Raw genomic sequence first — 54171 nt, 5'->3', positions numbered from 1 at the left:
GCGGTGCGGATGATCAGCTTGCCGCCATCGGGCATCGCGTCACGCGCGTTCACCGCAAGATTGACCACCACCTGCTCGAATTGCGAGACGTCGACCTTCACCGGCCACAGATCGCGGCCATGCACGAGGTCGAGCTTGACCTTCTCGCCGATCAGCCGGCGCAGCAGCATGGTGAGATCGCTCAAGGCATCGCCGAGATCGAGCACCTGCGGCCGCAGCGTCTGGCGGCGGGAGAACGCCAGCAGCTGCCGCACCAGCGTCGCGGCGCGGGTGGCATTCTGCTTGATCTGCATGATGTCCTGGAACGACGGATCGGTCGGCTTGTGCGCGTTCAGCAGGAAGTCGTTGGCCATCATGATGGCCGACAGCACGTTGTTGAAGTCGTGCGCGATGCCGCCGGCGAGCTGGCCGACCATCTCCATCTTCTGCGACTGGTTGATCTGGTTTTCCAGCGCACGCCGCTCGGTGATCTCGAGCATGTAGACGATCGCGGTCTCGGCGTCGCGCTCGTCCTTCTCAACGGTCGTGACGAAGAACTGGGCGAAGCGCTCCTTGGGCCCGTCCAGCATCACCTCGACCGGCGCGATATCGCCCTGCCCTTCGGCAGCCTGGTTGATCGCGGCGATCAGCAGGCCGCGGTCGCGCGGATTGACCGCGCGGAAGATCGACTTGGCTGCGCCGCCGTCGCCGTTCAGACCCTGCGCCAGCTTGACATAACGCGCGTTGGCGCCGACCACGTTGCCGCCGCGATCGACGGTCGCGATCGCCATCGGCGTATGGTCGAAGAAACGCATGAAGCGCACCTCGGCGGCGCGCTCCGGATCGGAATGCTCGTCCCGGGCGCGGCTGATCACCAGCGTGCGCGAGGCGCCCGCGGCGCCGTCGGCGCCGAAGGCGAGCTTGTGATAGAGCCGCACCGGCACGGTCTTGCCGCCGCGCATGCGCAGGTCGATATCTAACACCTCGGTCTTGACCTCACCCGGCACGGCAGCGATCGAGGTCAACAATGCTGCGCCGTCACCCGACACGATGTCGGTCAGCTTCAGCCCGCCCGATCCGATCTCGGCCAGATCGTAGTCCAGCCAATTGGCCAGCGTGGCGTTGACATAGGCGATCTCGCCGGCCGGGTTGACCGAGAAGAAGCCGCAAGGCGCGTGATCGAGATATTCGATCGCGTGCCGCAGCTCCTGGAACACGTCTTCCTGGCGCTCGCGGTCGCGGGTGATGTCGGCGATCGACCACACCGCGTATCTGGCGTCGCGCTTGCCTTCGCCGAGCGGGCGCACCCGCAGCCGTAGCCAGCGGCCTTGTCCAGCGCCTTGCCCGGCGACGCGGACCTCCTCCTGCTGCCGCTTGCCCTCGCGCGCGGCCTTCAGGAGGCGGAACACCGCCTCGGAGACGTCGGGGTTGCCGATGAAGACGCGCTCGACCGGACGGACGTCCTGCGGCCCGGCCGCACCGGTCAGCGTCAGATAGGCGGCATTGGAATAGACCACATGGCCGCGGGAGTCGGTGACGACGAGCCCCTCCTGGGCCTGGTCGGCGATCCGCGCCATCACCGGGTCGTCGGTGGCGCGGTCGGAAAAGCGGATGATGCCGGCGGCCAAGGCGAACAGGTTGAACAGCCCGGCGGTGGCGAGCAGCGCCAGCACGCCGAGGATATAGGGCTGCGCCTGGGTGCGGCCGATGGTCATGAGCCAGACCGCCACTGCGACGATGCCGATCGCGATCAGCACCACCAGCAGGATGCTGCCACTCCGCCGGGCTGGCCCGTGAGCCACGAACGGCTCGGTCACGGGAGGATCGTTGCTATCGGCGGTCATCTGGAGAGACATGGCTCGTCTGCATCACGAAGGCGACCGGCCGGCCACCTTGCCCCTGAGTGCCTGAATCGGACCCGAAAACGCAAGTCCATCAGGCGGCAATTTCGCAAGTTACGCGCATTTCAGGCGGTTTTCCGCCCCTCACTGACGCAGGCCGGACAGGCCGCGCCTCAGCCGCATCACATAGCCGATGATTTCGGCAACCGCATGATAGTGCTCGACCGGGATTTCCTTGTCGATGTCGACGGTCGCATAGAGCGCCCGGGCCAGCGGCACGTTCTCCACGATCGGAATATCGTGCTCCTTGGCGATCTCCCTGATCCTGAACGCGAGGACGTCGACGCCCTTGGCGACGCAGATCGGCGCCGACATGCTGCGGTCGTAGGCCAGCGCGACCGAATAGTGGGTCGGGTTGGTGATGATCACCGAGGCCTTCGGAACCTGCGCCATCATGCGCTTCTTGGCGCGCTGGACCCGCAACTGCTTGATCCTGCCCTTGACGTGCGGGTCGCCTTCCGACTGCTTGAACTCCTCCTTCATCTCCTGCAGCGACATCTTGTGACGCTCGTACCAGGTCCGGTACTGGAAGAAGTAGTCCGCGATCGCGACCGCGGCGAGGATCGCGACCACCGCCGCCATCAGGTGCACCGTCATGCTGGTGATGGCGGGCAGCAGCTCGGCCGGATCGACCCGCAGAAACGATTCCATCCGCATCCGGTCGGGCCACAGCACCATGACCATCACGACGCCGAGCGCGATCAGCTTGAACAGGCCTTTCAGGAAGTTCGCCACCGCCTGCTTGCCGAACAGCCGCTTGAAGCCGGCAGCCGGCGAGATCTTGGAGAATTTCGGCTTGAGCTGTTCGCCCGACCACACCAGCTGATGCTGGATCATGTTGCCCGCGACGGCTGCCAGCGCCAGCATCAGGAACGGCACGCCGATCGCGGCGACCACGGCGTAGCCGAGCGTCTGGGTCAGTTGCAGCAGGCCGGCACCGTCGGTGCGGATCATCCATGAATTGGCGATCAAATTGCGCAGCGGCATCGAGATGCCGCCGCCGATCGAGCCCGAGAAGGTCGACAGCACCAGCGTGGCGCCGGCGATGATGAACCAGGTGTTGACCTCCTGGCTCTTGACGACGTCGCCTTTCTCAAGGGCTTCGTCGAGACGTTTTTGCGTAGGGTCTTCTGTTTTGTCGTCGGTATCGTCGGCCATCGCTCTTCCTAATCAGTTCATGGGAGCGAGCTGGCGCATGACGCCGTTGAAGTAGTCGAAATAGGTGTTCATCATCGCCGCGAGCACGACGGCGAAGATCAGGAAGCCGACCATGATCGAGAGCGGCACGCCGACGAAATAGACCTGCATCTGCGGCATCAGCCGCGCCAGCACGCCGAGCCCGATGTTGAAGACGAGGCCGAACACCAGGAACGGCGCCGACAATTGCAGGCCGATCTTGAAGGCGGCCGAGAAGGCGTTGGTCGCAAGCGCAGCGACGTCGCCGGTCGGCATGATCTCGCCCGGCGAGAAGATGCGGTAGCTCTCGCTCAGCGCCGCGATGACGAGATAGTGGCTGTCGGTGGCAAACAGCAGCGTCAGGCCGAGGATGGTGAGGAAGTTGCCGATGATCTGGCCCTGCTGGCCCTGGGTCGGGTCGACCGCGGTGACGAAGCCGAGGCCGAGCTGCTGCGCGATCACGGAACCCGCGACGTTGAGCGCCGATAGCGTCACCCGCGCGGTCGCGCCGAGCACGATGCCGATGATGAGTTCGTGCACCATCAGGACGCCGAGCGAGGAGATCGACGTCAGGTCGACATGATAGGCGTTGCGATGCAGGGGCAGGATGATCAGCGTCAGCAGCAGCGCGATCGACAGCTTGACCCGCGCCGGGATGTTGCTCTCGCCGAAACCGGGCAGCAGCATCACCATGGCGCCCACGCGCGCGAAGACCAGCACGAAGATTGCGGCCAGCGCCGGCAGCAGGGAGACATCGATGCGCATGACCGCGGCATTAGTGCATCAACCGCCGATGATTCGCGACGAAATCCGCATCATGTGGCTGCTGAGCGAATCCGCCATGAACGGCAGCGCCAGCAGCAATGTGACGAAGATCGCGAGGATCTTCGGCACGAACACCAGCGTCTGCTCCTGGATCTGGGTCAGTGCCTGGAACAGCGACACCACGACGCCGACCACGAGGCCGACCACCATCAAGGGCGACGACACGATCACGATGGTCCAGATCGCATCGCGTGCCACGTCGAGAGTTTCAGGGCCGGTCATTGTCGTGTTCTCGCTGTTGGTTGTTTCGTCATTCCGGGGCGCGAAGCGAACCTCAGATGCGCAATTGCGCATCGGGGAATCTCGAGATCCCGGGTTCGATGCTGCGCATCGCCCCGGGATGACGTCCTGACGGACGTCAGATCGGCATCTTCATGATGTCTTCATAGGCCTGGATCACGCGGTCGCGCACCGAGACCAGCGTCGACACCGCGACGTCGGTGTCGGCAACCGCCGTCACGACGTCCATCACATTGGCCTTGCCGGACGCCATCGCCATGGTCTGCGCGTCGGACTTCTTGCCTGCTTCCAGCACGCTGCCGACGGAGTCCTTCAGCAGTGCGCTGAAGGACGGGCCGGCGACGGCCTGCCCGGCCTTCTCGGCGCCGCCACGCTCCATCATCTTCGCGAGGCTGGCATAGGCGTTGGCGGCGACTGTCGGGGTAGCCATGAGTTACGTTCCCTGTTCTTGCTGCGTCAGGACCTGAGGATGTCGAGCGTGCGCTGGATCATCCGCCGCGTCGCGCTGATGATGTTGAGGTTCGCCTCGTAGGAGCGCTGGGCGTCGCGCATGTCGGTCATTTCGACCATCGCATTGACGTTCGGATATTTGACGTTGCCGGAGGCGTCCGCCGCCGGATTGCCCGGCTCGTGCTTGATGCGGAATGACGACTGGTCGGGGCGGATCCGGCCGAGCGTGACGACCTGGGCATCGAGCGAGCGATCGAGCGCGGAGGAGAACGTCGGGACCTTGCGGCGGTAGGGATCGCCGCCGGCGGTCTGCGCCGTCGAATCGGCATTGGCGATATTTTCCGAGATCACCCGCATCCGCCCCGCCTGCGCGCGCAGGCCCGAGGTCGCGATGCTCATCGAGCGGGCGAAATCGCTTGTTCCATCTGCCATGGGATTCTCCTGCCGCCGTTAAGTGCCCTAGCCCTTGCCGATTGCGGTTTTCAGCAGATGCAGGCTCTTGCTGTAGAGCGACGTGGCGGTTGCGAAGTCCATCTGGTTGGCCGACACTTTCAGCATCTGCTCCTCGAGATTGACCGCATTGCCGGCCGGGCGGGTCTGGAACCCGCTCTTGCCGCGATCATTGTCGAACGTGTCGGGTGCGCCGGAGGCCGCCATGTGGGTGGCGCTGGTCTGCATCATCGGCAGCGTCCCCATGCCGCCGCCGACGGTGGCGCCGCCCTTGTCGAACTTCGGCTCGACCAGGTCGCGCGGCCGGAAGTTCGGCGTGTCTGAATTGGAAATGTTCTCGGCGAGCACCCGCTGGCGCTCCTGGTGCCACTGCATCTTGGTGCGCAACGCCGACAGGATCGGGAGATCGTTCATGGCCATCGCCGCGGCTCCGTTAACCTCTGGGCTCTTCCGAGGTAGGCAGAATTTGCCCGGTGTATGGTTAACGGGTGGTTAAAATGCCGGACGGATCCGTGGAGAACGCCGCAACTGCGGCCTGCGAGCGCATTTTCGCCACGAATGCTGCGTTAACCAGCACAAACCGAGACAGCGTGGGGCGCTGAGAAGTCGTTTTGGGACAAGCGATTCTTGGTTTATTAATAGAACAGTCGGCTGCAAGCCGCTGGGAATTAAGAAATAAGGCGAATCTCGGGCGCGATTCGCTGCGTAAAACCGCACTATCAATCCGCGCCCGTTGATGGCGGAAGCTGAGGAAGGCCAAGATGGCCGGGGACTCCAATATGCAGGTCATTACATTCGTCTTGGCGTTCGTCGTCGTGCTGGCGCTGATCGGCGTCACCGCATGGCTCGTCCGCCGCTTCGCTGGAAACCGGCTTGGCGCCAACGCCAATCGCGGCCGCATGCCCCGCCTGGCGGTGATTGACGCGGCCGCCGTCGACGGCCGCCGCCGCCTCGTCCTGGTCCGCCGCGACAACATCGAGCATCTCCTGATGATCGGTGGCCCCACCGACATCGTCGTCGAGCCGAACATCGTGCGCGCCATGCCCGGCCGCGATCAGATGTCGAGCCGCCCGGCCGTCGCAACCGACGCCGCCCCGCCGCGCGTGGCGCCGCTGCCGGATGCCGCCTGGAACGAGAGCGAAGCCGCCCGCGGCGACAATTTCGACCTTCCCGAGCCCGAGCTGCCGCCGCGACAGGCACGGCCCTCCTTCGCCGACGAGCTGCGCCGGCCCCCGCCGCCGATCGCCGAACGCCGCAGTGATCCGCTCACCGGCTTCACACCCGACCGTGGCGAGCCGCGGCCCGATCCGATGCCGCCGCGCCTGCCGCCGCGTTCCGAACCCGTCGTCCCGCGTCCGCCGCGCGGTGCCGAGCCGCCGAAGGCGCCGCCGCCGCTGCGCGCGCCCGAGCGCGCCGTGACACCGCCGCCACCGCCCCCACCTGCTCCGCCGCCGGTGGCAACGCAGGCGCCGCCGGCCGCGCCGCCCGCATCGAACGCCGATGCCAATCTCGCCGAGATGGCGCAGCGGCTCGAGGCGGCACTGCGCCGCCCGACCGGCGCCGGCGAGACTGTCGCACCGCCGGTTGCGCCCGAGGCGCCGCCGGTCCGCGCGCCGCGCAGCGAGCCGCCTGCCCCGCCCGCCGGCGGACAGAAGAGCGGTTTCGAGAACCTCGAGGACGAGATGGCATCGCTGCTCGGCCGACCGAAGAATCCTTCGTGAGGTTCGGGACGGTCCCGCGTAGAGTTTTTTTCATCGCTGTCCTGATCGCCGCCGGATCCTTCGCCGATCCGGCGATGGCGCAGGATATCAGCATCAATCTCGGCGGCGGCAATGGCGGAGTGACCGAGCGCGCGATCCAGCTGATCGCGCTGCTCACGGTGCTGTCGATCGCGCCGTCGATCCTGGTCATGATGACGTCGTTCACGCGCATCGTGGTCGTGCTCTCGCTGCTGCGCACCGCGCTCGGTACCGCGACCGCACCGCCGAACTCGGTGATGATCGCGCTGGCGATGTTCCTCACCGCCTTCGTGATGGGGCCGGTGCTGCAGAAATCCTATGACGACGGCATCAAGCCGCTGGTCGCCAACCAGATCGGCGTCGAGGACGCGTTGCAGCGCGCCTCGGTCCCCTTGCGCGGCTTCATGCAGAAGAACGTCCGCGAGAAGGATCTGAAGCTGTTCATGGACCTCTCCGGCGAGCCGCCGCCGGCGACGCCGGAGGAGATGTCGCTGCGCATCCTGGTGCCGGCCTTCATGATCTCCGAATTGAAGCGCGCCTTCGAGATCGGCTTCCTGCTGTTCCTGCCGTTCCTGATCATCGACCTCGTGGTCGCCTCGGTGCTGATGTCGATGGGCATGATGATGCTGCCGCCGGTGGTGGTCTCACTGCCGTTCAAGCTGATCTTCTTCGTGCTGGTCGACGGCTGGGCCTTGGTCGCCGGCAGCCTGGTGCAGAGTTACGGGGGGTAGCCCCGCGAAACAATCATGGCCCATCAGCTGGATCGGCACTGCCGTTGCACTATCATGCGCGGCACCACATCCAGGGAGCCGCGCCGTGCAGCAGCCATTCGACCGCGCCGCAGAAGATCTCGGCAACGCCATCCATCTCGAGCATGTTAACGTGCAGGTGCCCGACCAGCGCCTCGCCACGCTGTTCTATGTCGCCGGCATCGGGCTGACCCGCGATCCCTACCTGATGGTCTCCGACAGCAACATGTGGGTGAATGCCGGCCGCAGCCAGTTTCACCTGCCGAGCGGCAGGCCACAGGTGCTGCGCGGCCACACGGGTATCGTGATCGCCGGACGGCACGCCCTGCTGCAGCGGCTCGCCACCGTCGCGCCCAAGCTCGAAGGCACCGCGTTCAGCTATCGCGAGCACAATGATCACGTCGAGGCCATTTGCCCGTGGGGCAACCGGCTGCGCTGCTTTGAACCGGACGCCGAGCGGTTCGGGCGCATCGCGCTCGGCATGCCCTATGTCGAGTTCGACGTGCCGCGCGGCACGGCTGAAGCGATCAGCCGGTTCTATCCCGAGATCATGGGCATCCCCGCCAGCGTGGACGGTGGTATCGCGCGCGCAAAGGTCGGCAAGGATCAGTATCTGCAATTCCGCGAGACCGACCAGGCGCCAAGCGAGTTCGACGGCCATCACGTTCAGATCTACATCACGGACTTCTCGGGCCCCTACAACCGGCTGCGCGCGCGCAATCTGGTCTCGCGCGAGGACAATCAGTACCAGTACCGCTTCTGCGACATCGTCGATCCCCGTGACAGCCGGCATCTGTTCACCGTCGAGCACGAGGTACGCAGCGCCACCCACCCGATGTATCTGCGCCCGCTGGTCAACCGCAATCCGGCGCAAACCAACCGCACCTTCGCCCACGGCTACGACCAGGCACCGTGGGCGATGGGGCCGGACCAGTATGACGGCTGAGCGCGCGCTCGTCCGCATCGCGACATCATCTGCAATCCCAGCCACGAGACGACATGCTTCCCTCCCAGCGCCATCTGTTCGAGATTCCACGCGAGGTCTGCTATCTGAACTCGGCGTCCTACAGCCCGCTGCCGCTCAAGACGTTGGAGGCCGGCCGCGCCTCGGTCGGACGCAAGGGTCAGCCCTGGACCATCGATGCCGGTTTCGCCGCCCGCCAGCATGAGCGCGCCCGCACCGCGGCAGCCCGCCTGATCAATGCCGATGCGGATGACGTCGCGCTGATCCCCGCGATCAGCTATGGCGTCGCGACCGTGGCGAAAGCGCTGACGATTCCGCGCGGTAGCCGCGTGATCGTGCTGGAGAACGATCACTCCTCGCCGGTGCTGGAATGGCATGCCCGCGCCGAGGCGCAGGGTTTCGTCGTCGACACCGTGCGCCAGCCCGCGGACGGCGACTGGGCATCGGCGGTGCTTGCAACGATCGAGCGGTCAGGCGCGCCGCCGGTCGGCCTTGCCTCGATCTCCTCGGTGCACTGGTCGGACGGCGGCATGATCGACGTCGATCGGGTGCAAGCCGTGCTGCGCCGACAGGGTGCGATGTTCGTGATCGACGCGACGCAAAGCGCGGGTGTTGTAGCGATGGATGTGACCAGGCTCGATCCCGATGCGGTGATCTTCCCGACCTACAAATGGCTGATCGGTCCCTACGGCCGCGCCTTCCTCTATATCGCGAAACGTCACCAGAACGGCGTGCCGCTGGAGCAGACCTCCGCCGGCCGCCGCAATGTGAACTCCGAGAACCCGGTCTATTTCGGCGATCTCGCCTATGTCGACAATGCCCGCCGCTACGACATGGGCGAGCGCGATCACTTCATCACGCTCGAGATGGCGTCGATCGGCATGGAGATGATGGCGGACTGGGGCGCCGCCGCCGTCAGCGAACGGCTCGCGATGCTGACGCAACGGATCGCCGACGGCGTCTGTGATCTCGGGCTCAACGTGCTGGCCTCGAGCGTGCGCGCGCCGCATATCCTGAGCCTCGGCATGGCGGGCGGCATCCCGAAGGATCTGATCGCGCGGCTCGCCGCCGAGAACATCCATGTCGCGCTGCGGCTCGGCCGGATGCGGATATCGCCGCACGTCTTCAACGACGAGGCTGATGTCGACCGCCTCGTCGCGGTCTTGACGAAAGCGCTGCGCGGCTAGCTCCGCTTGCGCCGAAGCGCCACGACGCTGAACAGTTCGATCGCGAGCGCTGCGGCGACGCCGGCCGCGCCGATCACGAACAGCAGCGCATAGTCGCCGCCGCTCCGCGCGAACAACCAGGACAGGCCGTAGGCGCCCGCCGCCTGGAACAGCGCGAAGGTCGTGGTGGCCTGCGCCCAAGCGGAGCGCTGGCTCGCCGCCGAATGCGGTATCAGCTCGTGGATGCGGCCGATCACCAGCGGCACGATGCCGGGCGTGAAGCCGCCAACGATGAGGCTCGACACGATCAGCGCGGCGGGCGAGGTCGTCACCGCGGGCAGCGCGACCGCGACCGCCTCGATCAGGAACGCCGCGCGCAGCGCCGCCGCGAAGCCGGCGCGATCGGCGAGATGTCCGGTCAGCAGCGGCCCGACCACCGCGCCGATGCCGTACAGCACCCAGTAATACGATCCCGCCGCGATCCCCTGCCCCAAACCGCGGGCGACGAAATCGACCAGGAATACCATGTGCGGCACCAGCGCCAGCGCGTTGAGCCCGTATTCCACACACAGCGCGATCACCAACGGCGACCGCATGCCATGCGCCGCGACTCGCGGCTCGGCGGCACCATGCGCGGCGGGCGCCTCGGCAAGCCACGCCTTCCAGCTGATCGCGGTCAACACCGCCGACAACACGCCGAGGCCATACCAGGCCTGCTTGACGCCCTGCTGCAGCAACAGCGGCACCAGCGTGCCTGACGCGGCAACGCCCAATCCAACGCCGGCGAAGATCACGCCGCCGATCAGGCCGCGCTTGCTCGGCGCGGTGTGCGGCAGGATCGCGGTCGCCGCCAGCACCATGATCACGCCGCCGCTGATTCCGGCGAGGAAGCGGAAGCCGAAGAACCAGATGAAGGAGATTGGCACCGCGCAGGCAAAGCAGGTGATCGCCGCCAGCGCCATCATGCCGCGCAGCGCCCACACCGAGCCGATCCGCGCTCCGAGGTCGCGGGCGATCAACGCACCGGCGAGATAGCCGGCGAGGTTGGCGGCGCCGAGATAGACCGCTTCCGCCGGCGTGAACCACTTCGCCGCGATGAGCGCCGGGATCAGCGGCGTATAGGCAAAGCGCGCCAGCCCGAGCCCGACCAGCGAGGCACAGAGTCCTGCGGCGGCGGACAGCCACAGCGGCCCACCCGCATCGCGATGCGGTTCGGCGTGATGGCGCCCGTGATGATCGACATTGGCTGACATGGACATGGCGTAGGCCCTCCGGCCGTTCGTGAAAAATGATTAGTTGCGATCGCAGCAATCGCTCACAGCGATCACGCACCACCTCTCCCAATCGGGAGAGGTGCCTAGTTCGATTTGGCCGAAGCGGTCAGCGGGAAGAGGCAGCCGCGGCGAGCTTCTTGCGATACTCGAGCGCGGGCAGTCCGCCCCAGCCCCAATTGTCGGTGTCGACTTCCTCGATGACGACGAAGGTCGAGTCCAAGGGCTTGCCGAGCACATCGCGCAGCAGCTCGCTGGCGCCCTTGATCAGCGCGGCCTTCTGTTCCGGTGTGGTGGACGACGCACCCGGCGTCGTCCCCTCACGCGTGACCTGGATGGTGACGATAGGCATCACACCCACCTGTCCCTAATGCCCGGCGCTCTGGCCGCCGTCGACGTGCAGGATCTCGCCGGTGACGAAGCCCGCGCCTTCGAGGAACAGCACGGCATCGGCGATGTCCTTCATCTCGCCCATGCGCCCGACCGGATGCAGCTTGGCGAGGTAGTCGTGCGTCTCGGGCGCGTGCATCGGGGTCTTGATCACGCCCGGCGCCACCGCGTTCACGCGGATGCCCTTTGCGGCGTATTCGATCGCGAGCGACTTGGTCGCGGCGGCAAGACCGCCCTTGGTCAGCGAGGCCAGCACCGAGGGTACGTTGCTGTTGGCATGATCGACGAGGCTGGTCGTGATCTGCACGATGTGCCCGGATCCCTGCTTCACCATCTCCTTGGCGACGCGACGGGTGATGTAGAAGAAGCCGTTGAGGTTGGTCGCCAGCACCGCGGCGTAATCCTGGTCGGTATGGTCGGTGAACGGCTTGGCGACGAAGATGCCGGCATTGTTGACCAGCGTGTCGATCCGGCCGAAGCGCCCAAGCGCCTGCTTGACGATGCGCTCGGCAACTTCGGGATCGCCGATGTCGCCCGGCACAGCCAGAACGTCCGGGTCCGACGACGGCTTGATGCTGCGGGAATTGGCGACGACACGCCAGTTGCGGTCGCGATAGCCCTTCAGGATCGCCTCGCCGAGGCCCTGCGACGCGCCGGTGATGATGGCAACTTTCTGCTCTGCACCCATGATTTCTCTCCATCCGTTGCTGAAGCGACCCAGCGCCGCTTCGATGGAGAGCAAGCTAGATACATCCGCATTCCGCGCGAATGCTCGCTATTCGGCAGACACTGTTCCGCGGCGCGAACGACTGAGCATGGCCAGGAAAAGTGCGAAGCGGTTGTCCGGCGCGACAAACGCGCAGCGTTTGCACCGAGATCATGCTCAAGCAGGAAACCAAGCCGCGATGACGATTTCAGCTTCGTCGCGCTTTGGCATTGGCCTTGCTGGCCTCGCGCGACAGCCGCTCGAAATAGCGTTTCAGCCGCGGGCCGGCGAAATCGACGAAGGCGCGCACCTTCGGCACGTCGAAGCGGCCCTGCGGCGCCAGGAGATGCACCGGCAGCGGCGGGGGTTCGTCACCGGCGAGCAGGATCTGCAGCCGTCCGTCGCGGATTTCCTCGGCGATATGATACGAGAACAGCCGGGTGACGCCGTAGCCCTCGCCGGCCGAGGCAACCGCCGCCCGCACCGTGTTGACGACCAGCCGTGGCGTGAACTGGACCGCGCGCGCGATCTTCGACTTCGCGGCCGGCGGAAAGCTCCAGGAGTCCAGCCCGAAATGCGTCATCGCGATGATCTGCTGTTTCGCCAGATCGGCCGGCTCGCGGATCACCGGATGCTGCGCGAGATAGCCCGGCGAGGCCGCCACCACGCGGCGCACCTCGCCGAGCTTGATGGCGACGAAATTGGAATCGGCGAGATGCGCGATGCGCAGCGCAACGTCGATGCCCTCGTCGATCAGATTGACGGTGCGATCGAGCATCACGAGCCGCACGGTTACCGCCGGAAATTCCGTCATGAAGGCGTCGAGCACCGGCCGCAGCACGTCCTCGCCCACGACAATGGGCGCGGTGATGGTCAGCGTGCCGCGCGGCGCGGCCCGCTCACCGCCGGCCGAGATCTCGGCCTCTTCAAGCTCGGTGAGGATGCGCCGGCACGCCAATGCGTAGCGCTCGCCGGCATCGCTCAGCTTCAGCGACCGCGTGGTGCGATGAAGCAGCTCGGCGCCGACATGATGCTCAAGGAACGCGATCGCCCGGCTGACCGCCGCCGGCGAGCGCCGCAGCTTCCGCCCCGCGCCCGCAAGGCTGCCCTCGTCGACCGCTGCGACGAAGACCTTCATGGCGTCGATGCGGTCCATTACGACTCTTTCGCTGGAGGCATCCTGGTCAACACTGAGATCGATCTCTTACTTGCCGCCCATTTGAATGCTGCCGATGACATCGAAATTCGTCCCATTGGGCTGAAGAACAAAGAAATCCCCCATGGCGATCGATGGTTCAAGAACGATGTTCGAAATGTTGAGATCGTGGGTGATCATCACCAGGTTCGCGGAAGACCGGTACTCATGGATGTCTTGCAAGACCCGCTCCTCATTCGACGTCGCCTGGCTCTCGGACAAGACGCCTGGCGGCATCAGATATTGGACAGGCATCGCGCGACCGAACGCAAGCTTGCCGGTGTCGATGCAACGGCAATAAGGGCTGGTCCGGACCTCTCCGACTGCAATGCCGCGCGCACGGAACGCCTCGCCGATCCGCTTGGCCTGCTCGACGCCGCGGGAGGAAAGGTTCACTTCCTCGGCGCAGTTTCCGGGCGCGAGGTGCCCTATTCCTTCTCGCATGTCGACGTGGGTGTGGCGCAGCAGGACAACCATGCCGCCTCGCTTCAATGCCGCCCAGACCTGTTCGTCATCGCCAAAGGCTTGTCCGGCCGAGATCGCCAGCGAACCCGCCAAAGCGAGGAGGAGCATTGCTTTCCGGCTGCGCAAGACTGCAAGCATTGGTCGGGAATGCTTAGGTTCAACAGGGCTCTAAGCGATAGCATGAATTCGGTTGAACAATCGAGGTCGGGAACGTCGCCTGTGGCGCATCGCATCAACATTGGCATGTCCGCCTGCGTGCCGCCCCTGGGGTAAGCGGCCGCGGGCATTCAGGCGCTAGTCGGCCTTCACGTCATACTGCTTGCTGAGGTGGTCGCCGATCTGCACCAGCATCGCGACGCATTCGGGGTAGCCGGGCCTTGCCGCCGTCGCCTCATTGGCGCTGGCGCGGAATTCCCAGCTGTCGCCGTCGCGCAGCACCGAGATATCCATGCCGTCGGGGCAATCGGCATGTACCTTCAGTTCGGCCCGCGCCATCGCGATGAGTTCGGCTTCGGTCTTGATCGGCTTGCTCATGTGACGGCGTCCTCCCGGCTGGCAACTTCGGCCATGGTTGCCGATTTGACGGCAGGATGTCGAGAGGACGCAGGCGATCACGGGCTGTTGCAATTGACAAATTGCGGGTCTGCGGTGAACATTCAGCTCGGGTCGATACCACCCGCCGCTTGCACCCCGCCCGGGGACGGTGAACGTATCAAGCCATGGTTCAGGCTTCCTTTGCCCGCGCGAACGGGTCAGCAACGCAAGCCCCTGACGCTTTCCGTTCGTCGATGCAAAGGACCATTCCATGCGCGACTTCCGTGATGCCAAGGCCATGGCGCAGACGCTGCGCGAAGCGCTCGGCGCCAAGTCGATCCCCCTCACCCAAAGCGACTGCCTGGAGCTGATCGCCAGGCTGTTCGGTCAACGCGACTGGAACACGCTGGCGGCACGAATCCAGGTCGCCGGGCCGGCAAGCATGTCGGCCCGGGCTGCAGAGCCCGCTGCGGAATCACCACCGATCACGGCGCGGCAGGAGATCGCCGTCGATCCAGCCGCGCTCGATCATTATTCCGGATTCTACCAGCTCAACGATCGCGCCGTGTTCACGGTGACGCCCGATGGACATCATCTGGTGATGCAGCTCACCGGACAGCGCTCGGTGCGGTTCTTTGCGGAGAGCGCAACAGAATTCTTCGCCAAGATTGTCGATGCCCAGGTCAGTTTCGTGGTCGGACCGGACGGACGCGCCACCTCGCTGGTTCTGCATCAGAACGGCAGCGATATTCCGATGCCGCGTATCGACGCCGCGACGGCAACGGAGATCGCCGATCAGACGGCGGAGCGCGTCAAGAACCAGTCGGCCAGTCCTGGAACCGAGGCTGCGCTTCATCGTCTGATCGATGGGATCGCGTCGGGGAATCCCGACTACAACGAGATGAGCCCGGCGTTAGCGGCGGCCACCCGCAAGCAGATGCAGTGGCTTCAGCCCCTCGCGGACCTGGGCAACATCCAGTCGATCCGCTTTCTCGGTGTCGGCGAGCAAGGCGAGGACGTCTATAGCGTCAGGCACGCGAACGGCGCCGCACACTGGCGCATCGCGCTTGACGACAAGGGGATCATTTCGACCGCGTGGGTGACGCCCGGACCGTAAAGCTGGCGCGGCTACTGAGCGGCGCTGGCGCGGCGCTCGCCCTTGATCGCCGGCAGCGCGCTCACCGGTGCGGCCTTCGGCATGTCGGGCACCGATCCGGTCGACACCGGATCGGGCAGCGGCGCGCGGGCGGTGGCGTCGGGGAAGCGGGTCTTCATCTCGCGGATGAAGCCGTCGAGCGTGTCGACGCTGGCGGCCATCCGCGCGATCTGGGCGAACTCGGCGCTCGAAGTCGCGACCGGCTTGCTGGCCGAATCGAACGCCAGCTTGTCGGCATCGCCGGACATCAGCGGCGCGTATTTTTCGCGGAACCGGGACAGCCCGATGGCGTCCTCGGCGAGCGCGTAGCCGACCACCGCGCGGATGACGTCGGCCTTCTCGCTCGGATTGAGCGGGGTGAAGTCGCGCCAGCGGTCGCCGTAGTACAGCTCGATCTGCTCGGATGCCTCGCGCCAGTGCCGCGACGCCCAGTAGATATCCGAACGCAGCCGGATCGCCTCGCGGCCGGTGATGTTCGAGATGATGTCGAGCGCAAGGTCATGCCGCCCGACGTCGCTCTGCGCGCGCGCCTCGAGCAGCAGCCGCTGCTGGCGCAGTTCGCCGGAAAGATCCGCGATCCGGGTCGAGCGCAGCGCGCCGATGGCGCGGTCGGGCTTGCGGTTCATCAGATAGACCATCGCAAGCCGCGCGGCGACCTGGGCGCGCGCCGCGCCTTCCAGCCGCTTGTCGACCTGGTACTGCAGGAGGTCGGCGGCCTGGTCGAGCAGATCGACGCCGACGAGGCGGTCGGCGAGCCGGCGGATCATCTCGTCGCCGCGGCGGCCGATCGGCGTCAGTTCGCGATATTCGTAGAAGGTGCCGAGCGCATCGATCGGCGCCAACTCGTCGCCTTTCGGGCCGAGATAAAGCTGCACGAACAGTGCCGAGGCGGCATCCTGGGCCTGGCGCGATTCCGGTGCGTTCGGCTGCAGCCGGGTCGCGGCACGCGTCACCGCGAAGGCGTCGGCGTAGCGCGCGGTCTCGGCATAGATCTTCGACAGCACATAGAGTGTCTTCAGCTCGATATTGTCGCCGCGCCACAGCATCGACAACAGCTCGAGCTCCTTCAGCACATCGTCGCGGCCGATCTCGCCGCGCTTCTGCTTGAGCAGCGTCTCGAGCAGCCTACCTTCGGCGGCGGCCTGGCGGTCGGCCGAATTGGCGGCGAAACGGTAGGCGTCGAGCGCATCCTTCTCCTGGCCGAGCGCTTCGGCGAGCCGGCCGCGCAGCACCGCGACCGCGGGCTTGAGCGCGTCGGGAACGCCGACCACGTCGAGATCGCTCTTGCGCCGCGCGGCGCCGGCATAATCCTTGACCTCGAGCGAGGCCTTCATCGAATCCATGGTGACGATGCGCTGCAGGTCGGGCGGCAGCGTCGCGACCGCGAATTCGGCGTTCTTGAATTTTTCGCGCGCCTCGGCCCATTTGCCTTCGCGGGCGAAGGCCAGTCCCTTCCACAATTGGGAATCGTAGCCGTTGCCGATCACGGGATTGGCGAGATCCTTCATGCCGCGTTCGGGGTGGCCGATCAGGATGCTGGCGACCGCGTGCACCATCACCACGGACGCCGTCTCGCTGCCGCGCTTGCTCTCGGACAGGATCAGGTTGGCGACACCATGGGCTTCCTGGTACATGCCGCGCGCCATGAAGAACTCGGCGAGATCGAGCCGCGCCTGTGGCAGCTGCTCGGCATTGGCCGTCGAAGCCGCCGCAATCAGGCCGTCGAGCTGCTTGAGGAAATTCTCCGACTGGTTCTTGCGCCATTCATCCGGATCGAACAGCGGCTTCACCGCCGCGGTCGCGCGTTCGGCGGCGACATCGGCCGACGACAACGTCAGGCCGCCGGGCCGGCCCAGCATCACCTTGTCGGCGCCGACCTCGGCCTTGACGTCGTCGGCGTTCGGATGAACCACGACGCCGTGGATCGATTCCAGCAGCGAGAGCTCGACGAAATCCTGCCGCTTGATGATGCCGCGGGTCGGCGGCGGGGCGGTCACGACCCAGAGCGTATCGCCCGCATCGGGGTCAACCAGTTTGTGCAGCTGGCCGGCATTGGCGAGCGGCACGCTGACATTGGCGAGCGACGGCTCGCTGATGTTGCGTACCACTGACAGCGGCAATGGCGGCTTCTGCACACGGTCGGCAAAGGTCAGCGCCCAGCTCACGCCGCGCGAACGGTCGTCGCTTTCGAGCGACGGCATCTGCGGCCGGTTGAGGCGGAAGCGCACCGCCTGCCCCTTCTCCAGCGCGATCCGGCTGACATCTGCGATCAGCGAGCCGCCCTTGGCGCGGATCGGATCGACATCGATCGCCTCGGGCGTATCGAACACCATCCACACCGTGTCGGCGCGGCGGAACAGTGCTGCCGGCGTCGGACCGGGGAACGAGAAGGTCACGCGAAGGCCGTCGCTGTCGCGCTGGGCGTCGACCGAGGACTTGGCGATGGACTTGGCGCCGGCGCGGGCTTCGGCAGACGGCGATGGCGCAGCGGCAGGCTTCGGCGTCTCCATCGCCGGCGCGGCTGCGACGGCGGGCGCAGGCTTCGGCGCCTCGCTGACGGGCGCCTTGTTCGGCTCCGCCGCGGCACCGGCGCTGCCCTCGCGCGGCGCGACCGCGTTCTCGACGTCGGCCGCCGGTGCGGCCGCGATCTTGGGCAGTTCCGGATCGGGTAGCTCCGATCTCGGCTGTTCGGATTTCGCGGGCGCGGCCGCCGGTTGTTCGGTCGTGGCCTGCTCGGGCTTGGCCGGCTCGGATTGCGGCGGCTCGGATTTGGTCTGCTCGGATGTGGCCTGCTCAGATTTGGCAGGCTCCGCTTTAGGTTGATCGGGCTTGATCTCGATCTTGGCCTGCCGCGCGATGCTTTCCGATGTCACCGGCGCCATCGCCGCAGCGCCCTTCTTGCCACGCGGCGTCGTCGGCAACAGCGAGCTCAGCGAGGGTTTTGCCGCCTGCTGCTGATCGTTCTGCTGGAACGCGACATCGACGATGTAGTTCTTCTCGTCGCGGAACGAATGCACGTCGACATCGCCGATCAAGGTCACATCAACCGCCGAGGTATCCGTATCGGCGCGCGAACTGATCGACGCGACGTTCGGCGGAGCGGCGACCTTGGCATCGGCAAGGTCGAAGCTCAGCACCGAGTTGAAGGACAGCGTCAGCTTCTGCTCGTTCAACACCGAGGAGACGCTGACCCCGTCGGGAACCTCGAACACGAAGCGGACGAAGGTCGGCTGCACCAGTGCGCGAACGCGGATCGGCGGCTTCTTCCTGGCGGCGTCGGCGGCGCGCTGGATGCGCAGCAGCCGCTCGGCGGCGCGAGCGCGCTCCGCCAGTTCGCGGATCACGTCCTGCGGCAGCGACGGCGGCGGGCCGGTCCAGCCGTCGGGCAGGAAGTCGACGAAGATGCGCTCGCCGGCGGTCATGGTGTTGACGGTGACGCGGCGCGCCAGCGACAGGCGGATCGCCGAGCCGTCCGGATCGCGGCGGGCGGCGCCGACATAGTCGGGCACCGCATCCGACAGTTTCTCGACGGGGATATCGACCGGACGCTTGAAGCGGATCACGATGATCGAGCCGGCGGTCGTGACCTCCGACTCGACATCCTCCTTCAGCTTCAGCACCAGCCTTGCATAGCCGTTCGCTGCCGAGAACGTCGCCTCGCCCGGCACCGGGTCGTCGGCATGTGCCGCAGTCGAGAATGTGAGGGTCGTAAGGGCAAGGCCGATGGCGAGCAGGCACAGGCGCGCGGTCCGCGCCCAGGCGCGGCCTAGCGACCATGTTCCAGCGGCAGCCGTTCGCGCCATCTCGAAACGTCTTCTCGGGACCTCAGCCATACCAGCGCGAAGCGCCCTCGCCCACGCGCCCCGATCTTGGATCGGGCGACGTTAAGGAGCTGTTAACGTAAACCCATCGACTGCATTTTCGGGGCGCGGCGTAGGCGCCTGGTTCCACATTCACTCGCCGCGAACGGCGAGCGCTCGCCCGATTGCCGAGCGGCCGATCATGCTGACCTCAGATGCAGAATTAACTCTCCGAATGAGCCCGGGAATGCCCGGCCTTGCCTGGCCCGGAAACGCAATGATAAATTCGACTATTGATTGATTTAAGCTCTTTTCAAACCAAAGTTATGAACGAAGTCGCACGCCGGAATGCTTTTGCAGGAGACGACCCGGCGCAGGCAATTGTCTGTGCTCTCCTGATCGCTTTTGCGGTCTTGCCATTCGTCAGTGGTAACGGCGAGGGCCCCGGGTTCGATTTTTCATGTTTTTGGGGCGCGGGCACGTTGGCGCTCGATGGCCACGCGGCCGCTGCTTACGACTGGGAGCAACTGCATCAGCAGCTTCTCCTTCGGATGCCGCCGATCGATCAACTCCGCTATCCCTACGATCAGATTCCACTGCCGTTCTTTTATCCGCCAGTGTTTCTCCTGGTCCTGGCGCCCTTTGCGCTGCTGCCGTTTCCGACCGCGTTCTGGGTTTGGAGCGCGGCAAAGCTGTCTTGCTGGCTCCTTGTCATCTATGCCATCCGGCCACGCCCGGGCGCCCTGCTGCTGGCACTCGCGACCCCGCCGGTCTTCTACGATGTGTTTCACGGCCAAACCGGGCTGCTTGCCTCAGCGTTGCTCGGCGGCATCCTGCTGACGCTGGACAGGCGCCCGCTCCTCAGTGGCTTCCTGATCGCGCTGCTCGTCTTCAAACCTCAATTCGGTGTTCTTCTTCCCTTCGTGTTGATCGCGACCAAGCGTTGGAACGTCATCATCAGCGCAGCTTTGGCAACGCTGGCTCTCATGCTGCTCACCGGAGCGAGCTTCGGCTGGGATACGTTCAAGGCATTCGTCGAAGGGGCAACGACTGTTTCGACGCGGCTTCAGGCTGGTGGAGGGGTCGCCTGGTATAATCTGTCGAGTGTTTATGGCCTGCTGCGGGTTGCCGGCCTTGGTTACGGACTGGCTTGGTCGCTCCATATGGCCGTCGCGGCAGCCGCGCTGGTCTGGGTGGTCGTGCTATGGCGCCGCAACGTCAGCTTCGCCCTTCAAGCGGCCAGCCTGCTTGCGGCAACGCCGCTGATGTCTCCCTACTTCGTCATCTACGATCTTCCGATCCTGGCGATGGCGCTGGTCTTCCTGATGAAGGCTGACCTCGACCAGGGCTCGCCGGTCGTCAATCGGCGAGCCATCCGTATCGGTCTCAGCGTCATCGTCGTACTAGGCTACGCTTTCCCGTTCGTGCTCGTGCCGGTTGGTCCGTTCATGTGCGCAGCGGTGATCGCGATCATCTGGATGAAATGCAGACAACCTGATCTCAGGCCGGATCCGGCCTACGGCTGAAGATGCCGACGCCTGGCAATTGACGGGCTGCTCGATCAGACCCCGTCAATTGGTCTTCGGCGCAAGCATCTTGCCTTCGATCTTGGGGAGATCGTCGGTCGATGCCGACTTGTCGCCGCCGGCGCGGCGGGCGAGTTCGACCGTGAGCCGCTCGGCGGCTTCGGGCTGCATCAAGCCCAGGATGTCGGACATCTTGCGCGGCTGGATCTGCGAGGCGATCTGGTAGAGCACGTTCATTTCCAGGCGATCGAACACCTTGGCCGCATCCTTCGGCTTCATGTTCTCGTACATGGTGACGATGCCCTTGAAGCGCGCGGCCTCGGCTTCCGCCTTGGCCGCGGCGTCGGCGTTCGCCTTGACGTCATTGGCCTTGGCTTCCTCGACTTTGGCCTCGATGCGCTTCTCGGCGGCCTTCAACAGGCTCTCGCGGATCTCGACCTCGCGGGCGCGCGTCTCAAGCTCCTGGCGACGCGACTGCAGCCGTTCCAGGATTGCGCGTTCGGATGCCGACACCGGCGCCGGCGCATCCAGATTGACCACGACGCCGTCGGGCTTGGAGGGCTCCGCGGCCGGCGCCGCCGGCTTCGGTGTCTCTTCCTTCTTGTCGTCCTTCTTCTCCACCGATCCCGTGATGTCGCCGGGATCGGGCTTGTTCTTGCTGTCGACGACCGCCTTGCCGGCGCCGGGGAAGTTGAAATTCTGCTGCGCCCAGGACGGACCGGCCGGGCTGGCCGGCGGCGCGTCGTCGGCGAACACGTAACCGCCATCGAGCACGAGGCCCGCGACCTTCAGCACCATCAGGCCGAAGATCGCGACCAGCACCACAGGCATCACTCTGATGTCACGAAGCAACTTCATGCAGCGAGGCCGCCGGCCCTCCTGCGCTCGGTGAAGGCTTCAGCCGCCGCGGCAACCGCGCGTGCGGCAGAAACCCGCGGCGCTGGCGCCACTGGGGCGGCGGGCGCAGCTGGCGGCGCTGGTGCGCGCGCGGGCTCCGGCGGCCGCGCGGCCGCCGCGATCTTGGACAGGCGGCGGACCACGCCATCACCTTCGGCGAGCTGGGTCTTCAGCAGCGCCGACATCTGCGTCGCCGCATCGAGCTGGTTGCCGAGGTTCTCGTTGACGTCGCGCACCGCGTGCTTCAATCCGCCGATCGCCCGCTCGGCGATCTCGGTCGCGGTGATCAACTCGGCGATGACAGCCTTCAGCGAATGCTCGTCCGCCTTCAGCCGCTGCAGGCGCTTGTTGAGCAGCCAGCAATAGCCGATGGTCAACATCAGCAGCACGGCCACCAGACTCTCGATCGCTAGTCCAAGCACATGACTCATGGTGCCTCCATCATCTTGGTCCGCTCGTCCGCCTTCTCGAACATCGCGAAGGTGGTTTGGGGTTTACGCAAATTCTTGGTGACGCGGATCGCGACACGGTCGCCGACGCGGCCCATCCGGCCTTCCGTCAGGGTGACGTTGCCGCAACGCACCGAGACCAGCGCGTCGGAGCGGATGTCCAGCGGCAGCGTGTCGCCGACCTTGAGCTTCATCAGCTGCTTCAGCGGGATGTCGGCCTCGTACAGCACCGCATCGACCGAGATCTCGGCCTGCGCCACTTCGGTGGCGAAATGGCCTTCCCAGATCGGGTCGCGGCCGAATTTTTCGCCCATGAACATCTGCAACAGCACGTTGCGGATCGGTTCGATGGTGGCGTAAGGCAGCAGCAATTCGACATTGCCGCCGCGGTCTTCCATGTCGATGCGCAGGCGGACCAGGATCGCGGCGTTGGCCGGGCGGCTGATCGCGGCAAAGCGCGGATTGGTCTCGAGCCGGTCGATCGAGAAGGTCACCGGCGACAGCGGCCGGAACGCCTGCTCGGCATCCGACAGCACCACCTCGACCAGCCGCTTCACCAGATTGGTCTCGATCGTGGTGTAAGGCCGGCCCTCGATGCGGAGCTGGGTCTGGCCGCGGCGGCCGCCGAGCAGCACGTCGATCATCGAATAGATCAGGCTGGAATCGACGGTGGCGAGACCGAAATTCTCCCACTCCTCGGCCTTGAACACCGAGAGCACCGCCGGCAGCGGGATCGAATTCATGTAGTCGCCGAACCGCACCGAGGTGATGCGGTCGAGCGAGACCTCGACGTTGTCGGAGGTGAAATTGCGCAAGCTGGTCGTCATCAACCGCACCAGGCGGTCGAACACGATTTCGAGCATCGGCAGACGCTCGTAGGACACCATCGCGGAATCGATGATGGCGCGGATGCCGGAATGATCGTCGAGGCTGACGTCGCCGACCGTGAAGCCGAGGAGATTGTCGATCTCCTCCTGCGACAGCACGCGCTCGCCATTGGTGTTCTTGCCGCCGAAGTCACGGCTGCCATCCTCGACCATGGCGGCCCATTGCAGCGCCATGTTCTCGGTGAGTTCGTTCTTGGCAGCTTCCGCCGCGGCCGCCGCGGGATCCTCGGAATCGAGCGAGGCTTCCCATTGGGCCGCAATGGCGTCCTGGTCCATCTGGTCGTTGCCGGCCATGGCTTTACATCCACCCCGTCACTGGATCACGACTTCCTTGAACAGCACGGCGTTGACCTGGTTGGGCGCCACCGCGAGGTTGACGCGCTTGGTCAGCTCCTCCTTGAGGCGGAACAGGCCGGCCGAGCCGTTGAGGTCGCTCGGGCGCAGCTCGCGCATATAGGTCTGGAACAGGTCGGTGACACGCGGCAACGCCGGCTTGATCGCCTCGACCTGCTTCTCTTCCTTGATCTCGAGCACGAGCTTCAGCTTGAGGTATTGCACGCGTTCGCCGGGTGCGCCGACCAGATTGACCAGCATGTCCGGCACATCGACGAAACTCGGCGGCTTCGGCGGCGGCGCTTCGGCGTGCTGCTCCTCGCCGTGGCCGCGCATGAAGAAGAACCAGCCGCCCGCGCCCGCGCCGAGCACGACGAGGAAGCCGACGACGGCAATGATCAGCTTGAGCTTGCCCTTCTTCGGAGCGGCCGCGCCTTCGCCGCTATCCGTCTTTTCCTCGTCCGCCATCGTCCGCTCGCTTCAACCCGAAGGATGCGAACGCGATTTGCCCCAGCTTTGGCCTGAAGACGCGATACAAATGCCGCCGGCGCACACGCGCCCCAATGCCGTCAACGCTAAGGTAATAATGGTTAACGGAAGCTTAGGATTTACCATCCACTAGGAAAAAACTGCCGGGCAAACATGGTCAACAAGACCTTTCTGCCGCCCCTACGGTCCCCGGCCAGACACCTAAGCCATTCAAATATATCACTATTTCAAGTTGGCACGGCTTTCGCTGAGAGGACGGCGTGACTGGCGGGTTTGGGAGAACCCAATGGTTACCGACGGTCCGGCGTGAAGGTTTGGGAGAACCTGCATCGGATCACCTCACAGGGGAGAACCGCCGATGCAGAATACGCTTCTGGTCGGACTATCGAAGCAGATGGTGCTGGAACGGCAAATGGATGTCGTTTCCAACAACATCGCGAACATGACCACCAACGGCTACAAGGCCGACCGATCGCTGTTCCAGGAGTATCTCTCCTCGAACGCGCATGAGGACAATTTCGCGGCTCGCGACCGCCGCGTCTCCTTCGTGCAGGACCGCGCGACCTTCCACGACTTCTCGCAGGGTCCGACCGAAGAGACCAAGAACCCGCTCGACGTCGCGATCGACGGCAACGCCTTTCTGGTGGTGCAGACGCCGGCCGGCGAGCGCTACACCCGCGAAGGCAATCTTCAGATCAACAATCGCGGCCAGTTGATCACCGCCTCCGGCTACCAGGTGCTCGGCACCTCCGGGCCGATCACGTTCCAGCAGACCGATCACGACGTCAACATCGCCCCCGACGGCAACATTTCCGTGCTCGAGGGCACGTCCCGCCTCGACTCGATCCGCGGCAAGCTGCGCCTCGTCTCGTTCGCGCAGGCCCAGCGCCTGCTCAAGGAAGGCTCCAATCTCTACGCGCCCGGCGAAGGCGCGCAGCCGCTGCCGGACACCAAGTCCCAAATCCGCCAGGGCTTCATCGAGAAGTCGAACGTCAATTCCGTCGTCGAGATGAGCCGCATGATCGAGATCACGCGGACCTACACCCAAATCGCCTCGCTGCTGCAGCAGCAGAGCGACCTGCACAAATCGGCGATCGAGAAGCTCGCCGACGTGCCGAACTGATCCGGGGGATTGACCGATGCGCGCACTTTATACCGCAGCGACCGGAATGGCGGCACAGGAACTCAGCGTTCAGGTGATCTCCAACAACATCGCGAACCTGCGCACCACCGGCTACAAGAAGCAGCGCGCGGCGTTCCAGGACCTGATCTACGACCATGTGCGCCGGGTCGGCGCGCAGGCTTCCGACCAGAACACCATCATGCCGATGGGCATCGACCTCGGCGGCGGCGTGAAGACCGTCGGCACGCCGCGCATGATGACCCAGGGCACGCTGTCGCCGACCGGCAACGATCTCGACATCGCGATCCGCGGCGAGGGCTTCTTCAAGATCCTGACGCCGGACGGCACCTTCACCTACACCCGCGACGGTTCGTTCCAGATGGACAATCAGGGCCGCATCGTCAACGCGCAGGGCAATCTGGTGCAACCGACGATCACGATCCCGCAGAACGCATCCGGCCTCACCATCAATGCGCAGGGCCAGGTCTCAGTGACGCTGCCGGGCCAGACCGCATCGACCAACATCGGCACGATCGGCCTGACCCGCTTTATCAACAAGGCCGGGCTGATGCCGATCGGCGACAATCTGTTTCAGGAAACGCCGGCCTCCGGCCAGCCCCAGGACGGCACCGCCAACACCGACGGCTATGGCGACATGCAGCAGAGCAACCTTGAACAGGCCAATGTAGAGGTGGTCTCGGAAATCTCCGACCTGATCGCGGCGCAGCGCGCCTACGAGATGAACTCGAAGGTGGTCTCCGCCGCCGACCAGATGATGCAGTCGACCTCCAACCTGTTCCGCTGAGGATGATGTCGATGATCGCCCGCTCACTCCTGATCGCCGCCGCGCTCCTCGCGGTGACCGTGGCGCCGGCAGCCGCGCAGAGCCGCAGCGAGACCATCGCGGCGCCGACGCTGCGCGCCAGCATCACCGTCGCGGACGACATCGTGCGGGTCGGCGATCTCATCGACAATGCTGGCAGCGCCGGCAGCATCGCGGTCTACCGCGCGCCTGATCTCGGTACCACGGGCACGCTGCCGGTCGCGCAGGTGCTCAACGTTCTGCGCGCGCACCAGGTGATCGGCGTCGACACCCGCGAGCTGAAGGAGATCACCGTCACGCGGCTCGCGCGCACCATCGACGGCAAGGAAATCGAGCAGCAGCTGTCGCGCGCCCTCGAGGGCCGCCACGGCCTCGGCCGGGCCGGCAACATCGCGCTGACCTTCGACCGCGATCCCGGCGATATCAGACTGGAAGCGACCAACACCGGCGCGATGCAGCCGATCGCGGTGCGCTACGACCCGCGCTCGACGCGCTTCGACGTCACCTTCGAGATCAGCAACGATTCCGGCGCGGCGCCGTACAAGCTGCGCCTCACCGGCACCGCGATCGAAACCATCGAGGCCGCCGTGCTGACCCGCAATGTCGAACGCGGCGACGTGCTGAAGGCCTCCGACGTGATGATCGAGCGCCGCCCGAAGGCCGACATCGGCAACGACGCGGCGACGCGCGACGGCACCATCGGCATGCAGATGCGTCGCCAGCTCCGCGCCGGCCAGGCCCTGCGCGTCGCCGACATGGCGAAACCCGATCTCGTCACCCGCGACCAGAACGTCGTGCTGATCTACCGCACCGCCGGCATCTATCTCACCATCCGCGGCAAGGCGATGGATGGCGGCGCCGAGGGCGACGTCGTCAGCGTGATGAACTTGCAGTCCAAGCGCGCCGTCTCCGGCGTCGTCACCGGCCGCGGCGAGGTCTCGATCTCGATCGCGACCCCGCGTGCGGCACCTAGCGCCGATGCCACCTCTTCAGATTCCGCTCCCGTCAAGCTGAGTTCAGTCGCACCAAACGCCGAGTAAAGTTCATGTCCCAGTATCGTATCAACCGCCTCATCCTGACCGGTGCGCTGTTGGCGCTCGGAACGATCGCCAGCGGTTGCTCGTCGATCGACCGCCTCTCCCAGATCGGCGAACAGCCGAAGCTGACGTCGATCGACAATCCGACGACGCAGCCCGGCTACAAGCCGGTGCAGATGCCGATGCCGAAGCCCGAGGTCGCCTCCTACAGCCCGAACTCGCTGTGGCGCAGCGGCTCTCGCGCCTTCTTCAAGGACCAGCGCGCCGCGCGCGTCGGCGACCTGCTGACCATCACGGTGAATTTCACCGACAAGGCGGCGATCGCCAACGAGACCCAGCGCAGCCGCACCAATTCGGAAGACTCCGGGGTCACCAACTTCCTGGGCTCGCAGACCATCACGCAGGCCAACAAGATCCTGCCCGGAAAGATCCTGACCGCCGAGTCCACAGCGTCCAGCGACGGCAAGGGCTCCGTGAACCGGCAGGAAGCGTTGCAGACCAGCGTCGCCGCGGTCGTCACCCAGGTGTTGCCGAACGGCAATCTGGTGGTCGAGGGCAAGCAGGAGATCCGGGTCAACTTCGAAATCCGCGAACTGATCGTGGCCGGCATCGTGCGCCCGGAGGACATCCAGAGCGACAACACCATCGACTCCTCGAAGATCGCCCAGGCCCGCATCGCCTATGGCGGCCGCGGCCAGATCACCGACGTGCAACAGCCGCGCTACGGCCAGCAGGTTCTCGACGTGCTCTTGCCCTTCTAGCCGCATGATCCCGAAGGTTTCGGGTGAGGATCATGCCTGAGTAAGATTTTCACGAGCTCCCACATCTCGTCGCGAACCTAGGCGCGGCGCGGTGTACCAACACGGCCCTCGCCAGCTCCCCTGGCGGGGGCCGTGGCATTTAGAGCCCCAAAACAAACCGAGAGCCTTGTTCCGATTCAATCGGAACGGAAGGGCTCCTGTGACCGGTCGCATGCACTCGCGCTGCCGTCGCGCACCAATCCGATACCGCTTCGCGCAAGTCGTGCGATCGCCTTCTCGGTTCGTTAACCGTCGCAGCAGCGCGCAGTGGCGGTCCCGGCGCTTGCAACGTAGCAAGAGGACAACGCAGGGTTTTCTGTTTCTATGACAGTCATGCAAAGAGACGGGCAATATGCGGCGTGGTTCCGGACGCCGCGGGGCGAAGGCACCGGAATAGTCCAGCTCGCAAACGGCAGGATCAGCGGCGGCGACGCCATGTTCACCTATGGCGGCTCCTACCAGCTCGACGAGAACCGCTTCACCGCGGTGCTGACGACGCGCCGATATGTCGACGGCCCGTTCACCACCGTGTTCGGCTGCGACGAGGTCGAGGCCGAGCTGACCGGCTCGTTCAGCGGCAATCGCGCGGTGTGCATGGGAACGGCAAAGCAGGCCCCCGGCGTGGTGTTCGAGGCCACGCTGTTTCTGCAGCAACCGGAAGCCGCGCCCACGCCGCCGCCGAAATCCGCGCCGGCTTCCAATGGCCTCGCAAGGCTGCCAAGGCCCACCGTCAGCCGCCGCGCGCCGAATCCGTTCGCAGGCAAGCGCTTCGTCTGATCCGTCCCCTTCCCGATGGCGTCCGCGCCCGAGCCGGCGTACCATCATGCCTGCGCGTCAAGCGCAGCCCGATCGATCCAGCCGGAAGGAGCAAGCCCATGTATGCCGCCATCCGTCAGGCCAAGGCAAAGACCGGCACCGCCGAAGAACTCGCGCGCCGGATCAAGGAAGGCGCGATCCCGATCATCAGCGACGTCGAAGGCTTCATGGCCTATTACGTGGTCTATGCCGGCGACGACACCGTCACCGCGATCAGCGTCTTCAACAATCATGCCAGTGCCGAGGAGGCCAACCGCCGCGCGCTGGCCTGGATCGACGACAATCTCGGTCCCTTGCTGGTCGGCCAGGCCACCGCCGTTGCAGGTCCGGTCATCGTGCATACGATGGCATGATGGCTGCAACGGGTTGCAGGTCCAGTCATCGTGCATACGATGGCATGATGGCTGCAACGGGTTGCGGGTCCAGTGATCGTGCATACGATGGCATGATGGCTGCAACGGGTTGCCGGTCCAGTGATCGTGCATAGGATGGCGTAGTGGCCGCTCCTCCGGCAAACTTCATCCGGCAGAACTTTCCCGCGGCATGTCAGGCGCGCGCCGCGTCGTCGCGATCTCTTTGAAAACACTGAGCTGACGCATGGCACGCCATTTGCTCCGCGATAGCAGGATCGCAACGGGGACAGCGCGCAGATGACGTCCATCTCGGCCTTTGGATCGGTCACAGCCGGCATGACGACTGGCACATTGAGGAAGCCGTTGACGGCCGACGCCTCCTCCTCCACGCAAGCCGCCGGCGGCAGCTCTTCCGACGACAGCGTCGAGCAGAAATTTCTCAAATACGCGCAGATGAGCCCGATGGACCGCATGCGCGCCAACATCCTCAAGAGCATGGGGCTGTCGGAGGAAGACCTGAAGAACATGACGCCGGATCAGCGCGCCGCGGTCGAACAGAAGATCAAGGAGTTGATCGAGCAGTCGTTCCAGAAAAACGCCGGCAAGGCCGGCCAGGCGGTCGATATCTCGGCCTAGTCCGGCCGCCTGCGGCCCGATGCACGGCCGAAATCGCTAGATCGGATAGCGCCATTTGAGCGCGCGACGCACGACCACCAGAGCCACGGCATCCACGAGGAGCGCGAGCCAAAGCAACGCCGGCGTCGACCGCAAGCCGACGTAAACAATGCAGCACGCCAGCCCGATCAGACCGGCGAGCAACGCAATCCACGTCCAGAACAGCGGCGAGCGGAAGATTCCGGTTGGCGCGGCGTCAAGCAATCTGGAGCCAGTCGGCGCTGGGAGAAACGAGCCCAGCAGAGCCTCCCAGAGCGCTTCCCAGTCCATTGCCAACAGCTCCGCCTTTCAGGTTTGTCGGACCCGCCGTCGGCGGGTTCAACCCGAGCGTCGTCGCCGGCCTCAAACGGCGCCGCGCGTCATACCACCGCTAGGCGGACACGGCTTCCGGCATCGGCATTCCGCGCAAGGAGATGGACGATCCGCCGAGCATCGCCTCGACCTTCATCGCCGCCAGCCACAGCAGCGCACCGCAAGTGAGGTCGATGACGTAATGGCCGCCGATCGGGATCGTCGAGACGAGGACGAGAAGGTTCCAGATCAGGGTGATGCCGAACAGCCATCTCGTGCCGATCGTCGCGAAAATCGTCATCAAGGCGAGGCAGGTGTGGAACGACGGAAACGTCACTACGCCCTGCAAATTGCTCAACGACAATTCGGGAGCGGCGGCGTTGCGCCGGAATTGGCCGTCAGCAGCGCCGAGATCGCGTCCGCGTCCGACGATGTGGCGAGCCGGGTTCTGATCATCTTGACGGATAGCCTTAAGGGAGAATTGAGAGTCTGCCGCTCAAATGCGTAGCACTACGCACCAGAATGACTCGCACCGCAAACGGCACGCTCCGGATAAGGAAAGACGTCGTCTTGATAGACGGATCATTCTGGCGAGGCTTTCTGTTCGGCGGAGCAGTCGCGCTGATTTTGCCGCTCCTGTTTGCCCACGCCATGTCGGATCATTCGACACAAGTCGGTCAGGCCATAGCGTTGCTCATCATGTTCGCGCCCGGCACCGTGCTTCCGCCTCTCATGTTCGTCGGGGCCCTGGCCGGCGGGTGCATTTTCAGAGCAGTCTCCGCGATCAAGGAACGGTCATCGAACAGGTGACAGGCCAGTTCCTGCCCCGCGCGGCCTCAGCGCGCGAGCCGGCGGCTAACACTCAATCGCGGCTCACGGCTTCTTCTTCGCGGCTGCGCCAACGCCCGCGGCTTTCTTCGCCGACTTCTTCGCTGGTTTCTTCGACTTGGCCTGGTTGAGCTCGATCGCGGCGCGGATCAGGGCCTTCAACGCGGGGGCGTTGATCTTGTCGCCCTCGAACAGATCGATCGCGCGCCGCACATTGCCCTCGAAGCCGGTGTTGAACAGCTTATCGGGGTCCGGGAGTTGCGCGCCATACATGAATGTCAGTTTCACCTTACCCTTGTGCGCGTTGCCGACCGCGATGATGCCGTCGCGCGACCACACCGGGCTGCCCATCCACTTCCACTCCTCGATGATGCCGGGATCGGCGGCGAGAATGCTCTTGCGCAGGCTGGCGAGCGTCTTGCCGCGCCAGTCGGTGAGGTCCTCGATCATCCGGTCGATACGTTCCGATGCCGTCATTGCTGCCTCGCGTTTCCTCGGCTGCCCCAATCAATCATACTTGCGATGCCGAGGTCGATCCCCCGAGCCGGCGCCGCGGCGCCAGATAGGGCAACGCGAACAGATACAGGCCGCTGAGCAGCATCAAGATCAGCGGGAACAGCGCCAGCAGACCGATCCAGGTCGCCTGCTGCTGCAGCGCCATGGCGACGATGTTGATGATGACCGCGACCGTGAAGACGATCGAGAGCCAGCGGTGCGATTGCCTGATCCAGTTGTTCCAGTTCAATGTGACCTCCTGTTTGAATGTTTTGAGAACCCATAGAATTTCGTCATTGCGAGGAGCGGTAGCGACGAAGCAATCCATTCATCCGCGCGTCCGGCACGATGGATTGCTTCGCTTCGCTCGCAATGACAGGAGCTGCAGCAAATCCTCACTCCGCTCGCACCAGCAGTTGATCGAGCTTCTCGAGGAACTGCTTCCACCCGGCATGAGCGCCGCCATAGGCCTGCTTCTGATGCGGCTGGAAGCCGGACTGCTCGACGCGCAGATGTGTGCCACGCGGCGTCGGCGTCAGCGTGAAAACCACCACGCTCTCGAGATTGTAGGCGGCATCCTCATGCGCGAAATTCCAGGTGTAGGACAGCGTCTTGTGCGGCTCGATGGCGAGCACCTTGCAGTCCAGCACGCCGCCCCACTCGCCGCGCAGATTGAAGCTGTGCCCGACCTCGGGCTTGAAGTCGTTCTTCATCAGCCACTCCTCCATCAGATGCGGTTGGGTCAGCGCGCGCCAGAGCTTTTCCGGCGGATGAGGGAATTCGCGCTCGACGATCGCCGAGCGCGTCTCAGGGGTGGTGTTGTTCATTGGTCCATCCTTTTGAGGAGATCTTCGAGGTGGTCGAACCGGTTCTGCCAGAAGCCCGCCATCTGGCTGGTCCAGTCGATCAGCGGCGCCAGCGCACCGAGTTGCGCGCTGTAATGCGTCTGCCGTCCTTCATGGCGATCGCGCACCAACCCGGCCTGCTTCAGCACGCCGAGATGCTTTGACACCGCCGGCTGAGAAATCCTCGCCCGCGCCGTCAGCGCGGTGACGGTCTGCTCACCCTCGCGGCACAGGCGCTCGAAGATCGCCCGGCGGGTCGGGTCTGCGAGGGTTCGAAACAGCACATCGTGAACGTCCGGCATTTGCGATCAATAACCCGTTGGTTATGGATATACGTATAACCAGGCAGCTATGGATTAGTCAACAGGGAACTTGTAGGCGTGATTTGAGCCGGAATTTCATGCCGTTCAGCAGCTCACCTCATCGGCTCCCCTTAACTCACATATCCCAATGGTTATTTATGCCAGCGAACGGGTCGTGGATCGTGGGATGGATGCGATCGATCGTCACCGGACTGTCCCCGCGCCCTCTTCGATGAGGGGGCGAAACGAAGAGCAAGACTCGGGCAACTCATGTCACGAGAACGCGGACGTTTGACTCACAGTCTGTCAACAGATCGCGCAACATACTCGCTGTCGTCCCTGCGAAAGCAGGGACCCATAACCACAGGTCGCCATTATTGCGTGATGCTGGGACGACGAGTCATGTCCACAATGTCCGCCGCGGGGTATGGGTCCCTGCTCCCGTGCGCAATTGCGCACTAGGCAGGGACGACAGTGGCGATGTGGCACGGCACGACGTGGAAGCGTGCGAACGCACGTCGTTGCGAAGACCCAGCGCATCACCTACAAAGATCGCGCGGATGCGGTCCTTGTTCACGGAGAACCTTGATGTGCGAGCTCTGCGACGTCACACCTCCCGGCCAGACTTCCCGGCGCCACTTCCTCGCCGCCGCGGCGTGCACCGCCGCCAGCCTCGCCTTCGTATCACCGATCTCCGCCAAGGAGACGAAACCGCCGCCGAAGCCGCAGAACGTGCTGCCGCCGGACGCCGCGCTCGACCGGCTGGTGAAAGGCAATCTCCGCTATGTCGAGGGCGTGTCGCGGCGGCATGATTTCAAGCATGAGCGCGAGGCGCTGGCCGGCGGACAGAATCCGTTCGCCGGCATCCTGAGTTGCGCGGATTCCCGCATCGCACCGGAATACGCTTTCGATACCGGCCGCGGCGATCTGTTCGTCTGCCGCGTCGCCGGCAATTTTGCCAGCGACGAGATGATCGCGAGCCTCGAATATGCATCGTCGGTGCTTGGCGTGCCGCTGTTCATGGTGCTCGGCCACGACAGCTGCGGGGCGGTCGACGCCGCGATCAAGTCGCTGAAGGACAACACGACCCTGCCCGGCCATCTGCCCTCGCTGGTCACTGCGATCGCGCCGGCGGTGAAGGCGACCGAGGGCAAGCCCGGCGACCACCTCGCCAACGCCATCAGGCAAAACGTCATCGACAACGTCGCGAAGCTCAAGACGGCGACGCCGATCCTCAATGCCGCGGTCGATCAGGGCAAGCTCAGGATTGTCGGCGCGGTCTATCGGCTGACCGACGGCAAGGTCGAGCTGGTCGCGGACGGCAAGCGGCCGGCGACTTGAACCTCGGCGCCACCTGCAACCACTGAAGCCAAGAACGACATCGCGTGAGCGACATGGAGAAGGCGGATGTGGCGCCGGCGCGGACGGATGGCTGGAGTGCTGCTGCTGGTCGCGGCCTCGTTCCCAGCACGCGCGGGCGTCGAGCCCTGCAACACCGCGCAGAAGCGGATCGAAATGACCGCGTTGCTCCGCCGCGCCGCGGAGGACCGGCCGGTCAACATCACCTTCGCAACCCGGGCCGATGGCGTGAAGCTGCCCGCCGCCGTGATCGAGCAATACCCCGAGGAGATCACGATCATCCTGCAGCACGAATTCGATCGGCTCGTGGTCAGGGATGACGGCTTCGAGGTCGGCGTCTGGTTCAATCGCAAATATGCCAGGCTGGCCGTGCCGTTCGACGCGGTCCGAAGCCTGTGGGACGGCAAGGTCCTGATGTGTACGAACGATCAATTGTAGGAAACGGTAACGTCCCGGCGCTCAACTTGACGTCACCTCAGGTGAATGCCGCTTCCACCTTGCCGAGCCCGTCGAGCTCCATCACGACCACATCGCCCGCCTTCAGCCACACCGTCTTGATCAGGCTGCCGGTCATGACGATCTGGCCGGCATGCAGGCCGCGCCCCTCGGCGGCGAGATGATTGGCAAGCCAGGCGAGCGCGTTGTGGGGATGGCCGAGCACGTCGGCGCCGGTGCCGCGCCCCTCCTCCTTGCCATTGACCATCGCGCGTCCCACGATCTCGCGCAGATCCGGCGCGGTGATGCGCGGCACCGCCTCGCCGAGCACGCAGCCGGCGGCGAAGAAATCGTCGGCGATCAATGTCGGCGCACCGAGCGTCTCCCATTTGACGTAACGGTCATCGACGATCTCGATCGCGGGATGGTAGGCCTCGATCGCTTCCGCGACCCATTCGGCGGTGAACGGCGCTTCGCTCGCAGCCAGATTGCGCGCCAGCCTCACCGCGATCTCGCATTCGACGCCGACATGGACGAAATCGGCCGCCGGCAGTTGCACGCCGCTGTCATGCACCACCTTCTCGAACACGCCGCCGCCACAGGGATGCGGGATGTTGATGTACTCCTGCATCACGGCGCTGGTGCAGCCGATCTTGTAGCCGACGAGGCTGCCGACCTGCGGCTGCAGCAAATCGTGCAGCGCGTACTGCACCTGGTAGCCTTCGGCCTCGTCGAGCGGCACGACGTCTTTCGGAAGCGCCTTGAGCGGCGTGCGGTTGCGACGCGCGCTGGCAATCGCCTTAGCGGCCGCGAGGACCCGATCCATCTGCGCAGCCTCCCTGTTGGTCTCGGTGGCGCGGTGGCCTCCGTCTGCTTACGGCAATTCAGCACTCGTCGACCCGTCTGGCAAGCACGCCGGACGGGAGAGGCTGTCAGGCCTTGACCAGGCCGAGCCTGATCAGGCTCTCGGCGGTCGCGAGGATCATCTCCTCATTGCCGCGCGGCCGCCAGGCGAGCAGGTTCTGCGCCTTGGCGCTGGTCGAGCGGCGCACCTTGCCGAGCAGCGGCAGGGCGGCGCGGGCCAGCGGATTGCGCCGCGCGGCGAGCCGCATCATCCAGTCCGGTGCCTGGAACCGGGGCACGCGCCGCGCCTTGCCGCCGAGCTTCCGGCGCAGCAGCCTGGCCACCTGCAGGACCGACATGGTCTCGCCGGCGACCGCGAGGAACCGCTCGCCTTTGGCTTTCGGCGAGGTCATGGCGCGCAGATGCAGGTCGGCGACGTCGCGCACGTCGACGAGACCGAAATGGATCCGCGGCACCGCCGGCATCGCGCCGTCGAGCAGCGCCCTGATGATGCCGATCGATTCGGAGAAGTCGGGACCGAGCGCCGGGCCGAACACGGCGGTGGGATTGACCACGGCAAGCTCGAGGCCACCTCCTTCGCGCGCGACGAAATCCCAGGCGGCGCGCTCGGCCAGCGTCTTGGATTTCGGATAGGCCTGCACGTCGGGGCCATCGAGATTGGTCCAGACGGTCTCATCGAACGGCTTGGCTTGCGGCGGATGGCCATAGCCGATCGCGGCAAACGACGAGGTGACGACGACGCGCTTCACGCGGGCGTCGCGCGCCGCGCGCAGCACCCGCAGCGTGCCTTCTCGCGCCGGAACGATCAGCTCGTTCTCGTCCTCGGGCACATTGGAGCCGAGCGGCGACGCGACATGCAGTACGTAATCGCAACCGCTGGCCGCCTCGCGCCAGCCGTCGTCGCGCGTGAGGTCAGCGGTGGCGAAGCCGACCTGATCGGCCGTATCAGCGCCGCCCTCGCGCAGCATCGCGATCACATCCTTGCTGCGGTCCGGATTGCGCACGGTGGTGCGCACCACATGCCCGTCGGCCAGCAGCTGGAGGATCGTGTGCACGCCGATGAAACCCGTTCCGCCCGTGACCAAAACCGTACTCATGTCGCTGCCCTCTTCATGGTTCGGCGGGGTCGGACATCGCACCGCCCACCCTGCACAGGCCGCATCTGGTCACTATCTCTGTTCGAGCAAGTAGAATGAAAATCGAGACCGGTATGGAAAACAATACCACGGATATTTGTGACGGCGGTGACTGCGACAGCTGCCCCACCGACCCCGCTCTGCTGATCGACTCCAAGCAGGCGATCCACGCGCTCAGCGGCAAGTGGAAGCTCGAGATCCTGTTCACGCTGATGCATGGCGGCGTGCGGTTCGGCGCACTGCGCCGCGCGCTCGTGCCGATCACCCAGCACATGCTGACCGCGCAGCTGCGCGAGCTCGAGCACGACGGGCTGGTATCGCGCAAGGTGCTCGCCGAGAAGCCGCTGCAGGTCGAATACGAGCTGACGGATTCGGCCTGGGGCCTGACGCCGGCGTTCCGCGAATTGCTGACCTGGTCGAAGACCTACGGCCCGCGCCGCAGCACGCTGGTAAGCGAGACGACAGTCGGAGCCGGACTGGCCTGAATATCGCCTTGCCTTCAAAGCGGCATGCGATCAACCCATACCAAGCGCCTGCCGAAACGGTTCCTCGCCATAGCCGGGCAGCCGCACCACCGCGCGCGTCCAGGTCGAGGATCGTGCTCGCTGCATGGCAGATCGCGCCACATGATGGCGCGTCCTGCGTCGGCGAGTTCGCGGGGAAAAGCGTTGTCGATCCTGACAAGCCCTGTTGGATGAATTGCTCGATTTGCGCGTCGCTCAGCGCACGCGCGTCGTCTCGAATAATCGTGATTGTCTCTCAAACTGTCGCCAGCCATCGATGGTCCGCAATGCGCGGAACCTGACCGGCCCATTCGATTCACTGGAACCCCACGAGCTCAGGCTCGCAGGGACGATCAGCGTTTCCTGTCGGAAACGGATCAGCCCAGGAAGAAGACCGATGCGATATTGAGAGTACGTGTCATCATGGCGGCGCGAACCTATGACCGGTGCGCGCCGGAATCAATCTGTGGTGGCCAGCCGCCACTATTCGTCGCGATAGACCTTCTCGCGCTTCTCGTGGCGTTCCTGCGCCTCCACCGACAGCGTTGCGATCGGGCGGGCTTCGAGCCGCTTCAGCGAGATCGGGTCACCGGTCTCTTCGCAATAGCCGTAGGTATTGTCTTCGATGCGCTGGAGCGCCGCGTCGATCTTCGAGATCAGCTTGCGCTGACGGTCGCGGGCACGGAGTTCGATCGCGCGGTCGGTTTCCGAGGAAGCTCGGTCCGCGAGGTCGGGGTGATTGACGTTCTCTTCCTGCAACGTCTGCAGCGTGACCTTCGATTCGCGGAGGATCTCATCCTTCCAGGCCAGCAGCTTGGCGCGGAAATAGTCGCGCTGCCGCTCATTCATGAAAGGCTCTTTTTCAGTCGGCCGGTAGTTCTTCAGCTTTTCCAAAGGCAGCCATGTCCCTGTCAGGCGGAGGGAACAGGACCCCTCCGCGCGGCGCCTTATATAGCCACGTCATGTGACAGACAATATCTGCCACCGCGAAAGGCGGGCTCCCCCCAAGGCCTTGCACAGGCAAACTTATCCGCCCTGCCCGGAGCCCGCCCTTCCCCCTCAATAGCCGACCGTGAAACGCTGTCGGATATGGGCCGGGCGCTCGATTTCGTCGGCGAGTGCAACTGCGAAATCCTCGAACGAGATCGAGCTTTTACCGTCGGCTGCGGTCAAAAGCTGGTCGGTCCCGAGCCGGAACTTGCCGGTCCGCTCGCCCGCCAGGAAGAGCGCCGAGGGCGACAAAAAGGTCCAGTTCAGCTCCTTTTCCTGGCGCAGCAGGTCGAGGAATTCGGCCCCCTTCGAGGCCTCGGCCTTGTACTGGGGCGGAAAGTTCGGCGTCGTGACCAAGCGGACGCCCGGGGCCACTTCGAGGCTGCCGGCGCCGCCGACCACGAGATAGCGGCCGACCCCGGAGGCCTTGGCGGCGGCGATCAGCTTGAGGGGGTCGCTGACCGAGAAATGGACGGAACTGATCGCGGCGTCATGGCCGGCCCACAGCGCGGCGAGGCCCGCCTGGTCGTTCACGTCCCCCTTCCGGGCGGTGACACCCGGCAGGGTTGCGATCTTCTCCGGGTTGCGGGCGATGGCGGTGACGGCGTGGCCGCGGCGGGCCAGTTCCGCGGTCAGGCGCGAGCCGGCCTGGCCGGACGCACCGGCGATGGCGATCTTCATCTCAAGTCTCCGATTGATAGTTTCCAATGGTGACTAGATAGCGAAATGGATGTAGGTGTGAAGAAGGCACTCTCGTCTCACCTGATTACGCCGGAGTAACCCGATGAAAGCCGCCAGCCTGAAGCCGGACGCCTATGCCGCCAATTGCCCGACGCGCCAGATCCTCGACCGGGTCGGCGACAAATGGGCGGTGCTGATCCTGCTGCTGCTGCGCAGCGAGCCGATGCGCTTCAACCAGCTCCGCCGCGCCATCGAGGGCATCTCGCAGAAGATGCTGTCGCAGGTGTTGAAGAGCCTGGAGCGCGACGGGCTGCTGCGCCGCCGCGCGATCGCCACCGTCCCGGTCACCGTGGAGTATTCGATCACGCCGCTCGGCTCGACGCTCGCCGAGGCGGTCGATCCGCTGCGCGACTGGGCCGAGCAGAATCTGAAGGAGGTGCTGGCCGCGCAACGCCGCTACGACGCGCAGCGCAAGGCGCTGGCGGCCTGAGGCGATGGCGGCCTGAAACAGCTCAGGTGATCAAGAGGCGCCTAGTATTGCCCGGCCTTGGCGAGCTCGACCTCGACGCGCAGCTCGATCTCGCCGAGCACGGCATCGAGGCCAGGATCGCCGGAGGATTCCTTCAGGCTCGCCGCGGCATCACGCAGCCGGTTCACGGTGGAGGAATCGAAATTGCCGGACAGCAGCCCGAGCTTGAGCGCGTCGAGCACGTCGAGTGCGCCCTTGCCGCGGGCCACCGAGCGCTTGCGGCGTTCGGTCGGGTCTTCAACACCCTGCAGGGCGAGCAGTGCGTCGAGGCTGGCGGCAGCCTTCGGCGCGGCGGTGGAGCGGACCTCCTCCTGCGCGGTCGTCGCATCCGGCAGCGAGAAGCCGCTCGACGAGGTGCGCCGCGTGGAGCTGGCGGACGTGCCAAGCGTGGTGCCGTTCGGTCCGTAGATGCGCATCGCCATGATCTCGCAGGCCTGATGCCGCGAACATCGCAGTTTTATGGTTAACGACGCGTAAACGACCCGGCAATTTCTGCCGCCGCACGGCAGTTTCGCGCTCCCTGGCCAACCCCAGCCAAACGGGAGCCAGACAATTTCGATAAATATATCAATACATTGCTCCAGCGAAACGAAGTGGCACGCAGCTCGCATGGTTAATGGCGGATCGCCGTCATGGGAGTGTCGCGTGATCCGCCAGTGAGTTTGAGGGGAGCATCGGGATGCCCGGCATCCGCATCGTAAGCTTATTCGGGTTGGCCTGCGCCGCGCTGCTGGCGCTGGCGGCTTCCGCCATGCCCGCGGCCGCGACGTCGCGGATCAAGGATCTCGCCAACATCGAGGGCGTGCGGCAGAACCAGCTGATCGGCTACGGCCTCGTGGTCGGCCTCAACGGCACCGGCGACACGCTCAACAACATCCCCTTCACCAAGCAATCGCTGCAAGCGATGCTCGAGCGCATGGGCGTCAACATCCGCGGCGCCACCATCCGCACCGGCAACGTCGCCGCCGTGATGGTCACCGGCAACCTGCCGGCATTCGGCACCCAGGGCACGCGCATGGACGTCACCGTCTCCGCACTCGGCGACGCCAAGAACCTGCAGGGCGGCACCCTGCTCGTCACCCCCCTGCTCGGCGCGGATGGCAATGTCTACGCGGTGGCACAGGGATCGGTTGCGGTCGCCGGCTTCGCCGCCGAAGGCGCCGCTGCCAGCGTCGTCCGTGGCGTGCCGACCGTTGGCCGAATTGCCAACGGCGCCATCATCGAGCGCGAGATCGAGTTCGCGCTCAACCGCCTGCCCAATGTGCGCCTCGCGCTGCGCAACGCCGACTTCACCACCGCCAAGCGGATCGCCGCCGCGGTCAACGACTATCTCGGGGTCAAAACCGCCGAACCAATCGATCCTTCCACCGTCCAGCTTTCGATCCCGCCGGAGTTCAAGGGTAACGTCGTCGCCTTCCTGACCGAGATCGAGCAGTTGCAGGTCGATCCCGATCTCGTGGCGAAGATCGTGATCGACGAGCGCTCCGGGATCATCGTGATGGGCCGCGACGTTCGCGTCGCCACCGTCGCGGTGGCGCAGGGCAACCTCACCGTGACGATCTCGGAGAGCCCGCAGGTCAGCCAGCCCAATCCGCTGTCGCGCGGCCGAACGGTCGTGACACCGCGCACCAGCGTCGGCGTCAGCGAGGACGGCAAGAAATTTGCGCTCGTCAGAAACGGCGTTTCGCTGCAGCAACTCGTCGATGGCCTCAACGGCCTCGGCATCGGACCGCGCGATCTCATCAGCATCCTGCAGGCGATCAAGGCCGCCGGCGGGATCGAAGCCGACATCGAGGTGATGTGATGGCGAGCCTGATCAACAGCACCACCGGCAGCATGCCGAACAAGGCCCTGATGCCGATGTTCAACGGCCGCCCCGATCCCGTGCTGCAGGACGCGATGAAGAAGGTCACGCCGCAGCAGATCACCAAGGCGAAGGCGACCGCGACCGATTTCGAATCCATGTTCCTCAACACGATGTTCTCGCAGATGACGACCGGCCTGAAGGGCGAAGGCCCCTACGGCGACACGGTCGGCACCGGGCCGTGGCGTTCGATGCTGACCGACGAGTATTCGAAGAATTTCGCCAAGTCCGGCGGCGTCGGCATTTCCAACGAAGTGTTCCGCTCGCTGATCCTGCAGCAGGCGAACAAGAGCTAAGGAGCAGCGCGATGAACCAGCGTCCACAGCAGCCGCGGCCAGCCTCCGCCCCCGCCGCGCGGGGCGCGACGTCGACGCCTCCCGACGTCGCGCGTCTTGCCAACGAGCTGACCGAGGTGATGAGCGCGCTGCTCGTCGTCGTCGAGCAGGAGACCGAGTTCGTCCGCGCCGGCAAGATCCGCGAGGGCATGCGGCTCGAGGCGCAGAAGTCGGAGCTGTCGCGGCGCTACATGCTCGCGGTCGAGCATCTGAAGTCGATGCAGAAGATGCTGACGCAGACCGACCCCGAACTGCTGGCGACGCTGCGGCGTCATCACGAGACGTTCCGCGCGATGCTACAGGTCAATTTGACGGTGCTTGCGACCGCGCATGCCGTCTCCGAAGGCATCGTGCGCGGTGTCAACGCCGAAGTGCAGCGCCGCAACATCCCGAACACTTACACCGCGAACGGACAGCGCGCCGCGCCAGGTCCGCGCAACATGACGCCGATCGCCGTCAGCCGCACGCTCTGACGCGCACAAGCCGACAATTTAGCTCAATTCGGCGCAGCTCAGGCAGCGCGGCATTCAGCGTGTTCCCTAACACCGTGTTGAGAGGTTCCCCGTACAGTTGCGGATCGTGAGGGGTTGGGATTTGACTCAAGCAAACTAGTGCCTGTGCACTACGAGGCTGCCATGAGTACAGATTTCAACATCAAGCCGGTGGGGGCACCGGTGGCAGCGCCGATGATCACTCCGGTGAGCGATACGGCGCAGAAGGCGGTGAAGACCGAATTGCCCACGAGCCAGAGCGTCACCGCTCCGGAGCCGAGCGTGCGCGTCACGATCGACCCCAACGCCGTCAATGCGTCTATTTCAAATCAGGCCCCATCAGTCACCGACCAGGTCATCATCGATCGCGACGCGCGCGCCGTGGTCTACCAGGTGGTCGACAATCGCACCAACCTGGTGGTGAGGCAGTTTCCGGAAGAAGCCGTATTGCGCCGCCGCGCCTATTTCCACACGCTCGATCTCAGCAAGGACGCGCCGACGCGGGCGCGCGCAACCGACCGCCGCGCCTAGACGCAGGCGAACGATCCCTCACTTCTGGGTGGCGTAGGCCTTGTCGAGATAGGTCGATCCGGTGGCCGGATCGGTGACGACATTGGCGATCAGCGCCGTCCCCTGCTGCACCAGCGAGAACTTGGTATCGCCGATCCGGAACGCGCCGTCCTTGATCAGGACGTCCTGATATTTGTTGGTGCCGTCGCTCTGATAGTGGACCTTGGCGCGGAAGCCCTCGACGTTCGACACCGAGATGTTGAACGACTTGTTGTTGGCGTACTTGCCGCTCCAGCTGCCCTGGTAGAGGTTCGGATCGACCGCCACATAGGGCGTCTTCGACGGCACCGTCAGGCCGGCAGCCTTGTAGTTGGCGGACAGGATGCTCAACACATCGGCCATGCCGAGAGCTCCGTTGTGACCTCGATCAGCCGCGACCCGAGAGGCCGGCGGCGATGTTGCAGTTGATGTCGATCAGCGACTTCAGCTTCGCCGGGTCCGGATTCATCTGGATGTCGATGGTCTGCTTCATCACGAACACGCTGATGTTGGCAATGTTCTGACGCACCTCGAGCGGCTGCGGATTGTCGTCGCCCTCTGCCGCGCTGAGGAAGATCGACCACAACCGGCGATTGAACAGCAATGCGTGATCGAGCGCCTTGTCGAGGCCGTTCCAGTTCGCCTGGACTTCCTGCAGCTGCCGCGCGGCCTTCAAGAGCGCCTGCGCTTCGATTTCACGTGGGGACGCCGTCGTCGTTGAGGTACGAGCGTAGGCCTGGGCTGCATTCGACATTAATGACCTCGATGGGATGCGGATTTCTCGAGCCGCGGAGACGCAATTCTAGCGCTCGATATTTATGCATCCGGCGCCTTTAAATATGGTTAGCGGGCGTTACGAAATGCGCCGTTCTTACGGCATGGACAGATACCGTAATATCCCGGAGATAAACGAGAAACGGCGGGGTTGCCCCCGCCGTTCCTGAACCGAGTTTTGGCTCGCTTAGCGCAGCAGCTGCAGCACGCTCTGCTGGCTCTGGTTGGCGAGCGCGAGTGCCGAGACCGCGATCGACTGGCGGGTCGACAGCGCCTGGCTGTTGGCCGCTTCCTCGTTGGTATCGGCCAGCGTCAGGTTCGACGAACCGGTCTGCAGGACGTTGATCAGGTTCTTCGAGAAGTCCTGACGGATCTGCACGATCGAGAGGTTCGAACCCAGCGTCGAGGCTTCGCTGCGCAGCGAGGAGCTCGCCGAGCTCAGCGAGGCGATGACGCCGTTGGCCGAGTTGTTGTCGAGGAAGTCGGTGCCCGCGGTCAGCGATTTCAGGCCGAGGCCTGCGGCATCGAACTTGACGCCGGTGATGCTGAGCGTGGACTTGCCGGTCTCGTTGAAGGTGAGCTTCAGGCTGTCGCCGCTCAGCAGGTTGATGCCGTTGAACGAAGAGTCCTGCGCCGTGGTCGTGATCTGCGAGATGGTGTTGTTGTACTGCTGCACCAGGGCCGCGCGCGCCGACTGCGAGGCCGAGTCGGCAACCGGAGCCGTGCCGGCCGCGCTGAACGTCGCCGTGCCGCCGCCGGTGTTGGTGAAGGTCACCGCACCGATCGTCGAGGACGCCGCATCATTGGTCGTGGTGATGACGAGCTTGTTGGAGCTGTCGAGGCTCGCCGTCAGGTTGCTGGCCGACAGCGCCGTGTTCAGCTGCGCCAGCGATGAGTTGGCCCCGAAGGTGAAGGAGAAGGCGGGCTGACCGGCCGAAGCCGCGATCGCCAGCACGTCACCGCTCTTGATCGTGGTGCCGTCGACCAAGTTGGCCGCCGTGCCGCCGAGCGCCGCGGTCGAGGTGACCGACGACCGGGTGGTGTAGCCCGTCGGGCTCTGCAGCACCTGGTTGGCAATCGACTTCGCGGTATCGACCAGCTTCTGCAGCGAGGTGATGCCGGTGTTGGCAGCCTGCAGCACCTGCACACCGTTGCCGATGCCGTCGAGCAGGTTGTTGATGTCGCTGGCGCGGTTATCGAGCGACTGGGCGGTGAAGAAGTTGGTCGGGTTGTCGAGCGCCGTATTGACCTTCTTGCCGGTGGCAAGGCGGTTCTGCGTGGTGGAGAGCAGATCGGCGGTGGACTGGAGGGAGAGGAGGTTCTGGCGAACGGAGGAGGAGAGAATGATATCGGACATTTTCATACCTTTCTGGTGTGAAACTGAGGACAAAGCCGCGCCAGTCCTTTCTGACCGCGCGGATGGCCCATCCTGCGTGCGAGCCCGCGAAGGAAATAGAAATCTCCAGAACGGCATTTGATTCAAATGCCGAAGAATAAAATTGTCGCCGCTGTGCGAAGTTCGCCGTGAAAACTACTGAGACGATTGCCTAATCCGACCCCATGCCGGTGCTTGCGCCGGTCCCGTCATTCACCAAGCGTTAACCATCATGGGAAAGGATCGCTGTCGCATCGGCCCCGGGCCGCGACGGCGGCTGCTAAGCAGTGCCGAGCACAACTTCGTTCCGCTAGCGACGACATCGCGCGACTGCCCGGCAAAGGAGAACGGTCATGGCCCTGAAGGTCGAACTCAAACCGAACGAGCGCATCATCGTCGGCAGTTGCGTGATCACCAACACCGATCAGCGTGCTCGCCTCTTGATCGACGGCGACCGCATCCCGATCCTGCGCGAGAAGGATATCCTGACGCCGGAGACCGCCGACACGCCGGCGAAGCTGATCTATCTCGCAGTCCAGCTGATGTATCTGTCGCCGGACCCGATGGCGCACCACCCGACCTATTTCAGCCTGGTGCGCGACATCATCACCGCGATGCCGAGCGCCTGGCCCTTCATCGAAAGCGTCAACAACTTCATCCTCAACGGCGACCTCTATCACGCGTTGAAGGAATCCAAGAAGCTGATCGCGCATGAGGAGAAGCTGCTTGAGAGCGCGCGCGGTCAGCAGAAGACCAACCAGGACGATACCCGCAAGAGCGCGTAGAGCTCCTCGTGTTGACGCGTTTTCCTTACGCGAACCGGCGTCCATTTCGCTTGAAAACGCTCTAGCCTTCCTCGCCTGAACGAAAAAGGCCTCCGCGAGGAGGCCTTTTTGCTGGCTGGAGATGGGTGGCAGGCAATCAGCTGATCGGCAGATATTTCAGCAGCGTGGTCTGATACAGCATCGACGTGGTCTGATATGAAGCCTGCAGACTGGTCTGCAGCGCCAGGATCTTGGTTGCGACCTCGTCCTGATTGACGCCCTCGACCGAGTCGAGCATCGTTTGCGCCATGCTCTTGAGCTGGGTTTGGCGATCGGTGGCCGCCTTGGTCGCCGTCTGCGCGCCGGCGAACTCGGCCTGCACGTCCTGGATCTGCTGCTGGCCGTTCTGCGGCGCGAGGTTCGCGCCGACGCGCTGCGCCAATGCCGTCACCTGCGCGCTCGCATTCGGATTGCTGGCGTTGGTGGTAACCGCCGCGTAGACCGCGACGTTCTGCAGCAAGTAGCGAAACGCCTGCTCGTTGGCGCGCGCGCCATATTGCACGGTGATCGACTGATCGACCTGCGCGAGGGCGGTGCCGCGCGCCGGTCCCGGCCCGTTCTCGCCGGTGTACCAGTACACGGTGTTGGCGGGGGTGCCCGCGACCAGGCTGGTCGCCGTGTTGAACGGCGGTCCCCCGACCCTGAGCGGCGCCGGGGTCGCGGTCGTGTTGTTGGCGATGCCGAGCGCGCCGAGTGCCGCCGTGTTGGAGCTCGAGATCGAGAGGTTTTGGCCGTCCGCGCCATGCAGGGTGATCACACCATTGCTGATGGTCGACGGGTTCTTGGTGCCGCTGATCTGGTCGATCTTCGCCATCAGCGTCTGCACGCTGTCGGTGACATTGACCTGGTTGCCGGTGGCGCCCGAGGCAACGAAAGTGATCGGGGTCCCGTTCACCGTGATGGTGTCACCGGCTGCGAAGCTGGTCGACAGCGAGTCGGTGCCGGCTGTCCCCGACAGCGCCGTGGCACCTGAGATCGGCGCCGGCGGCGTATTCTGGTTGTTGACGGCAGCGCCCGAGACGGTCGCGACCGGATTGAAGAAGTTGTTCGACGCCGCGACCGCGGAGGCTGCGACCAGCGACGTGTCGCTCAAGGTCTTGATCGACGACGTCAGCGTCGACTGCAAATTGGCCGTCGTCGCCGTGGTGTCGGCGCCGATCAGGAACGAGCCGGCCGGCGGCGGGTTGGTCGTCGTCGCCGTGAGCTCGATCGCCTCGGTGGTGCCGTCGGGCAGCGTGAAGTTGAACTTGATCTTGTCGCCATCCTTCGGATTGACGGCGCCGAGATCGACCGATTCCGACTTCGGCGTGCCGGTCGGCTGGGTCACGGTGGCGCCGGTCAGTGACGACTGCACCGACAGCAGCTTCAGGCCGAACGGCGAGCCGTCCTCGGCAACGCTCGTCACCGTGGTGGTCGCCGGCGGCGACGAGACGCTCAGGCGCCCCATCATGCTGGCGCCCTGATCGGCCTGCTTGCGCTCATTGATGAGCTGGGTCAGGCCGGCCTGGGTTGCCGTGCCCTTCAGCATCGTGTCGGCCGACACCGTGGCCGGCGTATCCATGGCACGGCCGGAAAACAGGTAACGGTCGCCCGACTGGCTGTTGAGCATCGCAACCGCGTTGGCGAAGGCGGCCTGCGCCGTGATCTGGCCCGAGGTCTGGCCGCTGTCGTTGAGCGTCAACGTCGCGGTCGTCGAGGCGTTCTTCACCTGGGTGCCGACATCGGACAGACCTTGCAGACTGAGGTTGGCGACGTTCAGGCGGGTGTTGAGATTGGTGGCGGTGTCGGAGAACGCATTGATGCCGCTGATCTGCGCACGCAGGCTGAGCGCGAAGCCGCGATCGAGCCCCTGCCCCGCATAGGTCGTCGACACCTTGCCCGTCGCAAGCTGCGTCGTCAGGTCATTGAGCTGACTGCGCAGGTTGAGGATCGTGGTGCCGATATAGGAAGTTCTGCCGCTTACGCCGTCGATCGACATGTTACCCTCACGTGAGCTGCAGCAGCGCGTCGTACATCTGCTTGATCGACGACATCACGCGCGCATTGGCCGAATAGGCGTTCTGGAGCGAGAGCAGATGCGCCATCTCCTCGTCCATGTTGACGCCGGAGGTCGAGTCCATCTTGGTCTGCAGCGTGTTCAGCACCACGTCCTGACCATCGGCCAGTTGCTTGGCCGCCGTCGCCGATTCACCCTGCTGGCTGATGAACTGCTTGGCAAAGTTCAACAGCGTCCCGGTGAACGGCGCACCTGACGTGCCGAGGCCGGTCTGCGGCGAATAGCTGAACGAGGTGTTCGACAGCTGGTTCAGAACGAGATTGGCGCGCGTGGTGTCGCCCGCCGGTGTCTGCGGATTGGTCGAATACACCACCATGCGCGAGGGATCGCCGACCAGCGCCGTGTTGACGCTGATGCGCGCGGCAAGGCCGGTCGACTGCGAGCCGTTCGCGGTGATCGCGCCGGTGTAGAGCCCGCCATTGTCGGTGAACAGCGGAAGCTGCGGATCGCCTGAGGTCAGCGACGAGACCGTCGTCGTGACCGATGCCGCGGTCACGTCGGCCTTGTTGGCGGCGCCATCGTCGAGCACGCGCAGCGTCGAGCCGGACGGATTGGAGAACTGCAGGCCGGCTCCGCCGAGCGCGCCGTTGAGCTGCGACAGCACCGAGCTCATGCCGCCGGAGAAATCCACCCCCAGCACCTCGTCGTTCGGATCGACGGTCGCGGTATTGCTCAGCGGCAGCACGCTCGGATCGTCGACGCGGATGATCGACAGGTTGTGCGTTAGGCCGGTGGTGTTGTCCTTGTAGGAGACGTGGATGGTGTTGCCGCTCTGCAGCCCCGAGAGATCGAGGTCGAAGCCGGACTGTGCCCCTGCGGTCGCCGCCGTGCCCGCCGTCGTCTTGTCCGACAGCGCGCTCGACATTGCGGCGGCGAACTGGTCGATCTGCGTCTGGGCCTGCGCCAGCGTCTTGTCGCGCAGCTCGAGATAGGCGGCGATCTTGCCCGACCGGATCGAGTTGGTCGACACCATGTCATAGGTGCCACCATGCGGGAACGTGATGGTGATGGTGCCGACGGTGCTCTTGGTCGGGTCGGAGTTGTACTGCGTGTTGGGCGTCATCGTGCCCTGGGCGTTGAAGCTGAGCGTCGCCGCTTCGGTGCCGACCAGCTGCACGCCGGAATTGGTGAACACGGTCACCTGGTTCTGGCTGTTGGTGACGGTGCGGATGTCCATCAGCTGCGAAAGCTGGGTGACGTAACGGTCGCGCTGATCGAGCAATGCCGCGGTCGAGGCGTCGGTCGTGCCGGCACTGGCCGCGAGCTGCACATTGAGCCGCGCGATCTGCTGCATGGCATTGTTGGCGGTACCGACGGAGTCGCTGATGCCGGCCTCGGCGTTGGCGCGCAGCGTCTGGATTCCTTGCGAGGTCGCGTTGAGCTGCTGCGCCATCGATTGCGCGGCATTGACGACGCCGATCCGCGCCGACTGCGAGTCCGGGCTGGTCGACAGCCCCTGCAACGCGGTCAGGAACTTGTTGTAGGCATCCTCGATCGTGCCGGTGGAGTCGGGATTGCCGTAGACGCCCTGCAGATTGGCAAGGAAGCTCGAGCGAACGTCGGCATACGACGCGCCCGACGTCTCGGTGCGAAGCTGGGTCTGCAGGAATTCGTCGAGCTGGCGGTTGACGCCGGTGATCAGGACGCTCGATCCGAACTGGCCGGTGGTGCCGGTATCCTGGTTCAGCGTCTTCCTGACGTAGCCGGGCGTCTCCGCGTTGGCGACGTTCGACGACACGAGCGAGAGCGAGGCCTGCGTGGCGCGCAGGCCCGACATCGCGGTGGAGAGGGCTTGGCTCAAACCCATGCTGAGTACTCGCCTTTACTGCTTCACACGTGCATCGTCGATGCGATCAGCGCACCACGTTCAGGAGATCCTGCACCATCGAGTTGGTCGTCGTGATCACCTTGGTATTGGCCGAATAGGCCTGCTGGGTCACGATCAGCTTGGTGAACTCGTCGGCAATGTCGGTGTTCGAGCTTTCGAGCGAGGAGCCGACAATGGTGCTGCCGCCCTTGCCGAACAGCGCGCCACCGGATTCGTCGGTCGCCTCGAACGCGCCGCCGTCGATGCGCTTGAGGAAGTTGGTGCCGTTGAATGTCGCCACCGAGATTTCGGCGAGGTCGATGTTGCGGCCGTTGGTGTAGTTGCCGACGATACGGCCGTTGGTCGAGACGCTGACCGACTGCAGCTGGCCGGCCGGGAAGCCGTCCTGCTGGATCTGGTTGACCTGGACGTTGCCGTTGGCGTCCGCGAACTGGGTCACGCCGCCGGAGCCGAAATTGATCACGGGGTTGCCGAGCGACACGCCGTTGACGACGGCATTATTGAGCGTCACCGAGGAGATCGCCGGCGACATCTGGCCGTTCGCCGCGAAGGTAAAGTTGACGTTGGCGTTCTGCCAGGAGACCTGTGTGCCGGTCGCGTTCGGATTGACCTGGTAGAACAGGTTCCAGCTGTCGGTATGTCCGGTGCCCAGCGAGGAGCTGTCGGTCTTGGCCCAGCGGAATTGCAGGTTCACCGGCGCACCCGAGACGTCATAGGCCGTGACGGCGCCGCCCGAGACGGATTCGTTCAGGAAGGTCGAGTTGTCGTTGCCGACGACCTGACCGGTGCCGACCGTGCCGCCGCCGCCGCGGGTCGCCACCGCCGAGCCGGTGAAACCGAGCGCCGCAAGCGCCGTCGAGTTCGAGCTCGTCACGTTGAGATCCGATGCCGTGCCGGAGTGCAGCGTGATCTTGCCGCCGCTGATCGTCGATGGCGTTGCGGTGCCGGTGATCGCGTCGATCTTGGCGAGCAGCGTTCCGATGCTGTCGGTGACGTTGAGCTGGTTGCCGGTCGCGCCCGAAGCCACGAAGGTGATGACGGTGCCGTTCACCGTGATCGTATCGGCGGGCACGACGGGCGGACCGGCCGAGCCGGCGCTGAAGCTGGCGTTGATCGAGTCGCTGCCGGCAGCGCCCGACAGCAAGGTCGCGGCGGTGTTGGCCACCGACGGCGTCGCCTTGTTGTTCTGCGCGGTGCCGGTGACGGAGGAATCGGTATACGGCGCGGCCGGCGTGCCCAGCACCAGCGGGTTATGTCCGGCGCTGAACGCGCCCGGCCGGATCAGCTCGGAGCCCGGAACCGAGGTGTCGTGCGCGGTGGTCAGGGGGTAGGACGCAAGGTTGGCGCGATAGTCGATCTTGGTGGTCTGCTGCGCCGGCAGGAAGTCGTTCTTGAAGCGCAGCGTTTGCGGCGAGGAGCCAGAGGGGTTGCCTGTGGTCGGGTCGATCGGGACGCCCTCGAGATAATAGCCGGCGCCGTTGACGAGATAGCCGTCCTTGTTGAGCTGGAAATCGCCGCGGCGAGTGTAGCGATCGACGCCGTCGAACACCGGCGAGCCGTCGGTGAAGCCGCCGGGCTTCTGCACCGCGAAGAAGCCGTTGCCGTTGATCGCCATGAAGGTCGCGACCGACGCCGACTGCACGTCGCCCTGCACCGAGTTGGTCGAGCGCGACTGCGCGGTGACGCCGCCGGCAAGCTGCGCGGTCAGCGCGGTCTGCGGCACGAGGTCGAGGAACGAGGTATCGATGCGCTTGAAGGCCGTGGTCTGCGAGTTGGCGATGTTGCCGGAGATGTTCTCGAGCGCGTACGACCCTGCGCGCAAGCCACCGACCGCCGTCGTAAGTGCGCCGAAGATACCCATGACATGTTCTCCAATTCGATTCCCGGCGGCTGGCAATCAGCAGATGGCCGCATCGGCGGAGCATGTCGCAAAGGTCGTGCCAGGAAACGAATCGTAACAAAATCATGCGCTTGAAAAAAAAGCCCGGGCCGTTTAACCGGGGCACAATTGCCGGGCAGGCAACAATTGCCGGGAAGAGAGCGCGGTCCTGACCGCGCTGCCTCTTCTTGTCTGACGCGTTCTCTTGACGCGAACCGGTACCTACTTCGCTCGAAAACGCTATCAGGTCGCCGACGGCGCGGCCGGGTGAAACACCAGCGCAAAGCCGTCCATGCAGTAGCGCAGCCCGGTCGGCTTCGGGCCGTCGTCGAAGACGTGGCCGAGATGGCCGCCGCAGCGCCGGCAATGCACCTCGGTGCGCAGCATCCCGAAGGTGCGGTCCGACGTGGTGCCGACCGCGTTATCCAGCGGCTTGTAGAAGCTCGGCCAGCCGGTGCCGCTCTCATACTTGGTCTCGGACGAGAACAGCGGCAGGTCGCAGCCGGCGCAGGCGAAGGTGCCCTTGCGGTGCTCCTTGAGCAGCGGGCTCGATCCCGGCCGCTCGGTGCCCTGGTTGCGCAGGATCTCGTATTGCTGCGGCGTCAGCTGCGCCTTCCATTCGGCGTCGGTCTTCTCGATCTCGAACTTCTCGGCGGCCTGCGCCGGCGAGGCGCGCAGCCAGCGCAAAGCAGCGAAGCTCAGCAGGCTGGCGACGGAAGCAAGCAGGATGCGGCGATCGATCATCAATCATCTCCGATGCGGGGGCCAAAGCAGGCCGAAACAGGCTCGCCAACAGATACGAACCCCGCCGCTAGACGTTACATCCGCCCGTCGGAGATCCGCTCACTTTCTTGCGAGGCGTGAGGATACCGTTCCTCGCCCTCCTCCCTCTGCCGGGGTGGCGCGGGCGGCGGTACCGGCCGTACCATGGCCCCTGGGGGACGGCGGGGCGCCGGTCCCCGGGTTCCCGCCTTGAGATTGGCCTCGGCGAGCCGTGCCTCGCGGGCCTGCTCCCGCGCACGTGCACCCTCGCGGTAGCGCGCCAGCACGCCCGCCGCGGACGCAGCGCCCCGCGCCCACAGGCCGACGAAATGACCGGCAACCCGGCCGGTGGTGCCGCCGGCCCACACCAGTTCGAACGGCGAAAACAGCCGCCAGCGGTCATCGCCCCACAGGATGCTGCGCGCGATCAACTGGCCCGCGAGCGCCGAGGTGTTGAGCCCCTGCCGGCCGAAGCCGCTCGCCACCCACAGGCCCCTGCGCAACTGGCCGATCTGCGGCATGCCATGCACGGTGACGCCGACCGCGCCGCCGAACGTGTCCGCGATCGCAGGCTTGCCGAGTTGCGGAAACACCGTCGCGATGCGGCGCTGCACCGCCGCAGCGAACCGCTTCGGCCGCGCATCCCATGTGGTTTCGGGACTGGCCCACAACAGGCGATTGCCATCGACGATTCGGAAATGGTCGATGCCGTCGCTGTCGACGACCGAGCCGGAAAAGGTGATCGCCTCGGCCAGCCGGTCTCCGAGCGGCTCGGTCAACGCCGCGTAGCGCCACACCGGCAGCAGCGTATCGGACAGGCGCTTCAGCGGCGCACCGAGATGGATATTGCCGGCGAGGACGATATGGTTGGCACGCAGGCGGGCCGACGGCGTCACGATGCGTTTGCGGATGCCGGAAAAATCGATGCTGACGACCGGCGTCTCCTCGAAGATCCGCACGCCCGCCCGCGCAGCCAGCGCGGCGAGACCGTGGACATATTTGCGGCCGTCGATCTGGAACGCCTTAGGATAGTAGATGCCGTGGAAATAGCGGCCGGTCCTGAGCACGCTGCGCACGCGATCGACCTGCCAGCCTTCGACTTCGGTCGCAAATTCCTCGCCCAGCGTCTGCAGCCGGCTGATCAGCGCTTCGCCGACATCGACATTGGAGACTTCCAGCGCGCCGTCGCTTGGGCTGATGCCCGGGATCAAATCCTCGGTGGCCGTGGCGCGAACATAGTCGGCGCCCTCCTTCGAGAGCGCCCACAATTCGCGGGCATCATCGAGGCCGACGCGCTCGATCACATCTGCGATCGGCAGGCCGAAGCCCGGCATCACGGTGCCGAGATGATGTCCGGAGGCGTTCCAGCCGACCTGGCGGCCCTCGAGCACGGCGACGCTGGCTCCAAGCCGTGCCGCCTCGCGGGCCACGGTCAGGCCGGCCAGCCCCGCCCCGACCACGCAAATGTCGACGTCGAGGTCGAACGCCAGGCGGTCGCGGAACGGCGAGGACGCCGCGTCGGGGCCGTCTGCCGCACTTGTGGAAGTCTCGCTCATGTCGTTTCTTACGAACCGCTGCGGCGCTTGTCACCTTGTCCAGGGCATGAGCCTGTAGAATTAATTCGACCAGACCGAATCGAGATGGAAGTTCATGCGCCGTTTGCTGCTGCTGCGTCACGCCAAGACCGAACACGACGCGCCCTCGGGGCACGACCAGGATCGCCGTCTCGACGAGCGCGGCCACCGCGATGCGGCGGAGATCGGCGGCTGGATCGCTCGCCACCCGCCTTTGCCCAATCTGGCGCTGGTGTCGCCGGCGGTCCGCACCACGCAGACCTTCGAGATCGTGCGCGAGGCGCTGAAAGGCGCCGGACCTGCGCCGAAAGTCGACTTCGTGCCGGAACTCTACGGCGCCGATCCGGCGCAGCTGCTCACGGCGATCCGGATGGCCTCGGTTACCGATCCGAAGCGGCTGATGCTGATCGGCCATAATCCCGGCATGCACGAGCTGGCGCTGACGCTGACCGGCAGCGGCGACGAGGCGGCGAAGCGCGCGCTCGCCGACAACCTGCCGACCTCGGGACTCGCCGTGCTCGACTTCGCGACCGACGACTGGAACGAGGTCTCCTTCCGGCGCGGCAAGCTCGTCCTGTTCGTCAGCCCTAAGCTGTTGAAGCAGGCCTCGCGCGGCTGACGCAAGCGGACACCGCCGCTCCGCCATGCTATATTGACGATCGCGCGACAGGGGGACCGGTTCGCGTCGACCACGAGCTACCGAAGAACAAGAAGGCGCGCGTCCCGCCACAGGGACCAAACGGCTCCAGACCAATCGCGGACAGGAGGCGCAGATGTACAAGTCCATTCTCGTGCCGATCGACCTCGCCGATACCGATCTGGCGAAGCCTGCGATCGCAACCGCGGCGACGCTGTCGCAAACCTGGAACGGCGCGGTGCGCCTGCTCAACGTGCTGCCGATGACGCCGGTGATGCTCGCCGAATACGTGCCGGCGGATTTCGACAGCCAGCAGCGTGAAACATCGGAAGAAGCGCTTGCGATCGTGGCGCGCGAATCCGGCATCGCGCCAGGACGCATCTCGGGCGTGGTCCGCCAGGGCGGCATCTATCACGAGATCCTCGAGGAGGCCGCGACCATGAAGGCCGACCTGATCGTGATGACCTCGCACCGCCCGGCGATGCGCACCTATTTCCTCGGCTCGAATGCCGGCCACGTGGTGCGCTACGCCAAATGCTCGGTGCTGGTGGTGCGGCACTAGCCGGCTGCGCCAGGGGGGCCGCCGCAGGCGGCTTCGCCA

General features: G+C 65.1%; 61 protein-coding genes and 1 pseudogene (1 of these 62 cut by a window edge). 24 read left to right on the top strand and 38 right to left on the bottom strand.

Going from position 1 to position 54171, the window contains the following annotated elements; translation table 11 throughout:
- The 7 genes from cckA to flgB form a co-directional block, all read right to left on the bottom strand.
- A protein-coding gene (gene cckA / locus FBZ93_RS20880) for a cell cycle histidine kinase CckA (RefSeq protein ID WP_146988150.1) crosses the window boundary here: on the bottom strand, nt 1-1823 show its 5' portion. 748 nt of this gene lie to the left of the window's left edge; 1823 of the gene's 2571 nt are visible here — the first part of the coding sequence; its start codon is at nt 1821-1823; its stop codon lies beyond the left edge, outside the window.
- Nucleotides 1824-1964: 141 nt separating this feature from the next.
- Nucleotides 1965-3038, bottom strand: a complete 1074-nt coding sequence (gene flhB, locus FBZ93_RS20875; protein WP_146988010.1) for a flagellar biosynthesis protein FlhB — start codon at nt 3036-3038, stop codon at nt 1965-1967.
- Nucleotides 3039-3050: 12 nt separating this feature from the next.
- Nucleotides 3051-3821: a flagellar biosynthetic protein FliR gene (gene fliR / locus FBZ93_RS20870; RefSeq protein ID WP_146988008.1), complete on the bottom strand. Its 771-nt coding sequence runs from the start codon at nt 3819-3821 to the stop codon at nt 3051-3053.
- 18 nt (nt 3822-3839) lie between these two features.
- On the bottom strand, nt 3840-4103 hold the full coding sequence (fliQ, locus tag FBZ93_RS20865) for a flagellar biosynthesis protein FliQ (protein ID WP_021077937.1): 264 nt from the start codon (nt 4101-4103) through the stop codon (nt 3840-3842).
- A 136-nt stretch (nt 4104-4239) separates the two neighbouring features.
- Complete coding sequence (gene fliE, locus FBZ93_RS20860) at nt 4240-4551, bottom strand: flagellar hook-basal body complex protein FliE (protein ID WP_050421136.1); 312 nt, start codon at nt 4549-4551, stop codon at nt 4240-4242.
- Nucleotides 4552-4577: 26 nt separating this feature from the next.
- Nucleotides 4578-5003: a flagellar basal body rod protein FlgC gene (gene flgC, locus FBZ93_RS20855; protein WP_146988006.1), complete on the bottom strand. Its 426-nt coding sequence runs from the start codon at nt 5001-5003 to the stop codon at nt 4578-4580.
- Between the two features lie 27 nt (nt 5004-5030).
- Nucleotides 5031-5441 carry a flagellar basal body rod protein FlgB gene (flgB, locus tag FBZ93_RS20850; protein WP_146988004.1) on the bottom strand — a complete coding sequence of 137 codons (411 nt, stop codon included), beginning with the start codon at nt 5439-5441 and terminating at the stop codon, nt 5031-5033.
- A 359-nt stretch (nt 5442-5800) separates the two neighbouring features.
- Here flgB and FBZ93_RS20845 point away from each other — a divergent pair, with 359 nt between their 5' ends.
- The 4 genes from FBZ93_RS20845 (at nt 5801) to FBZ93_RS20830 (ending at nt 9660) form a co-directional block, all read left to right on the top strand.
- On the top strand, nt 5801-6742 hold the full coding sequence (locus FBZ93_RS20845) for a flagellar biosynthetic protein FliO (RefSeq protein WP_146988002.1): 942 nt from the start codon (nt 5801-5803) through the stop codon (nt 6740-6742).
- Nucleotides 6739-7491 carry a flagellar type III secretion system pore protein FliP gene (fliP, locus tag FBZ93_RS20840; protein ID WP_146988000.1) on the top strand — a complete coding sequence of 251 codons (753 nt, stop codon included), beginning with the start codon at nt 6739-6741 and terminating at the stop codon, nt 7489-7491. The genes FBZ93_RS20845 and fliP overlap by 4 nt, the downstream gene beginning before the upstream one ends.
- An 85-nt stretch (nt 7492-7576) precedes the next feature.
- The gene (locus FBZ93_RS20835; RefSeq protein ID WP_146987999.1) at nt 7577-8455 is read left to right on the top strand and encodes a hypothetical protein; all 879 of its coding nucleotides are present in this window, start codon (nt 7577-7579) and stop codon (nt 8453-8455) included.
- A gap of 53 nt (nt 8456-8508) precedes the next feature.
- The gene (locus FBZ93_RS20830) at nt 8509-9660 is read left to right on the top strand and encodes an aminotransferase class V-fold PLP-dependent enzyme (RefSeq protein ID WP_146987997.1); all 1152 of its coding nucleotides are present in this window, start codon (nt 8509-8511) and stop codon (nt 9658-9660) included.
- On the opposite strand, the gene FBZ93_RS20825 is transcribed toward FBZ93_RS20830, so the two are convergent.
- From FBZ93_RS20825 to FBZ93_RS20800, 6 genes are all read right to left on the bottom strand, one after another.
- On the bottom strand, nt 9657-10898 hold the full coding sequence (locus FBZ93_RS20825) for a YbfB/YjiJ family MFS transporter (RefSeq protein WP_246667567.1): 1242 nt from the start codon (nt 10896-10898) through the stop codon (nt 9657-9659). The genes FBZ93_RS20830 and FBZ93_RS20825 overlap by 4 nt on opposite strands.
- 121 nt (nt 10899-11019) lie before the next feature.
- Nucleotides 11020-11262 carry a tautomerase family protein gene (locus FBZ93_RS20820; protein ID WP_146987995.1) on the bottom strand — a complete coding sequence of 81 codons (243 nt, stop codon included), beginning with the start codon at nt 11260-11262 and terminating at the stop codon, nt 11020-11022.
- A 15-nt stretch (nt 11263-11277) separates the two neighbouring features.
- The gene (locus FBZ93_RS20815) at nt 11278-11988 is read right to left on the bottom strand and encodes an SDR family NAD(P)-dependent oxidoreductase (RefSeq protein WP_146987993.1); all 711 of its coding nucleotides are present in this window, start codon (nt 11986-11988) and stop codon (nt 11278-11280) included.
- A 226-nt stretch (nt 11989-12214) separates the two neighbouring features.
- A complete protein-coding gene (locus FBZ93_RS20810; protein ID WP_146987991.1) occupies nt 12215-13162 on the bottom strand; it encodes a LysR family transcriptional regulator in 948 nt (315 codons plus the stop codon).
- A gap of 48 nt (nt 13163-13210) precedes the next feature.
- A complete protein-coding gene (locus FBZ93_RS20805) occupies nt 13211-13804 on the bottom strand; it encodes a histidine phosphatase family protein (protein ID WP_146987990.1) in 594 nt (197 codons plus the stop codon).
- 156 nt (nt 13805-13960) lie between these two features.
- Nucleotides 13961-14200: a hypothetical protein gene (locus FBZ93_RS20800; protein ID WP_146987988.1), complete on the bottom strand. Its 240-nt coding sequence runs from the start codon at nt 14198-14200 to the stop codon at nt 13961-13963.
- Between the two features lie 271 nt (nt 14201-14471).
- On the opposite strand from FBZ93_RS20800, the gene FBZ93_RS20795 reads away from it, so the two are divergent.
- Complete coding sequence (locus tag FBZ93_RS20795; protein WP_146987987.1) at nt 14472-15317, top strand: glyoxalase superfamily protein; 846 nt, start codon at nt 14472-14474, stop codon at nt 15315-15317.
- An 11-nt stretch (nt 15318-15328) separates the two neighbouring features.
- Here FBZ93_RS20795 and FBZ93_RS20790 read toward each other — a convergent pair whose 3' ends face one another.
- The gene (locus FBZ93_RS20790) at nt 15329-19159 is read right to left on the bottom strand and encodes a tetratricopeptide repeat protein (protein ID WP_146987985.1); all 3831 of its coding nucleotides are present in this window, start codon (nt 19157-19159) and stop codon (nt 15329-15331) included.
- Between the two features lie 323 nt (nt 19160-19482).
- Here FBZ93_RS20790 and FBZ93_RS20785 point away from each other — a divergent pair, with 323 nt between their 5' ends.
- Nucleotides 19483-20682: a glycosyltransferase family 87 protein gene (locus tag FBZ93_RS20785; RefSeq protein WP_146987983.1), complete on the top strand. Its 1200-nt coding sequence runs from the start codon at nt 19483-19485 to the stop codon at nt 20680-20682.
- Between the two features lie 45 nt (nt 20683-20727).
- On the opposite strand, the gene FBZ93_RS20780 is transcribed toward FBZ93_RS20785, so the two are convergent.
- Genes FBZ93_RS20780 through fliL form a run of 4 tightly spaced genes read right to left on the bottom strand, consistent with a single transcriptional unit; the run spans nt 20728 to nt 23716 of the window.
- The gene (locus FBZ93_RS20780; RefSeq protein ID WP_146987981.1) at nt 20728-21540 is read right to left on the bottom strand and encodes a MotE family protein; all 813 of its coding nucleotides are present in this window, start codon (nt 21538-21540) and stop codon (nt 20728-20730) included.
- Complete coding sequence (locus FBZ93_RS20775) at nt 21537-22010, bottom strand: DUF6468 domain-containing protein (RefSeq protein ID WP_146987980.1); 474 nt, start codon at nt 22008-22010, stop codon at nt 21537-21539. Before FBZ93_RS20775 ends, FBZ93_RS20780 begins: the two co-directional genes overlap by 4 nt.
- Nucleotides 22007-23209 carry a flagellar motor switch protein FliM gene (fliM, locus tag FBZ93_RS20770; RefSeq protein WP_146987978.1) on the bottom strand — a complete coding sequence of 401 codons (1203 nt, stop codon included), beginning with the start codon at nt 23207-23209 and terminating at the stop codon, nt 22007-22009. The genes FBZ93_RS20775 and fliM overlap by 4 nt, the downstream gene beginning before the upstream one ends.
- An 18-nt stretch (nt 23210-23227) precedes the next feature.
- The gene (gene fliL / locus FBZ93_RS20765) at nt 23228-23716 is read right to left on the bottom strand and encodes a flagellar basal body-associated protein FliL (protein ID WP_050424161.1); all 489 of its coding nucleotides are present in this window, start codon (nt 23714-23716) and stop codon (nt 23228-23230) included.
- A 379-nt stretch (nt 23717-24095) separates the two neighbouring features.
- Between fliL and flgF the strand changes: the two genes are divergently transcribed.
- From flgF to FBZ93_RS20730, 7 genes are all read left to right on the top strand, one after another.
- Entirely contained in the window at nt 24096-24860 is a 765-nt protein-coding gene (gene flgF / locus FBZ93_RS20760) for a flagellar basal-body rod protein FlgF (RefSeq protein WP_074129060.1), read from the top strand.
- Between the two features lie 16 nt (nt 24861-24876).
- Nucleotides 24877-25665: a flagellar basal-body rod protein FlgG gene (flgG, locus tag FBZ93_RS20755; RefSeq protein WP_146987977.1), complete on the top strand. Its 789-nt coding sequence runs from the start codon at nt 24877-24879 to the stop codon at nt 25663-25665.
- 2 nt (nt 25666-25667) lie between these two features.
- The gene (gene flgA, locus FBZ93_RS20750; RefSeq protein ID WP_146987975.1) at nt 25668-26723 is read left to right on the top strand and encodes a flagellar basal body P-ring formation chaperone FlgA; all 1056 of its coding nucleotides are present in this window, start codon (nt 25668-25670) and stop codon (nt 26721-26723) included.
- A 5-nt stretch (nt 26724-26728) separates the two neighbouring features.
- Nucleotides 26729-27481: a flagellar basal body L-ring protein FlgH gene (gene flgH / locus FBZ93_RS20745; RefSeq protein WP_146987973.1), complete on the top strand. Its 753-nt coding sequence runs from the start codon at nt 26729-26731 to the stop codon at nt 27479-27481.
- 372 nt (nt 27482-27853) lie between these two features.
- The gene (locus FBZ93_RS20740; RefSeq protein WP_167529143.1) at nt 27854-28297 is read left to right on the top strand and encodes a hypothetical protein; all 444 of its coding nucleotides are present in this window, start codon (nt 27854-27856) and stop codon (nt 28295-28297) included.
- Between the two features lie 98 nt (nt 28298-28395).
- Nucleotides 28396-28689: an antibiotic biosynthesis monooxygenase gene (locus tag FBZ93_RS20735; RefSeq protein WP_146987970.1), complete on the top strand. Its 294-nt coding sequence runs from the start codon at nt 28396-28398 to the stop codon at nt 28687-28689.
- Nucleotides 28690-28986: 297 nt separating this feature from the next.
- Nucleotides 28987-29325: a hypothetical protein gene (locus FBZ93_RS20730; RefSeq protein ID WP_208764036.1), complete on the top strand. Its 339-nt coding sequence runs from the start codon at nt 28987-28989 to the stop codon at nt 29323-29325.
- 36 nt (nt 29326-29361) lie between these two features.
- Here FBZ93_RS20730 and FBZ93_RS20725 read toward each other — a convergent pair whose 3' ends face one another.
- From FBZ93_RS20725 to FBZ93_RS20700, 6 genes are all read right to left on the bottom strand, one after another.
- A complete protein-coding gene (locus FBZ93_RS20725) occupies nt 29362-29634 on the bottom strand; it encodes a hypothetical protein (RefSeq protein WP_146987968.1) in 273 nt (90 codons plus the stop codon).
- 100 nt (nt 29635-29734) lie between these two features.
- Nucleotides 29735-30013, bottom strand: a complete 279-nt coding sequence (locus FBZ93_RS40695) for a phosphatase PAP2 family protein (protein ID WP_167529131.1) — start codon at nt 30011-30013, stop codon at nt 29735-29737.
- A 515-nt stretch (nt 30014-30528) separates the two neighbouring features.
- On the bottom strand, nt 30529-30960 hold the full coding sequence (locus tag FBZ93_RS20715) for a DUF1801 domain-containing protein (RefSeq protein ID WP_146987966.1): 432 nt from the start codon (nt 30958-30960) through the stop codon (nt 30529-30531).
- A 34-nt stretch (nt 30961-30994) separates the two neighbouring features.
- Complete coding sequence (locus tag FBZ93_RS20710) at nt 30995-31228, bottom strand: hypothetical protein (RefSeq protein ID WP_146987964.1); 234 nt, start codon at nt 31226-31228, stop codon at nt 30995-30997.
- Between the two features lie 145 nt (nt 31229-31373).
- Nucleotides 31374-31805 carry an SRPBCC family protein gene (locus FBZ93_RS20705; RefSeq protein WP_146987962.1) on the bottom strand — a complete coding sequence of 144 codons (432 nt, stop codon included), beginning with the start codon at nt 31803-31805 and terminating at the stop codon, nt 31374-31376.
- A complete protein-coding gene (locus FBZ93_RS20700) occupies nt 31802-32125 on the bottom strand; it encodes an ArsR/SmtB family transcription factor (protein WP_146987961.1) in 324 nt (107 codons plus the stop codon). The genes FBZ93_RS20705 and FBZ93_RS20700 overlap by 4 nt, the downstream gene beginning before the upstream one ends.
- A 588-nt stretch (nt 32126-32713) precedes the next feature.
- On the opposite strand from FBZ93_RS20700, the gene FBZ93_RS20695 reads away from it, so the two are divergent.
- Entirely contained in the window at nt 32714-33466 is a 753-nt protein-coding gene (locus tag FBZ93_RS20695) for a carbonic anhydrase (protein WP_146987959.1), read from the top strand.
- A 66-nt stretch (nt 33467-33532) separates the two neighbouring features.
- Entirely contained in the window at nt 33533-33922 is a 390-nt protein-coding gene (locus tag FBZ93_RS20690) for a ClpXP protease specificity-enhancing factor SspB (protein ID WP_146987957.1), read from the top strand.
- Between the two features lie 37 nt (nt 33923-33959).
- Here the strand turns inward: FBZ93_RS20690 and FBZ93_RS20685 are convergent, their stop codons facing one another.
- Complete coding sequence (locus tag FBZ93_RS20685; protein ID WP_146987955.1) at nt 33960-34745, bottom strand: 2-keto-4-pentenoate hydratase; 786 nt, start codon at nt 34743-34745, stop codon at nt 33960-33962.
- Nucleotides 34746-34851: 106 nt separating this feature from the next.
- Nucleotides 34852-35880 carry an SDR family oxidoreductase gene (locus FBZ93_RS20680; protein WP_146987953.1) on the bottom strand — a complete coding sequence of 343 codons (1029 nt, stop codon included), beginning with the start codon at nt 35878-35880 and terminating at the stop codon, nt 34852-34854.
- A gap of 95 nt (nt 35881-35975) precedes the next feature.
- Between FBZ93_RS20680 and FBZ93_RS20675 the strand changes: the two genes are divergently transcribed.
- Nucleotides 35976-36404, top strand: a complete 429-nt coding sequence (locus FBZ93_RS20675) for a winged helix-turn-helix transcriptional regulator (protein ID WP_146987952.1) — start codon at nt 35976-35978, stop codon at nt 36402-36404.
- Nucleotides 36405-36446: 42 nt separating this feature from the next.
- Here the strand turns inward: FBZ93_RS20675 and FBZ93_RS41350 are convergent.
- From FBZ93_RS41350 to FBZ93_RS20660, 3 genes and pseudogenes are all read right to left on the bottom strand, one after another.
- Nucleotides 36447-36666: pseudogene (locus tag FBZ93_RS41350) on the bottom strand (phytanoyl-CoA dioxygenase); the annotation flags it as partial.
- Between the two features lie 239 nt (nt 36667-36905).
- Nucleotides 36906-37271 (bottom strand): RNA polymerase-binding protein DksA, encoded by a 366-nt coding sequence (gene dksA, locus FBZ93_RS20665; RefSeq protein ID WP_021077973.1) that lies wholly within the window; start codon nt 37269-37271, stop codon nt 36906-36908.
- Nucleotides 37272-37481: 210 nt separating this feature from the next.
- Nucleotides 37482-38093, bottom strand: coding sequence for an NAD(P)-dependent oxidoreductase (locus FBZ93_RS20660; protein ID WP_146987950.1), 612 nt, complete (start codon nt 38091-38093; stop codon nt 37482-37484).
- 103 nt (nt 38094-38196) lie between these two features.
- Here FBZ93_RS20660 and FBZ93_RS20655 point away from each other — a divergent pair, with 103 nt between their 5' ends.
- Nucleotides 38197-38583: a winged helix-turn-helix transcriptional regulator gene (locus FBZ93_RS20655; RefSeq protein WP_074131694.1), complete on the top strand. Its 387-nt coding sequence runs from the start codon at nt 38197-38199 to the stop codon at nt 38581-38583.
- A 41-nt stretch (nt 38584-38624) separates the two neighbouring features.
- On the opposite strand, the gene FBZ93_RS20650 is transcribed toward FBZ93_RS20655, so the two are convergent.
- Nucleotides 38625-39038, bottom strand: a complete 414-nt coding sequence (locus FBZ93_RS20650; protein ID WP_146987948.1) for a flagellar assembly protein FliX — start codon at nt 39036-39038, stop codon at nt 38625-38627.
- Between the two features lie 263 nt (nt 39039-39301).
- Between FBZ93_RS20650 and FBZ93_RS20645 the strand changes: the two genes are divergently transcribed.
- The 4 genes from FBZ93_RS20645 (at nt 39302) to FBZ93_RS20630 (ending at nt 41843) form a co-directional block, all read left to right on the top strand.
- Nucleotides 39302-40426 (top strand): flagellar basal body P-ring protein FlgI, encoded by a 1125-nt coding sequence (locus tag FBZ93_RS20645; RefSeq protein WP_146987946.1) that lies wholly within the window; start codon nt 39302-39304, stop codon nt 40424-40426.
- Entirely contained in the window at nt 40426-40782 is a 357-nt protein-coding gene (gene flgJ / locus FBZ93_RS20640; protein WP_094194282.1) for a flagellar assembly peptidoglycan hydrolase FlgJ, read from the top strand. Before FBZ93_RS20645 ends, flgJ begins: the two co-directional genes overlap by 1 nt.
- Before the next feature lie 11 nt (nt 40783-40793).
- Nucleotides 40794-41294, top strand: coding sequence for a hypothetical protein (locus FBZ93_RS20635; RefSeq protein WP_146987945.1), 501 nt, complete (start codon nt 40794-40796; stop codon nt 41292-41294).
- Between the two features lie 162 nt (nt 41295-41456).
- Nucleotides 41457-41843, top strand: coding sequence for a hypothetical protein (locus FBZ93_RS20630; protein WP_167529129.1), 387 nt, complete (start codon nt 41457-41459; stop codon nt 41841-41843).
- Between the two features lie 18 nt (nt 41844-41861).
- Here FBZ93_RS20630 and FBZ93_RS20625 read toward each other — a convergent pair whose 3' ends face one another.
- The 3 genes from FBZ93_RS20625 to FBZ93_RS20615 all read right to left on the bottom strand — a co-directional run bounded on the left by FBZ93_RS20625 (nt 41862) and on the right by FBZ93_RS20615 (nt 43992).
- Complete coding sequence (locus FBZ93_RS20625) at nt 41862-42224, bottom strand: hypothetical protein (RefSeq protein WP_050424141.1); 363 nt, start codon at nt 42222-42224, stop codon at nt 41862-41864.
- A 25-nt stretch (nt 42225-42249) separates the two neighbouring features.
- Entirely contained in the window at nt 42250-42615 is a 366-nt protein-coding gene (gene flaF / locus FBZ93_RS20620; RefSeq protein WP_029085370.1) for a flagellar biosynthesis regulator FlaF, read from the bottom strand.
- A 207-nt stretch (nt 42616-42822) separates the two neighbouring features.
- Nucleotides 42823-43992: a flagellin gene (locus FBZ93_RS20615; RefSeq protein WP_146987943.1), complete on the bottom strand. Its 1170-nt coding sequence runs from the start codon at nt 43990-43992 to the stop codon at nt 42823-42825.
- A gap of 371 nt (nt 43993-44363) precedes the next feature.
- Between FBZ93_RS20615 and flbT the strand changes: the two genes are divergently transcribed.
- Entirely contained in the window at nt 44364-44795 is a 432-nt protein-coding gene (gene flbT / locus FBZ93_RS20610) for a flagellar biosynthesis repressor FlbT (RefSeq protein ID WP_146987941.1), read from the top strand.
- 136 nt (nt 44796-44931) lie between these two features.
- Here flbT and FBZ93_RS20605 read toward each other — a convergent pair whose 3' ends face one another.
- The 5 genes from FBZ93_RS20605 to FBZ93_RS20585 all read right to left on the bottom strand — a co-directional run bounded on the left by FBZ93_RS20605 (nt 44932) and on the right by FBZ93_RS20585 (nt 52915).
- Nucleotides 44932-46812 (bottom strand): flagellar protein, encoded by a 1881-nt coding sequence (locus FBZ93_RS20605; protein WP_146987940.1) that lies wholly within the window; start codon nt 46810-46812, stop codon nt 44932-44934.
- 7 nt (nt 46813-46819) lie between these two features.
- Entirely contained in the window at nt 46820-48697 is a 1878-nt protein-coding gene (gene flgK / locus FBZ93_RS20600; RefSeq protein ID WP_167529128.1) for a flagellar hook-associated protein FlgK, read from the bottom strand.
- 46 nt (nt 48698-48743) lie between these two features.
- Nucleotides 48744-50579, bottom strand: a complete 1836-nt coding sequence (locus FBZ93_RS20595; protein ID WP_146987938.1) for a flagellar hook-basal body complex protein — start codon at nt 50577-50579, stop codon at nt 48744-48746.
- A 261-nt stretch (nt 50580-50840) separates the two neighbouring features.
- Nucleotides 50841-51341, bottom strand: coding sequence for a peptide-methionine (R)-S-oxide reductase MsrB (msrB, locus tag FBZ93_RS20590; protein WP_146987936.1), 501 nt, complete (start codon nt 51339-51341; stop codon nt 50841-50843).
- Nucleotides 51342-51415: 74 nt separating this feature from the next.
- Nucleotides 51416-52915 carry an NAD(P)/FAD-dependent oxidoreductase gene (locus FBZ93_RS20585; protein ID WP_146987934.1) on the bottom strand — a complete coding sequence of 500 codons (1500 nt, stop codon included), beginning with the start codon at nt 52913-52915 and terminating at the stop codon, nt 51416-51418.
- A gap of 94 nt (nt 52916-53009) precedes the next feature.
- On the opposite strand from FBZ93_RS20585, the gene FBZ93_RS20580 reads away from it, so the two are divergent.
- A complete protein-coding gene (locus FBZ93_RS20580) occupies nt 53010-53552 on the top strand; it encodes a SixA phosphatase family protein (protein ID WP_146987932.1) in 543 nt (180 codons plus the stop codon).
- A 154-nt stretch (nt 53553-53706) separates the two neighbouring features.
- The gene (locus tag FBZ93_RS20575; RefSeq protein WP_021077991.1) at nt 53707-54132 is read left to right on the top strand and encodes a universal stress protein; all 426 of its coding nucleotides are present in this window, start codon (nt 53707-53709) and stop codon (nt 54130-54132) included.
- The last annotated feature ends 39 nt before the right edge of the window (nt 54133-54171 follow it).

Origin of the sequence: Bradyrhizobium macuxiense, assembly GCF_007993935.1 — a bacterium.
GTDB lineage: Bacteria > Pseudomonadota > Alphaproteobacteria > Rhizobiales > Xanthobacteraceae > Bradyrhizobium > Bradyrhizobium macuxiense_A.
Note: the sequence above shows the minus strand (reverse complement) of the source record. Positions and strands in the feature narration are given on the sequence as shown.

Coding starts and splice junctions, on each gene's coding strand:
- flhB (WP_146988010.1), bottom strand. CDS start 3,038: ATGGCCGACGATACCGACGACAAAACAGAAGACCCTACGCAAAAACGT.
- fliR (WP_146988008.1), bottom strand. CDS start 3,821: ATGCGCATCGATGTCTCCCTGCTGCCGGCGCTGGCCGCAATCTTCGTG.
- fliQ (WP_021077937.1), bottom strand. CDS start 4,103: ATGACCGGCCCTGAAACTCTCGACGTGGCACGCGATGCGATCTGGACC.
- fliE (WP_050421136.1), bottom strand. CDS start 4,551: ATGGCTACCCCGACAGTCGCCGCCAACGCCTATGCCAGCCTCGCGAAG.
- flgC (WP_146988006.1), bottom strand. CDS start 5,003: ATGGCAGATGGAACAAGCGATTTCGCCCGCTCGATGAGCATCGCGACC.
- flgB (WP_146988004.1), bottom strand. CDS start 5,441: ATGGCCATGAACGATCTCCCGATCCTGTCGGCGTTGCGCACCAAGATG.
- FBZ93_RS20845 (WP_146988002.1), top strand. CDS start 5,801: ATGCAGGTCATTACATTCGTCTTGGCGTTCGTCGTCGTGCTGGCGCTG.
- FBZ93_RS20830 (WP_146987997.1), top strand. CDS start 8,509: ATGCTTCCCTCCCAGCGCCATCTGTTCGAGATTCCACGCGAGGTCTGC.
- FBZ93_RS20825 (WP_246667567.1), bottom strand. CDS start 10,898: ATGTCCATGTCAGCCAATGTCGATCATCACGGGCGCCATCACGCCGAA.
- FBZ93_RS20820 (WP_146987995.1), bottom strand. CDS start 11,262: ATGCCTATCGTCACCATCCAGGTCACGCGTGAGGGGACGACGCCGGGT.
- FBZ93_RS20815 (WP_146987993.1), bottom strand. CDS start 11,988: ATGGGTGCAGAGCAGAAAGTTGCCATCATCACCGGCGCGTCGCAGGGC.
- FBZ93_RS20810 (WP_146987991.1), bottom strand. CDS start 13,162: ATGGACCGCATCGACGCCATGAAGGTCTTCGTCGCAGCGGTCGACGAG.
- FBZ93_RS20805 (WP_146987990.1), bottom strand. CDS start 13,804: ATGCTTGCAGTCTTGCGCAGCCGGAAAGCAATGCTCCTCCTCGCTTTG.
- FBZ93_RS20800 (WP_146987988.1), bottom strand. CDS start 14,200: ATGAGCAAGCCGATCAAGACCGAAGCCGAACTCATCGCGATGGCGCGG.
- FBZ93_RS20795 (WP_146987987.1), top strand. CDS start 14,472: ATGCGCGACTTCCGTGATGCCAAGGCCATGGCGCAGACGCTGCGCGAA.
- FBZ93_RS20790 (WP_146987985.1), bottom strand. CDS start 19,159: ATGGCGCGAACGGCTGCCGCTGGAACATGGTCGCTAGGCCGCGCCTGG.
- FBZ93_RS20785 (WP_146987983.1), top strand. CDS start 19,483: ATGAACGAAGTCGCACGCCGGAATGCTTTTGCAGGAGACGACCCGGCG.
- FBZ93_RS20780 (WP_146987981.1), bottom strand. CDS start 21,540: ATGAAGTTGCTTCGTGACATCAGAGTGATGCCTGTGGTGCTGGTCGCG.
- FBZ93_RS20775 (WP_146987980.1), bottom strand. CDS start 22,010: ATGAGTCATGTGCTTGGACTAGCGATCGAGAGTCTGGTGGCCGTGCTG.
- fliM (WP_146987978.1), bottom strand. CDS start 23,209: ATGGCCGGCAACGACCAGATGGACCAGGACGCCATTGCGGCCCAATGG.
- fliL (WP_050424161.1), bottom strand. CDS start 23,716: ATGGCGGACGAGGAAAAGACGGATAGCGGCGAAGGCGCGGCCGCTCCG.
- flgF (WP_074129060.1), top strand. CDS start 24,096: ATGCAGAATACGCTTCTGGTCGGACTATCGAAGCAGATGGTGCTGGAA.
- flgG (WP_146987977.1), top strand. CDS start 24,877: ATGCGCGCACTTTATACCGCAGCGACCGGAATGGCGGCACAGGAACTC.
- flgA (WP_146987975.1), top strand. CDS start 25,668: ATGATGTCGATGATCGCCCGCTCACTCCTGATCGCCGCCGCGCTCCTC.
- flgH (WP_146987973.1), top strand. CDS start 26,729: ATGTCCCAGTATCGTATCAACCGCCTCATCCTGACCGGTGCGCTGTTG.
- FBZ93_RS20740 (WP_167529143.1), top strand. CDS start 27,854: ATGCAAAGAGACGGGCAATATGCGGCGTGGTTCCGGACGCCGCGGGGC.
- FBZ93_RS20735 (WP_146987970.1), top strand. CDS start 28,396: ATGTATGCCGCCATCCGTCAGGCCAAGGCAAAGACCGGCACCGCCGAA.
- FBZ93_RS20730 (WP_208764036.1), top strand. CDS start 28,987: ATGACGTCCATCTCGGCCTTTGGATCGGTCACAGCCGGCATGACGACT.
- FBZ93_RS20725 (WP_146987968.1), bottom strand. CDS start 29,634: ATGGACTGGGAAGCGCTCTGGGAGGCTCTGCTGGGCTCGTTTCTCCCA.
- FBZ93_RS20715 (WP_146987966.1), bottom strand. CDS start 30,960: ATGACGGCATCGGAACGTATCGACCGGATGATCGAGGACCTCACCGAC.
- FBZ93_RS20705 (WP_146987962.1), bottom strand. CDS start 31,805: ATGAACAACACCACCCCTGAGACGCGCTCGGCGATCGTCGAGCGCGAA.
- FBZ93_RS20700 (WP_146987961.1), bottom strand. CDS start 32,125: ATGCCGGACGTTCACGATGTGCTGTTTCGAACCCTCGCAGACCCGACC.
- FBZ93_RS20695 (WP_146987959.1), top strand. CDS start 32,714: ATGTGCGAGCTCTGCGACGTCACACCTCCCGGCCAGACTTCCCGGCGC.
- FBZ93_RS20690 (WP_146987957.1), top strand. CDS start 33,533: ATGTGGCGCCGGCGCGGACGGATGGCTGGAGTGCTGCTGCTGGTCGCG.
- FBZ93_RS20685 (WP_146987955.1), bottom strand. CDS start 34,745: ATGGATCGGGTCCTCGCGGCCGCTAAGGCGATTGCCAGCGCGCGTCGC.
- FBZ93_RS20680 (WP_146987953.1), bottom strand. CDS start 35,880: ATGAGTACGGTTTTGGTCACGGGCGGAACGGGTTTCATCGGCGTGCAC.
- FBZ93_RS20675 (WP_146987952.1), top strand. CDS start 35,976: ATGAAAATCGAGACCGGTATGGAAAACAATACCACGGATATTTGTGAC.
- dksA (WP_021077973.1), bottom strand. CDS start 37,271: ATGAATGAGCGGCAGCGCGACTATTTCCGCGCCAAGCTGCTGGCCTGG.
- FBZ93_RS20660 (WP_146987950.1), bottom strand. CDS start 38,093: ATGAAGATCGCCATCGCCGGTGCGTCCGGCCAGGCCGGCTCGCGCCTG.
- FBZ93_RS20655 (WP_074131694.1), top strand. CDS start 38,197: ATGAAAGCCGCCAGCCTGAAGCCGGACGCCTATGCCGCCAATTGCCCG.
- FBZ93_RS20650 (WP_146987948.1), bottom strand. CDS start 39,038: ATGCGCATCTACGGACCGAACGGCACCACGCTTGGCACGTCCGCCAGC.
- FBZ93_RS20645 (WP_146987946.1), top strand. CDS start 39,302: ATGCCCGGCATCCGCATCGTAAGCTTATTCGGGTTGGCCTGCGCCGCG.
- flgJ (WP_094194282.1), top strand. CDS start 40,426: ATGGCGAGCCTGATCAACAGCACCACCGGCAGCATGCCGAACAAGGCC.
- FBZ93_RS20635 (WP_146987945.1), top strand. CDS start 40,794: ATGAACCAGCGTCCACAGCAGCCGCGGCCAGCCTCCGCCCCCGCCGCG.
- FBZ93_RS20630 (WP_167529129.1), top strand. CDS start 41,457: ATGAGTACAGATTTCAACATCAAGCCGGTGGGGGCACCGGTGGCAGCG.
- FBZ93_RS20625 (WP_050424141.1), bottom strand. CDS start 42,224: ATGGCCGATGTGTTGAGCATCCTGTCCGCCAACTACAAGGCTGCCGGC.
- flaF (WP_029085370.1), bottom strand. CDS start 42,615: ATGTCGAATGCAGCCCAGGCCTACGCTCGTACCTCAACGACGACGGCG.
- FBZ93_RS20615 (WP_146987943.1), bottom strand. CDS start 43,992: ATGTCCGATATCATTCTCTCCTCCTCCGTTCGCCAGAACCTCCTCTCC.
- flbT (WP_146987941.1), top strand. CDS start 44,364: ATGGCCCTGAAGGTCGAACTCAAACCGAACGAGCGCATCATCGTCGGC.
- FBZ93_RS20605 (WP_146987940.1), bottom strand. CDS start 46,812: ATGTCGATCGACGGCGTAAGCGGCAGAACTTCCTATATCGGCACCACG.
- flgK (WP_167529128.1), bottom strand. CDS start 48,697: ATGGGTTTGAGCCAAGCCCTCTCCACCGCGATGTCGGGCCTGCGCGCC.
- FBZ93_RS20595 (WP_146987938.1), bottom strand. CDS start 50,579: ATGGGTATCTTCGGCGCACTTACGACGGCGGTCGGTGGCTTGCGCGCA.
- msrB (WP_146987936.1), bottom strand. CDS start 51,341: ATGATCGATCGCCGCATCCTGCTTGCTTCCGTCGCCAGCCTGCTGAGC.
- FBZ93_RS20585 (WP_146987934.1), bottom strand. CDS start 52,915: ATGAGCGAGACTTCCACAAGTGCGGCAGACGGCCCCGACGCGGCGTCC.
- FBZ93_RS20580 (WP_146987932.1), top strand. CDS start 53,010: ATGCGCCGTTTGCTGCTGCTGCGTCACGCCAAGACCGAACACGACGCG.
- FBZ93_RS20575 (WP_021077991.1), top strand. CDS start 53,707: ATGTACAAGTCCATTCTCGTGCCGATCGACCTCGCCGATACCGATCTG.